General features: G+C 41.6%; 45 protein-coding genes and 1 tRNA gene (2 of these 46 cut by a window edge). 8 read left to right on the top strand and 38 right to left on the bottom strand.

Features of this window, described 5'->3' with window-relative positions; all coding sequences use genetic code 11:
- The 29 genes from hemA to M2444_RS24930 form a co-directional block, all read right to left on the bottom strand.
- Positions 1-749: the 5' portion of a glutamyl-tRNA reductase gene (gene hemA / locus M2444_RS25070; protein ID WP_280788298.1), read on the bottom strand. 649 nt of this gene lie to the left of the window's left edge; the window shows 749 of its 1398 coding nt (coding positions 1-749); it begins with the start codon at positions 747-749; the stop codon falls past the left edge of the window.
- A 240-nt stretch (positions 750-989) separates the two neighbouring features.
- A complete protein-coding gene (locus tag M2444_RS25065; protein WP_094873482.1) occupies positions 990-1181 on the bottom strand; it encodes a hypothetical protein in 192 nt (63 codons plus the stop codon).
- A gap of 81 nt (positions 1182-1262) precedes the next feature.
- Entirely contained in the window at positions 1263-1901 is a 639-nt protein-coding gene (locus M2444_RS25060) for a YdcF family protein (RefSeq protein ID WP_280788297.1), read from the bottom strand.
- A gap of 351 nt (positions 1902-2252) precedes the next feature.
- Complete coding sequence (locus M2444_RS25055; protein WP_280788319.1) at positions 2253-2756, bottom strand: acyltransferase; 504 nt, start codon at positions 2754-2756, stop codon at positions 2253-2255.
- A gap of 222 nt (positions 2757-2978) precedes the next feature.
- Positions 2979-4358, bottom strand: coding sequence for a mannose-1-phosphate guanylyltransferase/mannose-6-phosphate isomerase (locus M2444_RS25050; protein ID WP_280788296.1), 1380 nt, complete (start codon positions 4356-4358; stop codon positions 2979-2981).
- On the bottom strand, positions 4355-5401 hold the full coding sequence (locus M2444_RS25045) for a glycosyltransferase family protein (RefSeq protein WP_280788295.1): 1047 nt from the start codon (positions 5399-5401) through the stop codon (positions 4355-4357). Before M2444_RS25045 ends, M2444_RS25050 begins: the two co-directional genes overlap by 4 nt.
- 20 nt (positions 5402-5421) lie before the next feature.
- Positions 5422-6840 carry an O-unit flippase-like protein gene (gene wzx / locus M2444_RS25040; RefSeq protein WP_280788294.1) on the bottom strand — a complete coding sequence of 473 codons (1419 nt, stop codon included), beginning with the start codon at positions 6838-6840 and terminating at the stop codon, positions 5422-5424.
- Between the two features lie 545 nt (positions 6841-7385).
- Complete coding sequence (locus M2444_RS25035) at positions 7386-8885, bottom strand: hypothetical protein (RefSeq protein WP_280788293.1); 1500 nt, start codon at positions 8883-8885, stop codon at positions 7386-7388.
- Between the two features lie 252 nt (positions 8886-9137).
- Positions 9138-10154 (bottom strand): glycosyltransferase family protein, encoded by a 1017-nt coding sequence (locus M2444_RS25030; protein ID WP_280788292.1) that lies wholly within the window; start codon positions 10152-10154, stop codon positions 9138-9140.
- A 210-nt stretch (positions 10155-10364) separates the two neighbouring features.
- A complete protein-coding gene (locus tag M2444_RS25025; RefSeq protein ID WP_280788291.1) occupies positions 10365-11531 on the bottom strand; it encodes a nucleotide sugar dehydrogenase in 1167 nt (388 codons plus the stop codon).
- A gap of 20 nt (positions 11532-11551) precedes the next feature.
- Positions 11552-12463 carry a glycosyltransferase family 2 protein gene (locus tag M2444_RS25020; protein ID WP_280788290.1) on the bottom strand — a complete coding sequence of 304 codons (912 nt, stop codon included), beginning with the start codon at positions 12461-12463 and terminating at the stop codon, positions 11552-11554.
- Positions 12464-12856: 393 nt separating this feature from the next.
- Positions 12857-13234 (bottom strand): NAD-dependent epimerase/dehydratase family protein, encoded by a 378-nt coding sequence (locus M2444_RS25015; protein ID WP_280788289.1) that lies wholly within the window; start codon positions 13232-13234, stop codon positions 12857-12859.
- Positions 13235-13328: 94 nt separating this feature from the next.
- The gene (locus M2444_RS25010; protein WP_481857532.1) at positions 13329-13940 is read right to left on the bottom strand and encodes a sugar transferase; all 612 of its coding nucleotides are present in this window, start codon (positions 13938-13940) and stop codon (positions 13329-13331) included.
- A 107-nt stretch (positions 13941-14047) separates the two neighbouring features.
- Complete coding sequence (locus M2444_RS25005; RefSeq protein ID WP_280788287.1) at positions 14048-15052, bottom strand: copper amine oxidase N-terminal domain-containing protein; 1005 nt, start codon at positions 15050-15052, stop codon at positions 14048-14050.
- 2 nt (positions 15053-15054) lie between these two features.
- Positions 15055-15735: a hypothetical protein gene (locus M2444_RS25000; protein ID WP_280788286.1), complete on the bottom strand. Its 681-nt coding sequence runs from the start codon at positions 15733-15735 to the stop codon at positions 15055-15057.
- A gap of 25 nt (positions 15736-15760) precedes the next feature.
- Entirely contained in the window at positions 15761-17593 is a 1833-nt protein-coding gene (locus M2444_RS24995; protein ID WP_280788285.1) for a polysaccharide biosynthesis protein, read from the bottom strand.
- Between the two features lie 41 nt (positions 17594-17634).
- Complete coding sequence (locus tag M2444_RS24990; protein ID WP_060621833.1) at positions 17635-18321, bottom strand: CpsD/CapB family tyrosine-protein kinase; 687 nt, start codon at positions 18319-18321, stop codon at positions 17635-17637.
- Positions 18302-19081: a YveK family protein gene (locus tag M2444_RS24985; protein ID WP_280788284.1), complete on the bottom strand. Its 780-nt coding sequence runs from the start codon at positions 19079-19081 to the stop codon at positions 18302-18304. The genes M2444_RS24990 and M2444_RS24985 overlap by 20 nt, the downstream gene beginning before the upstream one ends.
- A gap of 125 nt (positions 19082-19206) precedes the next feature.
- Positions 19207-21243 (bottom strand): S-layer homology domain-containing protein, encoded by a 2037-nt coding sequence (locus M2444_RS24980; protein ID WP_280788283.1) that lies wholly within the window; start codon positions 21241-21243, stop codon positions 19207-19209.
- 136 nt (positions 21244-21379) lie between these two features.
- On the bottom strand, positions 21380-22162 hold the full coding sequence (locus tag M2444_RS24975; RefSeq protein WP_094873522.1) for a tyrosine-protein phosphatase: 783 nt from the start codon (positions 22160-22162) through the stop codon (positions 21380-21382).
- A gap of 104 nt (positions 22163-22266) precedes the next feature.
- Positions 22267-22923 (bottom strand): ribosome biogenesis GTP-binding protein YihA/YsxC, encoded by a 657-nt coding sequence (yihA, locus tag M2444_RS24970; RefSeq protein ID WP_256989994.1) that lies wholly within the window; start codon positions 22921-22923, stop codon positions 22267-22269.
- Positions 22924-22935: 12 nt separating this feature from the next.
- Complete coding sequence (gene lon / locus M2444_RS24965; protein WP_042191259.1) at positions 22936-25299, bottom strand: endopeptidase La; 2364 nt, start codon at positions 25297-25299, stop codon at positions 22936-22938.
- Between the two features lie 293 nt (positions 25300-25592).
- Positions 25593-27302: an ATP-dependent protease LonB gene (gene lonB / locus M2444_RS24960; RefSeq protein ID WP_094873524.1), complete on the bottom strand. Its 1710-nt coding sequence runs from the start codon at positions 27300-27302 to the stop codon at positions 25593-25595.
- 1058 nt (positions 27303-28360) lie between these two features.
- The gene (locus M2444_RS24955) at positions 28361-29032 is read right to left on the bottom strand and encodes a helix-turn-helix domain-containing protein (protein WP_280788282.1); all 672 of its coding nucleotides are present in this window, start codon (positions 29030-29032) and stop codon (positions 28361-28363) included.
- Positions 29033-29183: 151 nt separating this feature from the next.
- Entirely contained in the window at positions 29184-30311 is a 1128-nt protein-coding gene (gene ispG / locus M2444_RS24950) for a flavodoxin-dependent (E)-4-hydroxy-3-methylbut-2-enyl-diphosphate synthase (RefSeq protein ID WP_094873528.1), read from the bottom strand.
- Between the two features lie 109 nt (positions 30312-30420).
- Entirely contained in the window at positions 30421-31677 is a 1257-nt protein-coding gene (gene clpX / locus M2444_RS24945) for an ATP-dependent protease ATP-binding subunit ClpX (RefSeq protein WP_094878939.1), read from the bottom strand.
- Positions 31678-31689: 12 nt separating this feature from the next.
- Positions 31690-32280 carry an ATP-dependent Clp endopeptidase proteolytic subunit ClpP gene (gene clpP, locus M2444_RS24940; protein ID WP_036685049.1) on the bottom strand — a complete coding sequence of 197 codons (591 nt, stop codon included), beginning with the start codon at positions 32278-32280 and terminating at the stop codon, positions 31690-31692.
- Between the two features lie 385 nt (positions 32281-32665).
- A complete protein-coding gene (tig, locus tag M2444_RS24935) occupies positions 32666-34000 on the bottom strand; it encodes a trigger factor (RefSeq protein WP_280788281.1) in 1335 nt (444 codons plus the stop codon).
- Between the two features lie 98 nt (positions 34001-34098).
- Positions 34099-34944: a hypothetical protein gene (locus tag M2444_RS24930; RefSeq protein ID WP_256989995.1), complete on the bottom strand. Its 846-nt coding sequence runs from the start codon at positions 34942-34944 to the stop codon at positions 34099-34101.
- Between the two features lie 280 nt (positions 34945-35224).
- On the opposite strand from M2444_RS24930, the gene M2444_RS24925 reads away from it, so the two are divergent.
- Positions 35225-35298, top strand: a tRNA-Arg gene (locus M2444_RS24925).
- Positions 35299-35332: 34 nt separating this feature from the next.
- Complete coding sequence (locus M2444_RS24920; RefSeq protein ID WP_280788280.1) at positions 35333-35629, top strand: hypothetical protein; 297 nt, start codon at positions 35333-35335, stop codon at positions 35627-35629.
- Between the two features lie 711 nt (positions 35630-36340).
- On the opposite strand, the gene pstA is transcribed toward M2444_RS24920, so the two are convergent.
- The 6 genes from pstA to uxuA form a co-directional block, all read right to left on the bottom strand.
- Positions 36341-37216, bottom strand: coding sequence for a phosphate ABC transporter permease PstA (gene pstA, locus M2444_RS24915; protein WP_094874314.1), 876 nt, complete (start codon positions 37214-37216; stop codon positions 36341-36343).
- On the bottom strand, positions 37213-38160 hold the full coding sequence (pstC, locus tag M2444_RS24910) for a phosphate ABC transporter permease subunit PstC (protein ID WP_094874313.1): 948 nt from the start codon (positions 38158-38160) through the stop codon (positions 37213-37215). The genes pstA and pstC overlap by 4 nt, the downstream gene beginning before the upstream one ends.
- 82 nt (positions 38161-38242) lie before the next feature.
- Positions 38243-39103 (bottom strand): phosphate ABC transporter substrate-binding protein, encoded by an 861-nt coding sequence (locus M2444_RS24905; RefSeq protein ID WP_094874312.1) that lies wholly within the window; start codon positions 39101-39103, stop codon positions 38243-38245.
- 54 nt (positions 39104-39157) lie between these two features.
- Positions 39158-40594, bottom strand: coding sequence for a stalk domain-containing protein (locus tag M2444_RS24900; protein WP_280788279.1), 1437 nt, complete (start codon positions 40592-40594; stop codon positions 39158-39160).
- A 244-nt stretch (positions 40595-40838) separates the two neighbouring features.
- Complete coding sequence (locus M2444_RS24895; protein ID WP_280788278.1) at positions 40839-42461, bottom strand: mannitol dehydrogenase family protein; 1623 nt, start codon at positions 42459-42461, stop codon at positions 40839-40841.
- Positions 42462-43538: a mannonate dehydratase gene (gene uxuA / locus M2444_RS24890; protein ID WP_280788277.1), complete on the bottom strand. Its 1077-nt coding sequence runs from the start codon at positions 43536-43538 to the stop codon at positions 42462-42464.
- A gap of 221 nt (positions 43539-43759) precedes the next feature.
- Here uxuA and M2444_RS24885 point away from each other — a divergent pair, with 221 nt between their 5' ends.
- On the top strand, positions 43760-44413 hold the full coding sequence (locus M2444_RS24885; RefSeq protein WP_280788276.1) for a GntR family transcriptional regulator: 654 nt from the start codon (positions 43760-43762) through the stop codon (positions 44411-44413).
- A gap of 109 nt (positions 44414-44522) precedes the next feature.
- On the opposite strand, the gene M2444_RS24880 is transcribed toward M2444_RS24885, so the two are convergent.
- Both M2444_RS24880 and M2444_RS24875 read right to left on the bottom strand, forming a co-directional pair.
- Positions 44523-47963: a glycoside hydrolase family 2 TIM barrel-domain containing protein gene (locus M2444_RS24880; protein WP_280788275.1), complete on the bottom strand. Its 3441-nt coding sequence runs from the start codon at positions 47961-47963 to the stop codon at positions 44523-44525.
- Between the two features lie 95 nt (positions 47964-48058).
- Positions 48059-50149: an alpha-glucuronidase family glycosyl hydrolase gene (locus M2444_RS24875; protein ID WP_280788274.1), complete on the bottom strand. Its 2091-nt coding sequence runs from the start codon at positions 50147-50149 to the stop codon at positions 48059-48061.
- A 125-nt stretch (positions 50150-50274) separates the two neighbouring features.
- Between M2444_RS24875 and M2444_RS24870 the strand changes: the two genes are divergently transcribed.
- The 5 genes from M2444_RS24870 (at position 50275) to M2444_RS24850 (ending at position 57341) form a co-directional block, all read left to right on the top strand.
- Positions 50275-51159: a helix-turn-helix domain-containing protein gene (locus M2444_RS24870; RefSeq protein ID WP_280788273.1), complete on the top strand. Its 885-nt coding sequence runs from the start codon at positions 50275-50277 to the stop codon at positions 51157-51159.
- A 263-nt stretch (positions 51160-51422) separates the two neighbouring features.
- Positions 51423-52154 (top strand): ABC transporter ATP-binding protein, encoded by a 732-nt coding sequence (locus M2444_RS24865; RefSeq protein ID WP_373455907.1) that lies wholly within the window; start codon positions 51423-51425, stop codon positions 52152-52154.
- On the top strand, positions 52151-53206 hold the full coding sequence (locus tag M2444_RS24860; RefSeq protein WP_280788272.1) for an ABC transporter permease: 1056 nt from the start codon (positions 52151-52153) through the stop codon (positions 53204-53206). The genes M2444_RS24865 and M2444_RS24860 overlap by 4 nt, the downstream gene beginning before the upstream one ends.
- Positions 53207-53224: 18 nt before the next feature.
- Positions 53225-53914: a TetR/AcrR family transcriptional regulator gene (locus M2444_RS24855; RefSeq protein WP_280788271.1), complete on the top strand. Its 690-nt coding sequence runs from the start codon at positions 53225-53227 to the stop codon at positions 53912-53914.
- Between the two features lie 82 nt (positions 53915-53996).
- Entirely contained in the window at positions 53997-57341 is a 3345-nt protein-coding gene (locus M2444_RS24850) for a DEAD/DEAH box helicase (RefSeq protein ID WP_280788270.1), read from the top strand.
- A gap of 60 nt (positions 57342-57401) precedes the next feature.
- Here M2444_RS24850 and M2444_RS24845 read toward each other — a convergent pair whose 3' ends face one another.
- On the bottom strand, positions 57402-57671 hold the end of the coding sequence (locus tag M2444_RS24845) for an exosporium glycoprotein BclB-related protein (protein WP_280788269.1). 1593 nt of this gene lie beyond the right edge of the window; only the last 270 of its 1863 coding nucleotides appear in the window; the start codon falls outside the window, past its right edge; its stop codon occupies positions 57402-57404.

Raw genomic sequence — 57671 nt, 5'->3', positions numbered from 1 at the left:
GTTGAGCTGATCACGATATCTACCTCATTAAGAGTTTTTAGCGCATCTTCAATCGTGCTTGGCTTACCCGAGAACTTCTCTGCCAGTTCAATCGCACGCGACAGCGTACGGTTAGCGACAATCACCTCAGCCGCACCACTACTATATAGATGCTTAACAGTGAGCTCACTCATTTTGCCGGCGCCGAGAATCAGCACTCTTTTACCAGTGAACATGCCAAAAATCCGCTTGCCCAGCTCCACTGCCGCATAACTGACAGATACTGCGCTTTCGCCGATTGACGTTTCACTATGTGCTCTTTTGCCGAGTGTCACCGCTTGTTTAAATAGCCGATTGAACCAAGTTCCCGTTACACCCTCAGCCTGAGCCGTGAGAAAAGAACTTCGCACCTGTCCCAGGATCTGCGTCTCGCCAATCACCATGGAATCCAGGCCGCAGGTCACGCGGAACAAATGCGCAATCGCCTGCTCGTCTTCATATATATACATATGCTGTGCAAATTGCTCATTTTTCACTCCAAACCACTGCTCCATAAAGCCGCGGAGGAAATAACCTCCCATATGAAGGCGGTCCATGACCACATAAATTTCCGTACGGTTGCAGGTGGCTACTACGACCCCTTCCAGCACACCCTTCGTCTTCATCAATTGATGAAGCGCTGCCGGAAGATCACTCTCCGCAAAAGCAAACTGTTCCCTAACCTCCACGGGAGCCGTACGATAATTCAGGCCAACGACGACGATGTGCATCGATAGTTCACCATCCTAGTCTCTATTCATTACTGTGTACAGTTATATTAAAGAATATTTTTACATAATATTCACTTTCACAACATCTCAAAACGCTGTGTTAAGTATATCACACGAAAATACGACTTTTTACAGATTTTTTGAACGCTTTATGAAATCCAGATAATAATTATTATAAATAAAAAACCGCAGGTTCGCTACGGTTAGGATGGGTTATTTTGTGATTAATTATTAACTAACTCAAAATTTCTCGGGTTTTTCAACTTTAATTGACACTACTTCTCCGCACATTTTACAAAATGTGTAGATAAGTGGTGAACCAAAAGAAAAGGATTTACCAATAGGCATAAGGTTAGCATCTGCGCTGCTCACTTCGCCTTTGGTGAATGTAGTGCTGCCACATGATTTACAAACTAAGTTCGCTTCGTTCATAACGATCACCTCGGAAAAAGTATATGGGACTCCATACGTTACGATGATTATCTAAATGAAACTACATTCCTTTAGGGAAAGCTAACGAAACCAGTTCTTAATTTGATCAAGTGTACTTTTAGCCTCCGGCCCATTGTAACCGAAAGTATTACCTATCATTTTTGCATACTCATTGAAGGTAGTTTCACGACTATTTCGATCGCTCCACCAACGCTTAGCGTTATATCCTGATGGAGATCCAACATATGTAAGCTCAATCTCCGATTTTTTGTACACACGATCATAGAGTAGCTTTACTCGACGCATGTGAAAATCCGAAGAAACAACAATCGCAGATTGAAGATCGTGTTCCTTCATTATAGGGAGTGTAAACTCTGCGTTCTGGTATGTGCTTTCGGCCGCATTCTCGGTATAGATAGCATCCTGCGGTATACCGAGATTAAGGGCGGTTTGGAGCATGTCACCTGATCGACTCGTTATCTCTTTGGCGTTGGAAAGAATTATATAAGGAGCATAGCCAGCTTTATATAACTCAGCAGCCTTTTCTACCCGGCCTTGGCCTCCGCTAAGGACGATGATAGCATCGGAGGGTTGTGGGGATTGGTGGATGGGCAGATAAATGCCAATGAGTAAAAAGAAAAACAAAAGGATAGGCAGTGAGAAAATAAACCTTGTAAAATTATTCCTAAACGGGTTATAGTTGCAAATTTTATATTTCATGATCATAATCCTCTTAATGTACTATACAAGTCATCAAATTTTAACGGAAACTTTAGTTAAGTATTTTTCAACTAGATATATTATTTTTGCAAACAAAAAATTCTGGAAACTAATACACTGGGAAAGAGAATTAACTTGTTTATGGTCATTACCTGCAACAACTTTTTTTTCTACACGTCCTTTAACTGCAAAGGTAAACGATTATTCACTGGATATGGTAGATCAATACTTCAATACTATTGTTCCGCCTCTAATCAATATGTCAATATGTATATCAGATAATTATTACTAACGCGTTCCCCCTCTGTTCAAATACAAGGATCATTCGGCACGTACGTTATGGATGTTCGCTTATAGTTCCTTTATCCTCTTTGCTGGAACCCCAGCATAGAGACTATTAGGACTGCAGTTTTTAATGACTAATGAACCTGCTGCTATTATGCATCCTTCGCCTATAGTTACTCCCGGAAGTATCGTTGATCTAGCACCAATCCAGCAGCCATTTCCAATTTTTATAGGTTTACTAATGTCAAGCCCCGCCCTTCTTTCAATATTACCAATTTGATGCGATGCGGTTACAAACATAGTCCCCATTGCAATATTACATCTCTCGCCAATTTCAATCAATGAAGTGCAGTCAAAGAAGCAACTGTAATTTACGAAAGTTCCTTTTCCAATAGAAAGCTTTTTTCCAATAATATAGTTTTTAGGATTTATTGCTCGTGTTTTTATTTTCATACCAAATAATCTATAAAACACAACCCTCACCTCTCTTGGTATTAGAGGAGATGCGAAAATAATATTCACAAATAAATCCCATAAAATAATCTTGATGCGAATGGGAATTTTCTTCACCAAAATAATTGGCTCCTTTTTATTTCTTATTAAACTAAATTATATTAATGTTTTGTCCAATATATTCTTCATATTTTGGCGTCTATCATAATATTATATCAGTGAGTTAAAAAGTGAGGGGACCTTCTTTTCCGAACTCCATTACCGCACAACTCTGAAAAGAACTTCTTAAGAAGTTCTTTTCAGAGTTGGCAAATCAAATTAAAGAATACTTTAAAACCATTAAGCTTTAACACGATCATCCTCAAATCTAAGAATATCGTCTTCACTTAAATAGTGTCCTATTTGTATTTCAATTATTTCAAGCGGAACCTCCCCTGCATTTTCCAATCGATGTTTTTCACCCTCTCTAAAAAAGATGCTCTCCCCTGAATAAACATTTTTGGTTTTTTCATTGATAGTTACCTTAGCAATTCCACGAAGAATAATCCAATGCTCACTTCTGTGGTTATGTAATTGATAGCTAATACTCCTTCCTTGATTTACAGTTATTCTTTTGATTTTATATAAATTTTCCTCTTCCTCAAGAACTGTATACTGTCCCCATGGTCTATAGTCTTGAAAATGATATTCGGATCTTAGGTCATTTCTATTTTTCAGTTCTTCAACAACATTTTTCACTTTTTGTGATTGGTCTTTTTTACAAACTAAAAGTGCATCTCTATTATCTATTATAATTAAATCTTGAATACCAACTGCAGCGACAATTTTACCGTCATATGACTGAATAATATTATTTGTTGATTCAATAACAATATTTTGTTCACAAGAAATATTGTGCGCTTCGTCCTCCTCAAATACATCATAAAATGAATCAAAACTACCTAGATCATTCCAACCTATATTAACTGGAACAACTGATACACTATTGCTCTTCTCCAAAATCCCATAATCTATTGATATATTTTCATGAATCTTTGAATACGCTTCTACAATGCTTTTACTTGAGTTAAATGCATGGAAAATTTCCGGAGAGTGTTTATATACCTCATTCGAAAAGAATTTCGTATTAAACAAAAATATTCCTGCGTTCCAGTAATATCCCTTATCAATATACTCTTTGGCTTTATTAGACGTTGGTTTTTCTTTAAATGATTCTACTTCATATCCCGTTATTTTTTTTGCTCCAGGTGATATATAGCCATAACCAGTATTTGGAGAGTCTGGTTTTACTCCAAATGTAATTATAGAATCGATAGAGAGCTTTTCAGTTTCAACTATAATGGATACAAATTCATCATTTTTAGTAATAATATGATCTGATGGAAATACTATAACGGTATCATCTTCTTTTTTAGTGATTGCAACCACAGCGGTATAAATCGCAGGCAAAGTGTTCTTTGCTTCCGGTTCAACTAGAATATTATCTTCATTATATATGTATCCTAATTCTTCTATTGCACCAATTACTAAAAACTTATATTTTTCATTAGTAACAACAAAGATGTTATCAATACTAGATAACATCAGACTCCTTCTAAATGTTTCTTGAAATAATGAGTCCTTTTTTCCTTGAAGCTTAATAAACTGTTTGGGGTACCTATCTCTACTTAGTGGCCAAAGTCTTGTTCCACTTCCACCAGCTAAAATGACAACTTTCATCTTGATCTCCCTTCAAATTTTAGTAAATTCGTCATTCCTTTTTCAATCAATTCATTAGAATGATCCTCTTTAAACTTATCGAATGTAAAATTGGATTTATTATTTTGAGAGTTTTCAACTATAAGTTTGAAGAAGTCATCTGCATTGTTTATTACATTACATATACCAGGATATTTATTTGAATAATATCTTACAACTGGTATATCACTTCCATAGACAACTTTGTCATTAGATAAGGCATCAATTAAAGTCCCACTCATACGATTTTGAAAACTATTAGGAAACGGCATGTATATTGATCTTGCATTTTCCATATAGTTGTCGTATTGAGTTCTTTCAATGAACCCATTTATTACCTTTAAGTAACCATTATCAAACTCAGTTGATTTTGATTTGAGAATCACTCTTTTTTCAGCTCTTTTTATAATCCCTTCAGCTTTCTCCAATTTAATAATTTCTTCAATTATATCTTGATCATTACTATTACTTAATCCAACACAATCAAATTTTCTAAAGGTATTACTATTATTAATAGTGACCATATGATGAGGAATAACGTGCACTCGTTTAGGACTAATTTTATATTTAGAGATCAAATGATTTTTAATGAATTCTGCAAATACTATATGTTCAACTTTATTCATATAAGATTTAAATAGAGCACTTTTGATGGGTTGTTTCAATTCATCTGTATTAAAATGATGGACCAAGAATATTTTATCTTCTTTTCTAAAGAAAAATCTTCCTAGAGAGAACATTAAGGTATCAAAAGAAGATACAAAAATACAATCACGCTTGATTTTTCTTGCCATTATTGAAGTTATGAACATATTTTTCAATGATGTCACTCGTGTTTTAATTTTTCCATATGGAACATTGAGATATTTGCTTTCTATTAATCTTGCTTTAAAAGGAATCGATTTATATCTATCATTACAACTTAAAATAGTTACATCCCCAATTTTAGAAAGTCTATCAATCTGGTTTATATCTAAGTTTAAGTGCCCTTTAGGAAACAAAAAATCTAAATACAATATGTCCAAACTGTATCACTCCTAATTTTTCATAAAACATTTTTCCTTGATTTATCTTTAAAGAGGTTAATGAATCTCAGAAAACTTAAACAAAACATTTCATAAATATTAGTATTCAACTCTCTCATCACACTATGAGGCCATTTCCAATTATTGTAAACAGCTTGAACGAGGATTTGTGCAAATATCAATCCCCATATACCAAGGTTAAAATAACTTATACATATAGTAGCCACCAATATTCCAACGACACTTGATATTACAAATGATTTAACATATGGAACTTTATTTGTGTTTGAAATAAAAGAAGCATAAAACGAGTGATGCCTTAGCAGAAATATGTATACTGATATCGCAATTGTAATCTTTATATTGATGTTAGTACTACCTTGTATGAACGATATCAAAGGAATGCCTATTGCGATTAATCCAACAATACCGATCCAAAACGTTAATATATAAATTGTCATTGCCATTGACATAAGCTCTTTAGATTTTTTGGTATTATGATTTACATAAGCTGCTTGAAGTGACGGTTGGTAAGATGTATATAAAGCTCCAGAAATAGCAGCTATAGCTGTCACCAACTGTATAGAAATTGAGTACATACCTGTTTCAGATAAACTCAAATACATTGAAGAGATTAGTATTGTCGCTTGATTTGATAGGTAATTTGATAGTGAAACCAAGCCATCTCTCCAAGCATTATGCCAAATTAGTTTAAATGTATCTATTATAGCAAGATTATTAACTTTGTTAGCATCACTCTTAAGAGTTTCACCTATTCCTTGGAATTTGTAAAAAAAGTATTTGGAAATCAATCTGAAAATAACCCCATTTGCTAAATAGGCTGTGGCTACAGCAATTATACCGAAATTGAGAAATAACAAGATAATAGATATTAAAATTTGTAATATTCGACTTAGAATGATTGCAATATTTATCTCTTTTATTGCACCAACTCCCCTTAAAAAAGTGGAATAATATCCATAGTACAAATTTAAAAAAAGAGCAATACAATATATTAACCATGCTATTATATGGTCAGATCCCTCAACTTCATGTGATATTTGAGTGATGTAAAAAGTCCCTATTGTCAAGAGTAATATCAAAGCAATAAGTGATATCAACAGATAAATTATTTTGGATGTTTTGATAACTCTATTTAGAAGCACAAAATTAGGTTCACTCTTCTCAGAAAAAACAACATCAACTTTGCTCAGTTCCTTACTACCACTCCAGCAATATGCTACATTTCTTGCTAATGTAGGATTAAAACCAAAGTCAAATAAAACAACTAATCCCCCTATACTAAGGAATATATACCATAAACCAAGAGAGTTTTCGTCTAGAAAATAAATAATAAAGGGGAGTAACAAAAAATTACTTCCCAATGTCAAAAAAACACCTATATAGTTCCAAATAACATCTGCTTTTGTAATTCTCAAATTTTTTTCAACTCCTAATGCTCTGAAATATAAATACATCTACAGTCATAAGGAGCAACATTTTTGTCTATATGACTTTATCTATGAAATTATATGGGTTGAACTAATGCAAAAGGTAAGGATTATCTAGCTTTCTAAACTCAAATACGTAAAAATTTTATGCAAATTAGTTATTATTCTTTGCTAGTTATCACAGTATCTGTATTTATCTTTCTGAATCCAGCAAGGTATCTCGTCCGTCGATCTATAAACTTCAATAAAATTCGCTTCGGTTATTGAATCTCTTTAGGCGTGTAGACATGATCATCATTAAAATACCAACCGTACTCAATATTTCTGTATTTGATACAATTATTTATTAATCTCCCACTATAAGGTTTAGTGTACATAATAATTTAGCTAAGCCGTTGAAAATTGATATCTAAAGGTATACTCCAGCAAGGGATCAATTCAAGCAAAATCAGATGGCATATTTGTTAGCTAAATTCTGTATCAACATTTTAGGCTTTAAAATACACAATTCTTTTAACATTGTAAAAATCAAATTAATGTAGTGTATTCGTATTATCTTTATTATTAATTAATGCTAAACCAAATAGTAAAGCGGCTATACCAAAAGCACTTATCGTTATTGAAAAACCGTAGATTGTAAGAAACCAAAAACCACCTATAACGATCCACGGGTTTTTATTGAGGTTATTCAATAACATTATTGACATGAAAATATATACTATTATCCCAACTAACCCGTGATATAGAAACATTGTATTAAATGTCTCGTGCATTCTATAAAAAGTACCGTTTTCCCATTGGTTAAGCTCAAAGCTTCCTGGAATGTATTGTTGACCTATCATACCAGTATGATCAACAATAGTTCCCATGTAACCTTTTCCCATTAATAAAAACCAAGGCTTCTTGAAATATTCAATCATTATCGAAATAAATTCGGCAACTCTAATCTTTGGGGAATTGGGTAAATTATAAAGCCAATTTTCTTTCCAAAATTGCAAAAGAGAGATTGATTGATTCAACTTTGATTGAAAGATGACACTGTTAATTAGCTCTATATTTATAATATAATATACAAAAATTACGAGCAGTAGCATGAAAGGGATGAAAAACAAAAGCATTTTATCTTTGCTTTTAATCATTTTCATAATCAATACTATAGGAATGACTGCACACATAAGAATCAATTTACCTTGAGCATTATATATGAGGGCTAGCACTATACCTATCATAGCTAAGGGCAGAATATACTTAGTACTCTTCTCACTCTTATAAAATGGAATAATAATCATTAAAGGAAGATACTGAATAACACTAGAAACAATAAGGGTATTCGTTCCTCCGTAGTATCCACTTTTGCCAAAAAACAACGCTAAAATTAACGAAAACACAATACCTATTAAAATAGATACTAGAAAAAATCTAATTTGATAAATGAACTCTTCTTCCCAAGATAATAAATAAATGAATACTAGAATTATTAATAAAGGTAGGGCCATCATGTTATAGCATACATTTATAAAACCCGTTATTGCTTCATTCATTGATAGCACATTGTTGTCATTAATAAAGATGCCAATTAAACCCCAGAATACTCCAATTACGTTCAAGAATAATATAATCTTAATGAATCTCATAACATTAGAATACTTCGTCTTAATATAATTAATGCGTATACCTCTAGCGATGCTTAAAGGAATTATAGGGATTAAACTCAATATTCCTAGATTAACACCAATGATTCGGAAATCTTTAAAACCAAAGATTTGGTTAGTCTCCACTAATACGCTAAACTCCAAACTTAGACATAAGAAAATTAAATAATATCCAAAAAATAAAGTTATCTTTCTTTTCAATAGATAATACATTAAGATAAAAACTTCCACAGCAATAATTGAATATGAAATCAGCATATCCTCATAAAACAAAATATTAAGTGCTGCAATAATTAAACCTACAAATATAATTTTGAACGATTGGTGCACACCACTACGTTCCTGCCCTTTACTTGATGACCAAATAATATTAGTTCCCATATCTTACTCCTAGTCTAAATCTACAAATTATATTTAATATTCTCAACTTGGAACTCACATATAATACGAAGTTCTTGCTCGATATATTCTTTATCGCTCAAAATTACAATATAATTATTTAAAATTAAATCGACTTCATAAACAATAATAAGTATATGGTAGCCATATAAAAACACTTACTGCTAGAATTACATCTTATTGTATTTGTAATATTACTTTTATATTTATTTGTATAAATCTATAATTATTAAACTAAAGAGTATAAACTTCGCAAAGATTCCTTGCGTCATCTTCCCAGAAAGTAGGTTTAACATCCGGAAATTCATCAGAGATATAATTCTTCTTTAAGTTTAGAATAAGCTCAGATATCATTTCACGATCATAGGGATTAACGAAATATCCAATATTATTTAATATCACTTCCTCACTTAGATAAGTTTTTTCTGATACGATGATTTTTCTCTTATATGCAATTGATTCATAATATTTATTACTTACTGCATATTTAACATTTATATTTTTATTAGGGTAAGCTGCCCAAATGTAATTACAACAACTATAAATAGAATTTAAATCTTTAACATCATACCTTCCAGTATGGACAACATTTAAATTGTAATTATTCAATTTAACTTCTTGAACAATATCTTTTAGTGAAGCACCATCTCCTGACAATAAAATACATACATCTTTATAAGGAGCAGCAGCAGAAATTAAATTCATAAGAATTTCTTTGTGTCTAATATTACCTACAAACCCAATTACTAATTTATCTTTCAATCCTTCTCTATACTTATTCATATAGTCACTTTGTAAATTTAAAACTAGCTTGTTCGGTTTATTGTTAATTATAGTATGTTCTTTATGTACACCTAACTTTTTGTAATAAATATCAAAAAACGGAGAAGCATATACTATAGATTCTACACCTTTGTTAATTAAGTTAACTTCAATTAGTTCTCTAATTTTATTGACAAAAGAACTTCTCAAAAATTTAATATCGTAAACTTCATAAATTATTTTATATTCACGTTTCAACTTCGATGCTACCAATAACATTGATATGTCAATAGAATGAATATAATCTGGTGAATATTTTTTTATAAATTCTCTAGCATTTTTTTTAAAATGCAAAAATCCGAATAGATACTTTTTTTTATTGCCATATTCAGAATTCTCATTAAATGAATAAATAAAATCCTCCATAATATTTTCATTTTTTCTATTCCAACAAAAAATAACAACTTCGGAATTATGTACTTGTTGCATAATTGAATCTCTAATTTTCATCACCCTAGGTGATAGGGGATAATGATCACATAATATAAGTATTTTCACGAAACTCACCTCAATATGCAAATGTTTTCTTATCCTATTAAAATAAGTGCTATGATCTTATTAATTCATATATCGTCTTAGAGGTAGACAAGATTTCAGAGATCTATTAAATCTAAATAAACCATATCTAATCTGATATGTTCAATCTCTACTGAATAAGTCTCTAGTGAAAACTTTTTCCTCAACATCCTTTAGCTCACTTGACATTCTATTCGCCACAATCACATCTGATATCCCTTTGAATTCAAGAATATCTTTGATGACTCTCGAATTATAGAAGCTTTCCTCATCTAATTTCGGCTCATAAACTACAACCTCAATTCCTTTTGCTTTAATTCTTTTCATAACTCCTTGAATGGATGATTGCCTGAAATTATCTGAATTCTCTTTCATCGTTAATCTATATATTCCCACAACGTTTGGTTTCTTGGATAATATACTTTCAGCAATATGGTCTTTTCTTGTTCTATTTGAATCAACAATTGCGGCCATGATATTATTTGGTACGTCAGCATAATTAGCCAAAAGTTGCTTTGTATCCTTTGGCAAGCAATACCCGCCATATCCAAAAGATGGATTATTATAATAATCACCAATTCTCGGATCTAAACATACACCATCAATAATTTGTTTTGTATTTAATCCTCTTATTTCAGCAAAAGTATCAAGTTCATTAAAATAAGCGATTCTCAAAGCAAGGAACGTATTAGCAAATAGTTTTATTGCTTCTGCCTCTGTTGAATCGGTAAACAAAATAGTAGATTCTTTTTTGATTGCACCTTGTATCAAACAATCTGTAAACTTCTTAGCTCTTTCAGAACGCTCCCCTATAACTATGCGTGATGGATATAAATTATCCAAAAGTGCTTTTCCTTCTCTTAAAAATTCTGGTGCAAAAATAATATTATTTGTTTCAAACATATTACTCACTTTTTTTGTATACCCAACTGGAATTGTAGATTTAATAATCATTACAGCCTTAGAATTTATGGATAAAACATTAGCAATTACTGCTTCAACACTTCTCGTATCAAAGTAATTTTTTTCTGAGTCATAATTAGTTGGAGTTGAGATAATGACATATTCCGCTTCTTTGAATGCTAAATATTTATCTGTTGTAGCTGTCAAGTTTAATTTCTTTTCTTTCAAATATATCTCAATTTCATTATCTACTATAGGAGAGATCCCTTTATTTATCATATTTACTTTATCATGATCAATATCTAAAACAATCACATCATTATGTTGAGCCAATAGTATGGCATTAGAAAGACCTACATAGCCCGCTCCAGCTACTGATATTTTCATTATTAATTCTCCCTATTATATTAGTAAGTTTTATTGTTTTTTAGCTTCTTTCTAAATTTCAATAACTCCACTGATAGATTAGTTGGTGACAATATTAATAGTAGAAACAAGTTTTTAAGGAATACCATGAACTTCTTACTCCGTATACCTACAACACATAGAACTAAATGATGTCTAAACCAAATATATTTTTGTTCTTTCCTTGTTAAAATATTAAAGAAGTTCTTTTTATATTGAAACAATTCAGATTCTTTTTTCAGTTTGTTATTCCCCACAGAAATTCTTTCCCCAGAATGTACATACTGAATCACTCTTGAAATTGGCAAATACCCTATCTTTGCAGATGAATTAAGTGTCTTTAACATTAGTCTAAACTCTTGTCCCATGCTAACATCATCAAAACATCCAATTTGTAACAATAATTTTTTTCGATACATATATGTAGGAGTTGGTGTAAGATGATACATCAAATGATATTTCAATAAATCTTTGTTGGTTAAACTTTTTATGTAGGAATGTTCTCTGAAATCGATAAGCTTATCATTTTCACTATGAATTCGAACATCAGTAAAAGACATATCTAAATCATTCTTTACCATGAACTCAATTTGAGTACTTATTTTGTCATTAATATATATATCGTCATCATCCAAAAATGTTATGTATTCTCCAGTAGAACGCAAGATACCCTCATTTCTGGCAAGAGCTCCTCCTAAATTGCTAAGGTTTTTAATATAAATAATTTTCGGATTATTACTGAATTTTTTCATTTTTAATTCAGTTTCTACACGAAAATTAGAACGAGGCTCATTATCATCAATTACAATTATTTCTATATTTAAATATGTTTGATTTAAAACTGAATCTATAGCTCTTAATAAAAAATCACTTCTTTTATAAGTTGGGATAATAACACTTACCTTTTGATCCACTTTTCCACCTATTTTCATTTAATTTAGTAGTATACATAAATTATCTTACACAGTATTTATCCCCAAAGTAATTAAAGTCTACCGATGAGTAAACTTAGTTCCCAACTATTTCATTAAACAAATTATTTCTTCGGACAATCATTTTGAGTATAGTTCCAACTATCCAGAAATGAGGATCAATTTTGCATTCTGCTTGGCGATTAATTCTACCATTCGATTAGTGTTCACATAATCTTGATTTTGAGGCATGTATATACCGATTAACTGATTTTCTATTACTAATTTTATCAATTCAGATAAGTTGTCGATAAAGAGCATACTTCTTTGGTTATCCAATAGAGGAAATATAGGTGCCAATTTAGCCAACTTCCGTAATCGCTTATAATTCCCTTTTCAGTTAGGCCCATATATCATTGGCGGTCTTAATATCGCAACTTTAAAATTCTTATCTATTAACTGAAATATCAATCGGTCTGCATGTAATTTAGATTTTCCATACAAACTTTTGGGGTTAGGTTTTGTTTCTTCAGTAATGATCCCATTCGCTAAACCATAAACGCTCATTGAACTTATAAAAACAAAGTGTTGTATGCCTTCTACTTTTGCCTTAGAAGCAATATCAGCAGCCAACTTACAATTCACTGTTTCATAATGTTCAGAATCAATATGTTTTTCCTCTACATGAGCGATCCCAGCCACATGCAGAACAACATCATACTTCGAGAAGTCATGATCTTTCCATGCTGTCCCCCGAACAGATATCTCTTCCACTTCTTACTGATCTGGCCACTGCTCTACCCAGTTCATAAAACTAGTACCTACGTAACTGCCCTTGCCGGTAATAAGTATTCTTTCTTACTCATATCTACAAAGCAGCTCCCTTGGTACGTGATATCACTTCCTGATCAGATGCCCCTTCTTTTACACCATCCGATTTCAGAACACTCAGGATCGTCATAAAAAATACCTTTATATCAAAAATAAAAGAAAGACTTGCAACATATTCTCCATCCAGCTTCGCCTTCTTCTCAATGGGCAACTCATCTCTACCATTAATCTGAGCCCACCCAGTCAACCCTGGCTTAATATCATTAGCTCCGTATTTATCTCTTTCAGCAATCAAGTCGTATTGATTCCACAACGCCGGGCGAGGCCCAACTATACTCATTTCACCTTTAAGAATATTGATAATCTGAGGTAGCTCATCCAAACTTGTTTTTCTTAGAAACTTCCCTATTTTCGTGATAAAGAAATCAGGATCTTCTAGCAGATGTGTTGGCATGTCTTGTGGTGTATCTGTTCGCATCGTTCTAAATTTCAGTATGTAGAATTCCGATTTATTTTTGCCTAATCGCTTTTGTTTAAATAGGATAGGCCCTTTAGAGCTTGTCTTAATCGCGATCGCGATGATCAAAAAGACCGGCCATAACACTAACATTCCGATTAAAGCCATCAGGAAATCAATGGTTTGTTTCATGTAAACATAAGGTCTCATAAGTTCACCTGATCCTTTGAGTTACTATTTTCAATCTATGTACATCATCTCTATGTCAGAAAGACATAGAGAGGATCGTCTTATCTTGTTTAGTTTTTCATTGCCTCAGCCGCATTTTTCCCTGACTGAAGTGTCGATTCAAATTTACTTCTATACTGACTAATAATCTCCGTACTATATCCGTTACTGTTCAGTTTTTGTTCAGTGTCGGCTATTATACTGTTGAAGTTGGCAGTTAATGAGGCTAGTTGTTGTACACCTTTAGCCTTAATACTCTTTTTACTCGCTTCATCTTTTGCTCCGAAATATTCTAACGCAATACTCATTAATGTCGATCGGCTTTGTTCTTCAAGCGCAGTAAGTTTGGCTTCCGTTTCACTAGTAATGGTTTCATAAGAAACCTTTCCAGTTCCCGCTGAACCACCATTAACTGCACTGGTTGAATCCGTTGGTACTGGTGTCGCTACTGGAGATGTATCCTTAGTGCCACCTTGTTCTTGATAAGCCTTAGAAGCAGCAGTAATGGTTTTCGTCTTCTGATCCCAGCTAATGTTATGACCTACAGATTCCGATAAAAAACGTAGAGGGACATATAAGGAGCCATTCAAGATAAAGCTGGATTGCCCCGTAGGTAATGCCTTAGCTGCACCGTTAAATACATAACTTGCCTTCACTTGATTGAGTACAAGATTCTTAGATACTACTGAAGCACTATTCCCGTTGGTTGCATTCATTAGATACTCTTTAATCACAACTAGCTCTGAACTGCTAGGCTCTGCTACATTAACCTTAACGTTCTTAGCATCCCAAGCTACACTCTTTTGTAATGCATATGACATAAAGCGTAATGGAACATAAGTTGTATTATTGTACATGAATACATATTGACCTGTAGGCGTCCCAATACTTGCTCCATCAAAAACCATCTTCACATTCATGCTTTGTACTTTGACTGTAGCTGCTGCTGCCGCCTTAGTTGTTGCATTTGGGACCGCCGCTGCTGATACGGAAATAGGTGCAGATGCCGTTAAGGGTGCTAACCCTATTGAAGCTATTAACGATAGAGCTATGACTGGTAGCGTTGCTTTAGACATACTTATTCACTTCCCTTTTCTTTCGCTTTTAATTGCTCTTCCTCTTTTAGGACTTGATCACGTGTCTTCCCTTGACTCACGCCGTACTTCTTAGCTACCTGTGAAAGCTCATTATATTGTTCTTCAGAAACTTTACCGAGGATGATACTGCGTGCTTCCCGTTTCTCATCAAGCGTCAGACCACCCTTAGCTAGATCTTTTAGCCGATTGATATCCGATACACTTAGTTGACCGAGTACAATAGCAGCTACATCTGCCTTATCCTTCATCGTAACATTGTCTTGAATTTCTTTAGCTTTATCTATTGAGACCTGTGCCGTATAGCCATCTGAAGAGCCATCTTTCGAATCTGTTGATGGTGTTTTCGTAGGCTCACTAGTAGTTGAAGCTGTTGTATCTTTTCCAGCTTCCCCAGTATCTTTGCTTCCCACATCATCTGTTGATGGAGTAGGTGTTGCAGACGCTACAGGATCGACTTTACCATCCACTACTGTATCTTCAGGTGTAGTTCCTTGATCTTGACCACCATTAACTTGATCCTCAGACTCCAGATCAAAACCATCCACCATAGAATTCATCAGCTTATCGACCGCATAATTCGCAGCGAACAAACCACCAACACCCAGAACTACAATGACTGATAGCGTCCATAAAAGGATCTTTTTCCATCGTTTATTAAACACTTGCATATCCCCCTTTATGAATGAATTAGCTAATAGCAACTTGGGCAACGGGCTGCATCGGTACAATCTGATTGATTATTTCGCGTATAACTTCAGGTTCTTCAGCGAGAACACGTTCCAAACGTTTAAATTCCAGCTCCAACTGATTCAGACTGATTACATTAGGTCTACCGATAAATATTCTTCCATGATCTGTAGAACCTAAATTTTCTTCATCCGTCAACAGCTCTTCATACAACTTCTCACCCTCACGAATACCGGAGAATTGAATATCAATATCCTTATAGGGTTCATAACCTGAGAGTGTAATCAAATCTTCAGCTAAGGTTAGAATCTTTACCGGTTCACCCATATCCAGAATGAATACTTCTCCACCTTTGGCAAAAGAGCCCGACTGGATTACAAGCTGCACAGCTTCTGGAATCGTCATAAAATAACGAACCATCTCTGGATGAGTAACCGTAACCGGACCACCCACAGCAATCTGCTGTTTAAAGGCCGGGATCACACTTCCACGACTGCCAAGCACGTTTCCAAAACGCACAGCTGAGAACTTCGTTCTACTCGTGGTATGCAAACTCTGCACATACATTTCTGCAATCCGCTTAGTTGCACCCATCACACTTGTTGGGTTAACCGCTTTATCTGAAGAGATCATTACAAATCTCTCCGCACCATATTTATCTGCACAATCCGCAACATTTCTTGTTCCAAACACATTATTCTTAATCGCTTCGGAAGGGTTACGCTCCATTAATGGAACGTGTTTATGTGCTGCCGCATGAAAGACAACATGTGGATTATGACTACTGAATATGTCCATCATCCGACTGCGGTCCTGTACATCTGCGATTACGGTAACAATATTCAGATCAGGAAATTGCTTACGAAGCTCCATTTCAATCGTATAAATGCTATTCTCGCCGTGTCCAAGCAGCATTAACTTGTCCGGGCCGAATGGCGCAATCTGCCGACAGAGTTCAGAACCAATCGATCCACCAGCTCCCGTAACCAACACAGTCTTATGGTGGACATAACCTAGGATACTGTTCAAATCCGCTACAATTGGCTCACGGCCTAGTAAATCTTCAACACTAACATCTCGCAATTTCTTCACGGATATTTTCCCCGCGATCAGATCGTTAAGTGCGGGTATAATCTTAAGCTTAGCACCGGTCTTCTTTGCCAGATTAATAATTTCAGAGATTTCAGTACGTGAAACTGAGGGCATGGCGATAATAATCTCATGAATTTCCCGTTCTTTCACAATAGCGGGGATCGCGTAACGATTCCCTAACACGGGCACACCCAGTATAGACATATGATATTTATTGATACTATCATCAATGAAACCTACCAGCTTCGTATGAGCAAAAGACGGACCCATCATTTCCCGAGCAATTAGTATTCCACAATCCCCTGCACCTACAATTAGTGTTTGGGTCTTAGTGTCTTTGTAATTAATTCGGTCATTATGGAGTACTCTCCACAAAAACCGAACCCCACCTACTAATAAAAGAATGGTCTCCATCGACCTAACTTCTATTGCAAGGGGGACTCTATCTGGCAAAATCAGATAAGCTAGGGCAAATGAAAACAAAGACCCTACTACAATGGCTTTAGAAACCGATATAATCTCACCAATGCTGGCATATTGCCACATTCTTCGGTAGAGACCAAAATATATCAAACTTCCCCCGAATGCAACTGTTGCAATCAAGCCAAATTGTAGCATCTGTGCACCGTATTCCTGAAGAGCGTGGTTAGGATACCGAAATAAATAGGATGTCACAATGCTGAACCAGATGATTGCTAGGTCAATGAGGAATAATAGAACCACTCTAGATTTCGCTGTCATTTTCAGTGCCTCCAAAAACAACATTATTGTTTAAGAACCTATCAATTTCCATAGTAGTAGTAATAGTAACCTTCGCTGGCTTTACGTTTTACATTATTGAGCACCACGCCAAGCATTTTTGCACCTACACGATCAAGGTTAGCTTTAGCTTTTACAGCAATATCCCGCTTTACCTTGCCATAGCTGACAACCATAATGACACCATCACTCTTGGAAGCCATGATCTGCGCATCTGTAACCGCCAATAACGGTGGAGTATCAATAAGAATGACATCATAACGCTGGCGCAAGTCCTGTAAAAGAGTGCTCATTCGATTAGAAGCCATCATTTCTGCTGGATTTGGAGGAATCGGACCTGAGGTCATGATAGAAAGATTGGAAACACCAGAATCTTGGACAGTATCCTCAAGAACCGCCTGCTGCGACAGTAGTGAAGAAAGCCCAAATCGGTTACTAAGCGAAAAAGTCTTATGTGCTGTAGGCTTCCGCAAATCCGCGTCAATCAACAATACCTTCTTATCTGCTTGAGCATAAGCGGCCGCCAAGTTAGCAGAAACCGTAGATTTACCTTCCTCCGGTCCGGACGAAGTTACCATAATCACTTGAATAGTCTCATCCACAGAAGAAAAATCAATATTCGTCCGTAGCGCACGAAACGCTTCAGATACAGGGGAGCGAGGGTTCGTAACGGTAATCAGATGACGTTGTTTATTTGGCAGCTGTGACATGTTCGAGTTCGCCCGCCTTTCTGGATGTTTGCGTCTGTGCCTGTGTTGCGCCTTGTTTATTTTCTTCTGAACCCAATCTTGTAATCATTGCAATCGTTGGCAGACCAAGATATCTCTCAATATCGGCTTCAGTCTTCAGCGTATCGTCCATGTATTCCAGCAAGAAAGCAATCCCTAAACCAATCATCAAGGAAACGATGAAAGCTATAGCCATATTCATTAAGACATTCGGTTCTACCGGTCCTGGCTCGATAAGTGGATTCACTTTGGCCTCATTCAGAATCGATACATTCTCCACATTAAATAGGTTAGGAATCTCATCCTTGAATACAAGTGAAATGGCATTCACGATTTCAGCGGCTCGCTGATACGAATTATCTCGAACGACAAGTGTCATCACCTGCGTATTATTGACAGAGCTCACATTAACCTTCTTCAACAGCTCTTCAGCAGTAATATTGAACTGCGGATAATCTCTCGTAACAATATCAAGGATGGCTGGAGTCTTAATAATTTCCTTATACGTATTAATTAATTGAATATTAGTATTAATCTGGTTCAAATCAAGCTGTGCTGCTGCCGATTGTGTCGGAGTCTGGTTAACAATAATCTTAGTGGATGCTTCATACACCGGATTCTTAATATACAGACTGTACACACCAGCAACACCGCACACCAAAACAACTATGCTAACAATCAGCCATAGTCTCTTCCTGACGATCTGAAAATAATCGCGAAGATCCAATTCTTGTGATGACAAGTGTAATTACCTCCAAGCTATTTCTGAAATATTTCGTTACTATATTACAGTACTTACCTATTGGCAAAAAATTGCCTCCTCTCACCTACATGAGAGGAGGCTGTATACTATACTTTTTTATTTACTTACTTGAAGTTAATGGTACGGTAGATAATTACTGCTGCTTCAGCACGAGTTGCCGTATCGTTCGGGTTGAACTTACCAGCATTTCCGATAACCAAGTTATGATCTGCTGCAAATGCTACGCCATCTCTCAAAGATGCGCTGATCTTAGCAGCATCGGAGAATTGGCTAATTGCCGTTACATTCGTTGTTGCAGCTGGATGAATAGATTTCACTGCGCGGGAGATCATAGTTGCCATCTCTGCACGTGTGATAGTTGCATTAGGATCGAACTTGTCCGCACTGCGGCCAGTAATGATTCCTTTTTCTGCTGCAACCGCTACATAAGGTGCATACCAAGCAGATGAACTTACATCATTAAAGCTTTGTACAGCAGAGTTATTCTCCAGATTAAGCGCACGAATCAGCATTTTAGCGAACTCTGCACGAGTTACATTGCTCTTCGGTGCGAATTTGCCTTCGCCTACGCCTTCAATCGCACCTTTTGCAGCTACGACTTGAATTTGTTTGCCAGCCCATGCTTGTACACTAGCAATATCCGTAAAGTTCACTTTATTCTCAAGCACTGCATAGGATGAGAATGTATCACGTGGTTCTACGATGAACTCTCCATCAAGCACTCCACCTTGGAATTGCAGGCTTCCGTATACAAGCTTCGCTACGGACAGCAATTCTTTATCAAGACCATCAGTATTCTTAAGTGGAAGTTTAATGGTGATTGGTTGTTTGAATGTGCTAGTCGCTACACCATCCACACTGAGTCCGAACTCGTATACATCCGAAGCCAATTTCAGTTTGGTAACAGAAGTTACAACTTCTGGTTTAGCGGTAGTTACTGTCAATGCAATAGCTGTGCTGAACTGACTTACAGGAATCGTTACGGTTACACCATTAAAGGTTACTGCGATATTCGCAATGCCGTTCGTCTTAGCTGCTTCAACAATAGCTTTGGACAACGGAACTTCAACAGTAGGCGCAGTGATCGTACCAAGATTCAATGTCAGTGTGAGGGCAGTACCTTCTTTACCGGCAGCTTTAGCTGCAGCAGCAAGATTAGCCAAGGCATTGATTGTATCGGTATCTACCAATTTCACAGTTGCTTTACCATCTACTACTTGTACCAGTTTAGATACATCATAAGTAGCCGCAGCTGCCAATTTCTGATCCACAGTTAATACAGGTGGAGTCGTTATGGAGCCGGAGCCGGAGCCGGAACCGGAACCCGGAGTACTAGGATCAGTAGTTGGTGTAGATGTCTTAAGATACGCGTTGTAGTAAGCTTTCGCCAGAACTAGCGCAGCTGCTTTTTCATTCTTAAGTGTTGATTCAACATTATTCTTGGTTGCTGAAATCATATCTTTAGTAATCTTAAGTTCTGCTAGAGACGCTCTCAAGGAATAGTTGGCAGAACCAATGGTGCTATCGAGAACAATACCCTTCACTTTATTCGCGAGTTCACTGTTCGGATGAGCAATAAGATCAATCAGATCAGATTCTGATTTTCCTTTTAGCAAGTTAATTAGCTTCTGTTCAACGCCGTTTGAACCAAAGATGAAGCTGTAAACTTCTTCAACCGAAAGATCTGTAACACCAGCTTGTTTACCGATTTCCTTCAGTAGCGCTTGATAAGCCTCATAATTAGGGGACTTCAGAATATCTGTAACTGCGGATAAATCCGGAGTATAGATAGACGATACTACTTCTAAATAGAAATCAAACAATGTAGATTTTTGTCCATCGCTGAGTTCAAGTTGAGCCAAAACAGGCGCGAAATCTTTTTCCAGTTGCTCACGTGAAAGACCTTGAAGCTCAGTACGGAAATCACGAAGCGTCTGCTTATCAGCATCAGTAAGCGTGCTATAAAGCTTCGTTGCGCGCTCCTTCAAGCTTGCAAAATCCACGCTAGTTGCAGCGGATGCTGTTCCAACGATCCCAAACTGAGCTGCCAATCCTTTGCTGCTAAGCGGAAGTCCTGCTACTGCAACCGCTGCCATGCTAACTGCTAATGTCGATACTACTAGTTTCTTTTTCAAAGTCACTAAATATCCACCTCTTTATATGTATTTAAATTCTCGTGTTACTATAGTCCTAGACTATTTCACCTTATGTCTACACTATTACGTATATCAACGATTCACCCAATAAAACCCATTCTACCACTATTAGGTAGATTAGTCAGCCCTTTCGGGAAAAAATCCCAAACAATTTGTGTCGATTCCTCCTTTTTTGTACGTGATTACCATGATTAACCTCACCATTTGCCACAATTTGCTGAGAGTTCTCGCGCATATAGTCGCGCATCTCAGGACCTAATTCTTTCTCTAAAACCACATAAGCAGCATTTAATCCAAAAGGACGATGAACACTGTCATGTGCATCAGAGGCCAACACATGTACTGCATTTCTACGACATAACTCCAGGGATAGCTTCTGAAGTTTACTCCCGAAGACGCCTGCAAGACTTTGTGCGGTTACCTGACCGAGTGATCCCAGTTCTATCAATCTTTCTAACTTAGAAGGATCGGCAGCTACTTCAGCATTACGCTCCGGATGGGCGATGACCGGAACGAACCCTTGAATGATCAATTCGTGACAGATTTCTTCCATGTTGCGTGGGACTCGTGAAGAAGGCATTTCTAGCAAAATATACCGCGAGTCTGCAAGACTTAGCAGTTGCCCCCGCTCCAGATCATCCAGTAAATCTCCGTACACTCTGATTTCCTGACCTGGAAGAACAAGCAGTGGATTGCCATGCTGACGAAGTTTCTCATTCATCAGATCCACCGCTTCTCTTATACTAGCGGAGTTATTCATATATTGACCGTTGGCGTGATGTGGTGTGGCAATGACGGATGTAATTCCGTCCCTATAGGCGTCTTGCGCCATGGCGAGAGCGGATTCCCAATCAGTAGCTCCGTCATCCATAAAGGGTAAGATGTGGCAATGGATATCTTTCATATGTTATCTATCGGTCCCTTCCCATAGAAAATTTAGTTTTACCCACAAAAAAATACAACCATTCCCAAATGGAATGGTTGCTTGATTGTAAATGAGTTCTTGTCTTAGGCTTCAGTAGGTTCCTCTTGCTGAGGTTCATTTCCATCTATTTCAGCATCCTCAGAATCTGGAGAGGAGAGAACATACCCGTCGATCAATCCCCAAAGCTCTTCTTTACCAAGGCCAATCTCTGAAGAGAATGGAATGAAATTATCCCCTGGCAGCACGCCAAGCTCCTGCTTCATGATCTTGATATGCTTTTGCCAGCGAGTCTTCGGAATCTTATCCGCCTTAGTCGCTACTACACACATAGGAAGATCATAATGCTTCAACCAGTCGAACATCATCTTATCATTGCTGGTCGGCGGATGACGCAGATCCACGATGAGCAGAACAAGCTTCAACGTATCACGCTCAGATAGATATTTTTCCACCATCTTGCCCCATGTCGCACGTTGTGTCTTCGACACTTTTGCATATCCGTAACCTGGAAAGTCAACAAAATACATGCTGCCTTCATTGATACGGTAATAGTTCATATGCTGGGTCTTACCTGGGGTGGAGCTTGTCCGAGCCAGATTCTTGCGGTTAATCATTCGGTTAATGAGGGATGACTTCCCTACATTGGAGCGCCCTGCCAGAGCAACCTCTGGCAAAGCATCATCAGGGTATTGATCAGGGCCAACGGCACTGATTATAAATTCGGCAATATTAACTTTCATAGGACTTCCTTTCTAATGCACACTACTCGGTGGCTCACTGCTAATTTCATTATGATGCTCAACTAACGCATGATGCAAGACCTGATCCATGTTAGATACTGGTATGAACTCCACATCATTACGCACGCTCTCTGGAATTTCTTTCAGATCACGTTCATTGTCTTTGGGAAGAAGGATCTTTTTATATCCGGCACGGTGTGCAGCTAGAGACTTCTCTTTCAGTCCACCGATTGGCAATACACGTCCACGTAGAGTGATCTCACCAGTCATGGCCACATCCTTCGAAACATAACGCTTCGTAAGTGCGGAGATCAATGCGGTAGCAATCGTAATCCCTGCAGACGGGCCATCCTTCGGAATCGCACCTTCAGGAATGTGGATATGAATATCAATCTTCTCATAAAAATCAGGCTGGAGCCCCAGCTCCTCCGCCTTCGAACGTGTATAACTGAAAGCGGCCTGCGCTGACTCCTTCATTACATCGCCCAGTTGTCCAGTAAGTGTCAGCTTGCCCGTTCCCTGCACAACAGTCACTTCGATCAGCAGCGTATCGCCACCAACCTCAGTCCAGGCCAGTCCAGTTACTGTGCCAATCTGATCTTCAAGCTCCGCCATACCGTAACGGTATTTCGATGCACCCAGGTAATCCTTGATGTCATCCGGCAGAATGACTACACTTTCTTTTTCCTTGGACACAATCTGTTTCGCGGCTTTGCGGCATAACGCTGCAATCTGCTGCTCCAAATTACGCACACCGGATTCACGAGTATACTCACGTACAATACGTAATAAACTGTCGTCTTCAATGATCAGTTGATCTTCTGCAAGACCGTGGTTCTTCTTCTGCTTCGGCAAAAGATAACGGCTACCGATCTGCAATTTCTCCAGTTCCGTATAACCCGGTATAAACAGCATTTCCATCCGATCAAGTAGCGGACGCGGAATGTTATGCACAACATTCGCTGTTGTAACAAACATAACGTTCGATAAATCAAACGGTAACTCTACGAAATGGTCACTGAACGTATTGTTCTGTTCCGGGTCCAGTACCTCAAGCAATGCGGAGGATGGGTCGCCACGGAAATCTGCAGCCATTTTATCAATTTCATCTAGCAGAATAACCGGATTAATCGTCCCTGCCGTCTTCATCCCTTGAATGATTCGGCCTGGCATCGCACCCACATAAGTCCGGCGATGACCACGGATCTCCGCTTCATCACGCACACCGCCAAGCGAAATGCGAACGAACTTACGATTAAGTGAACGAGCGATGGAACGAGCCAGTGAGGTTTTGCCCACACCTGGAGGCCCTACAAGACATAGGATCGGACCTTTTAGCTTCTTCACCAACTGCTGAACAGCTAAATACTCCAATACCCGCTCCTTTGGTTTCTCCAAACCGTAGTGGTCCTCATCGAGTACTTGCTCTGCCTTCTTAATGTCGAGGTCATCTTCTGTCTGTTCATTCCAAGGAAGACCCAGCAGCCAATCCACATAGTTGCGAATGACGCCACCTTCCGCTGAGCTCACTGGCATTTTTTCCAGACGATCGATTTCCTTCTCCATCTTCTCTTTTACGCGTTCCGGCAAATTCTTCTCTTCCATTAAATTCCGCAGCTCTTCCGCTTCTCCCACCCGGCCTTCCTTCTCGCCGAGTTCTTTCTGGATCGCTTTCATTTGCTCGCGCAAATAATATTCCTTCTGCGTCTTCTCCATCTGCTTCTTCACACGCTGATTGATCTTGCGTTCAAGCTCCAGCACTTCACGCTCATTATTAAGAATATCAAGAAGCTTCTCTAGCCGTTTACTGACATCAATCGTCTCTAGAATTTCCTGCTTATCTTTAATCTTCAGCGATAAATGACTCGTAATAACATCCGCAAGACGACCCGGCTCCTCAATATCGGATACAGCAGCCAGTGTCTCTGGTGTCACTTTTTTGGATAACGTTATATAGTGTTCGAACTGATTAAGTACTGTACGCATCAGCGCGTCACACTCTTGATCGCCATCTTCCTCTTCTGGTAGCTCGCGCGCCATAACCTCATAATACTCATCATTATCGATATAATTAATAATTTCGGCTCGTTCTACACCCTCAACCAGTACACGAATCGTACCGTTTGGCAGCTTCAACATTTGCCGCACATTCGCGACAGTACCGACCCGAAAAATATCGTCCTGACCAGGCTCTTCAATATTCACTTCCGACTGTGAACACAGAAGAATTAAATTATCTTCAACCATAGCTTTTTCTAGTGCCCGAACTGACTTCTCACGGCCCACATCCAAGTGAAGAACCATGCTTGGGTACACAAGAAGACCTCTTAGCGGTAATAAAGGAAAACGACGACCTTTTGTTTTATTTGTCATCATCGCTTTCGCACCTCCCATGGCTCTCAATTAATCTCATATGAATTCATTCTAACAAAAGCAGCCCCAAAACACCAACAAAGTACTTGCAATTTAAGAATAAACAACCTTATTATCCTTAAAAAACAGCAACGTTTCTCAAAGAAATGTAAGGATTATGGAAAGTGTGAATTTATACTTTAAAAAAGGAAGCAGCAGACACGCCTGCGGCTCCCTTTATATTCCAGCGGCAAGTCTCGATTTACTTATCGAAACTATAACACACCCTAGCTTACATTCCAGGTAATATTTAAAGCTTAACCCTTTGCAGACTCTCCAGCGGCATCGGCCTTCAGAAGCGAAGGTGCTGCAGAGAATAGCTCACCAGCTACTGCAGGAAGCCTTACATCTGCTGTATCAGCACCAAACAGATGACGGAAGACCTCATCCACCGTTTCCATAGGAATGACGCGTAGTGGGGCGAGGTCAGCGAATAGGGACTGCCAGTTTTCTTTTGGAATAAGCACCGTAGTAGCTCCCGCCTGAAAAGCAGCCTCCACCTTCGCAATTACACCACCAACAGGCTTCACACGGCCATGTATACCTATCTCACCAGTGATCGCTACGGTATTATCCACGGGAAGACCACGAATGGCGGAGACAATAGCCACTGCCATCGCAACCCCTGCTGAAGGTCCGTCAATGGGGGTTCCACCTGGAAAGTTCACATGCAGATCATAACGGTCCGGCTCCAGATTCATGGTGCGCAGTACGGTCAATACGTTCTCCACGGAGCCTTTAGCCATGCTCTTTCTCCGAATTGTACGAGAACCTCCGCCAATCTCTTCCTCATCTACCACTCCGGTTACGTTCAGTCTACCTTGACCATTCTGCGCAGGTGCTGCGGATACTTCGATCTCGAGCAAGGTGCCCATTCCCGGTCCATACACTGCAAGTCCGTTAACCAATCCGATCTGAGGCGCGGAAGGAATTTTGCGCTCTGTTCGAAGTGGCAGCTGGCTACTGCCTGCTACCCATTCTACATCAGCGGCATTAAGCGTATCTCTCTGCTCCGTTAGCGCTAATCCAGCTGCGAGCTGAATCATATTGACTGCCTCCCGGCCATTTGTTGCATATTGCTGCACAACAGTGACTGCATCCGGGCTTGGCTTCAGTCCGATCTTCTGTATCGCGTCACGCGCGATGACCGCAATCTCATCCGGCAATAGCGGACGGAAATAAATCTCCATGCAGCGTGAACGCAGTGCTGGAGAGATCTCATCCGGGGAACGCGTAGTCGCGCCAACTAAACGGAAATCAGCAGGTAATCCATTTTGAAAAATATCATGAATATAAGCCGGAGTATTATTGTCCTCCGAATTATAATACGCGCTCTCTAGCAGCACCTTCCGGTCCTCCAGCACCTTTAGCAGCTTGTTCATCTGAATGGGGTGAAGCTCACCGATCTCATCCAAAAAAAGAATCCCGCCATGTGCTTTTGTCACCGCGCCCGGCTTCGGTTGCGGCACGCCTGCCACACCCATAGCTCCGGCACCCTGATAGATAGGATCATGCACCGATCCGATTAACGGGTCAGCAATACCTCGCTCATCAAAACGAGCGGTTGTCGCATCGATTTCAGTGAATTTGGCATCGTTTTTAAAAGGGGATAGCGGATTGCGCTTTGCCTCTTCCATGACCACCCGTGCCGCTGCAGTCTTGCCGACTCCCGGCGGACCATAAATAATCACATGCTGCGGATTAGCACTGCATAATGCGGCCTTCAGGGCGCGCAGCCCGTCTTTTTGCCCGACAATATCTCCAATAGAAGCCGGCCTAGTTTTCTCCGACAAGGGTTTGGTTAATGAAATCATACGCATTTTCCGTAGTTTATCCAGTTCCTTACGCGACTCTCGGTCTACCGCCGTCTTGTTTGTCTTCTGACCCCGCAGCAGATTCCAAAAGTATACGCCGATAACCAGCGCGAAAAAGAGCTGCACGATCATCACAACTATACTTAATTCCATAGGTCATCCTCCTGTTTCGTTCAGTCTACCTTTCCACCTTTGGCTACTATTAGGTAGTATAGCCGTTTCGGTAATTAGTAAACGCACAAATGAGGATTTGTTGAATTGTTGGTGTAGGACAGTCGGTGGAGTCCTGAGATTTAGTAACAAACTTGTTTGAATGGGGGGAAGTAACTTGATTAGTCTGGGTTCCTCGGTAATGATAATTATCTTAATAAACTGAACTCACTAAGTACGCAAAGTAACCTTATTAATTTATTTCGCTAAATATCTACTCATTTGCTCAGTTATGACCCAATTAGTAAGAACTATAGGGAAAACCTCCCTATAGTTTGAAGAAAGTAGTCCCAATGAAGGGCTTATAGGGAATTTCTCCCCATATTACGTTGATTCAAGTAAAAACAGCTACTTATAGTGAATTTATAAGGAGGTTTTCCATATAAACTCACTTTTCGAGCAAAATCGGTCTATTTATAGGGAGATTTTCCCTATAACAGGAATGCGATCATAGTTACCTTTGAAGTGAGCATCTGTACACCGATTCACCTAGCAAATCGTATTCACAATGTACACCGAATGCCTACTTTAGCGAATTGGATTGCTACTTGTATCGAATCTAATTAGATACTGTAACTGTAGTATTTGTCTATATGGGTAAAGTAACTTGATTAGTCTTGGCTCCTCAGTAACGGAAATTATCTTAATACAATGAATTCACTAAGTACGCAAAGTAACCTTGTTGAAATATTTCGGTAAATATCTATTCGTTTGCTCGGTCATGACCCCGAACTATAGGGAAGAACTCCCTATAGTTTGAGAAGGGCGATCCCAATGAGGGGCTCATAGGGAATTCCTCCCTATAATTCGTCGGTTTTACGTACAAACAGCTACTTTTAGCGAATTTATAGGGAGGCTTTCCGTATAATCTCACTTTTCGAGCAAAATCGGTCTATTTATAGGGAGATTTTCCCTATAATCATACAATCATCGTTACTTTTGAAGTGCAGCTCTTTCTCACAATACACTCATCCCTAACTACTCCCCTTAACTTATGCTAATCAATCCCAGTAAAATAAGACATCCCGAGCTAACTCATAACCTACATTTCTAACGCCATTTTCCCTTTTCACGGCTTTCAGCCAGCCTTTCTCGCATAATCTCATAAGCATCAATCGTACCGTTTTAGGATCTAGCGCGAAATAATCTGCTATATCTTTAAGACGAACTACACCCGCTTTTCCAACTATATATCGGATAATTTCTTTCTCCGTGAGAGTTACTCCACCACTCGGTGCACTTACAATTTGGTAGCGGCTTAACGCCAATCTTAGCAACGTAACGCATAGCTCAGGGCGCTGTTCCACATCGTCGTAGGCAAATGAGATTACTTGGTAACCCATTCCGTACAGAAACGTCTCACGATTTAGCTCATTACAATACTTCAGCCTGTCCATGTCTCTTACATGTGCTGCATATCCTTTGATCTCAAACAATAATTTTACGGGTCCTGGCAAGAAAGCAAAGTCAGCAAAATAAGATCGCCCGCGCCAATCCAGCACCTCATACTCCGGATGTAGATCAGCGAAATCCCCACGAAGCGCCCACCATACATTCTGTAAAAACATCTCTTCGGCATGACGATGCCCTCTCTCTAGCCTTCCTCGTCTTTCCCCAGTCCTGCTTGCTAGATGTTTCTCAATAAACGCTTCATGCGCTTGTTCATAGTTCATTCGATGTTCCCCCTTATTCATTCGTCCTTCCCCACACTAATTAATTCCACGCAAAAAAAACGCCCCATTCCCACCACCGGATATACCGGGGTGTAACAGGGCGTTCTTCGCCACTTATTATGAATTGAATCATTAATTCGTAAAATACCAGTTACTTCGATTGCACCGGAGGTGCAAGGTTAGCATGAGCGCGGCCTGGGATTTCACCAGTCTCCTCATACGCTATAACGATCGCATCAATTTCCTTCTTCAGCTCGTTCACTAGTTCCGCTTCAGGCACCTTACGAATCATCTGACCGTAACGGAACAACAAACCTTCCCCACGGGCACCAGCAATACCAATATCTGCTTCACGCGCCTCACCAGGGCCATTAACGGCACAGCCGAGCACGGATACTTTAATAGGCACCTTAAGCTTCGAAATGTATTCTTCCACCTCATTAGCGATGGAGAAAAGATCGATATCGAGTCGTCCGCAAGTCGGACAAGAAATGAGTGTAGCCGCATTAGAGATCAGACCGAAGGTCTTCAGCAGCTCGCGTGCCACCTTAACTTCTTCCACCGGATCAGCGCTAAGCGAAATACGCAGGGTACTGCCGATGCCCATAGAGAGCAGTGCACCGATACCTGCGGAGCTTTTTACTGTACCGGCAAACAAGGTGCCGGATTCTGTAATCCCAAGGTGCAGCGGATAAGGGATGACTTCCGCAGCCTGACGGTAAGCTTCGATGGCCATAGGCACATCGGATGCTTTTAAGGAAACGATAATGTCGTGGAAATCCAGCTCTTCCAGAATGCCAATATGGTACAGCGCACTTTCTACCATAGCTTCTGGAGTCGGGTATCCGTATTTCTCCAAGAGATGATTCTCCAAAGAACCGGCGTTTACACCAATCCGAATCGGAATTCCTTTTTCTTTACAAGCTTTAACTACTGCTTCTACCTTCTCCCGACGACCGATATTCCCCGGATTAATCCGGACTTTATCGATGCCGTTCTCAATAGCCATCAGCGCGAGCTTATAGTTAAAATGAATATCCGCTACGAGTGGGATATGAATCTGCTTCTTGATCTCCTTAATCGCGGCGGCTGCCTCTTCATTGTTGACAGTAACGCGTACCAGTTGGCAGCCTGCTTCCTCAAGCCGTAAAATTTCAGCTACAGTAGCCTCCACATCAGCTGTTTTGGTTGTACACATGCTTTGAATCGCAACCTCGTTGTTTCCCCCAATAATGAGCCCGCCAACATTGACAGGACGGGTTTGGTGTCTCAAGAACATGATTTTTCTCCCCCATAACGCCAAAGCTCCACCCCTTCGCAACCGCTAGTGAAGCGGGATAAGCGGAAGAAAGGTGGAGACAGTGACATGTATTGTTAAGGTAAGCGACTTACGCGCTTTCCTCTTTCTTCTTGTCTTTCTTAAGGTTCAATTCAGGCAAAGCCTTCTCTTGAACGACCTGCTCCGTGATCACACAATCCTTAATATCATCACGTGAAGGCACTTCATACATCACATCAAGCATGATGCTCTCAATAATCGCGCGCAGTCCACGGGCTCCCGTATTGCGTTTGATCGCTTCCTTGGCAATCGCTTCGAGTGCCAGCGGTTCGAACTTCAGCGCTACGTTATCCATTTCCAGCAGCTTGATATATTGTTTAGTGAGTGCATTCTTAGGCTCGGAAAGGATACGCACCAGTGTATTCTCATCAAGCGGCTCCAAAGTCGAGATGACCGGCAGACGGCCTACAAATTCAGGAATTAATCCGAATTTGAGCAAGTCTTCAGGCAATACCATCGACAAATATTCGCCAGCCTTGAGATCCTTTTGTCCTTCAACCGCTGCGTTGAAGCCAATGACTTTTTTACCAATACGGCGTTTAATCATTTGCTCCAGACCGTCAAAGGCACCGCCCACGATGAACAAGATGTTCGTCGTGTCGATTTGAATAAACTCCTGATGAGGATGCTTACGTCCACCTTGTGGAGGTACAGAAGCAACTGTTCCTTCCAGAATCTTCAAAAGCGCCTGCTGTACACCTTCACCGGATACGTCACGGGTAATGGACGGGTTCTCGGATTTACGTGCCACTTTATCAATCTCATCAATATAGATAATGCCGCGTTCGGCTTTCTCCACATCATAATCTGCCGCTTGAATCAGCTTAAGCAGAATGTTCTCAACATCCTCGCCGACATAACCAGCCTCCGTTAAGGAAGTAGCATCAGCAATCGCAAATGGAACGTTGATAATCTTCGCCATCGTCTGTGCGAGCAAAGTTTTACCCGAACCGGTTGGACCAAGCAAAAGAATATTACTCTTCGTCAGTTCAACATCTTCGATCTTACTCTGGCTGTTCACACGCTTATAGTGATTGTAAACCGCAACAGACAGCGATTTCTTCGCTTGCTCTTGACCGATTACATATTGATCCAAAATATCGCGGATTTCCTTTGGTTTCGGAATATCCTTCAGATCAAGCTCTTCTTCATGACCGAGCTCTTCTTCCACGATTTCCGTGCAAAGCTCGATACATTCGTCACATATATAAACGCCCGGTCCTGCTACAAGCTTACGAACCTGCTCTTGTGATTTGCCGCAAAAAGAACATTTCAATTGCCCTTTTTCATCATTAAATTTAAACATCTAACCACCCCTTTAAGATTTCATCGGTGAAGAAAGAACCTGGTCAATAAGCCCATATTCCTTGGCTTCTTCCGCACTCATGAAGTTATCGCGGTCTGTGTCCCGTTCGATTTTTTCAAGGGGCTGACCTGTGCGATCTACATAAATTTGATTCAACTTCTGTTTCGTCTTGAGGATCCAGTCGGTATGAATCCAAATGTCAGACGCTTGACCTTGAACACCGCCGAGCGGTTGATGAATCATAACTTCGCTGTTAGTCAGCGCGTATCTTTTGCCCGGAGCCCCAGCTGTTAGAAGGAGCGATCCCATGCTTGCCGCCATCCCTACACAAATGGTTGAAACATCCGGTTTGATGTATTGCATCGTATCGTATATACCCATGCCGGCTGTTACAGAACCACCGGGTGAGTTGAGGTACAAGTGAATGTCCTTCTCGGGATCATCTGCTGCAAGGAACAGCAGTTGAGCAATAACCAGATTGGCGACATCATCGTCAATCGCACTGCTTAAGAAAATAATGCGATCCTTGAGCAATCTGGAATAGATATCGTATGAACGTTCTCCACGACTTGTTGATTCCACAACCATTGGTACCAGACTCATGCCACCAACCTCTTTTCTCTATACAGATTAGTCTTATCGTTTCAAAAATATTTTAACACGTTCACGGCCCGATGTCATTTTTTCACTACAGCAGACCTGTCCACTGCTTGTGATAGTGACGGCATCACGCCAATTTCCTTAATACCATACGCTCATACGGATACCTATGTAATCACATATATCTGTGCCCGAGGATAAAAATAAGGCACGTAACGAAACTTACGTGCCTTATCATATCTGTATGGAGGCCGATTGCTCGGCCGTTCTAGGTAGTGTCAAGCTAAAACGCCTTCGGCGTCCTTTTAAGGACGGTGAGCGTTTATGCGAGAATTATAAGAATAAAGTATAACGTGAAACTTATACTTTCTTATAATTTCAAAAAATCTTACTCAGCTTTAGCGTCTTCAGCAGCTGGTGCTTCTTCTACTGCTTCAACTTCTACACTATTGCTAACAAGGAAATCAATGGTTTTGCGCAAAGAAAGTTCTTCGCTCAAGCTGCTCAGTGAACCGTTAGCTGCCAAGATGCTGCGAATTTCTTCTGGAGTACGTTTGTAAGCTTCAGCCATAGTAGCCAACTCTTCGTTAACTTCTTCTTCAGAAACTTCAATGTTCTCTTGTTTAGCGATAACTTCCAGTACCAGGTTGTTGCGAACGCGTTTTTCAGCATCGCCTTTCATTTGGTTCTGCAAGTCTTCACGAGTTTGACCGGAGAAGCTAAGGAACATATCCATGTTCATACCTTGTTGACGAAGACGAGTGTCGAAGTCACGAACCATGTTCTCAACTTCGCTGTTGATCATGGCTTCAGGGATCTCAACTTCAGCGTTTGCTGCTGCTTTATCAACAACTGCGTTCTCGCGAAGGCCTTTCAGTTCATCCTGTTTACGGGATTCGAGCTGAGCTTTCAGATCTGCTTTGTACTCTTCCAAAGTTTCGAATTCACTTACATCTTTAGCGAACTCATCATCGAGTGCAGGAAGTTGTTTGCGTTTGATTTCGTGCAGTTTCACTTTGAATACTGCTTTCTTACCCGCAAGGTTCTCTGCATGGTATTCATCAGGGAAAGTAACTTCAACATCTTTGAAATCTCCAGTGGACATTCCCACTACTTGCTCTTCAAATCCAGGAATGAAGGAGTTGCTGCCAAGTTCAAGAGAATGACGCTCAGCTTTTCCGCCTTCGAACGGTACGTCATCAACATATCCGTCAAAATCGATCACAGCGATGTCGCCGTTAGCTGCTGCTTCTTCTTCAACTACTACGAGTTCAGCATGACGCTCTTGCAGACGAGCAAGCTCAGCGCTCAGCTCTTCTTCAGTCACTTCAGCTTTTTGTACTGGAACTTCCAGACCTTTGTAATCGCCGAGCTTCACTTCAGGTTTAACCGTGATCTTCGCTTTGAAGATAAAGGATTGACCCTTAGCAAATTGCTCAATATCAACTTCAGGACGGTCTACAGGGAAGATGTCAGTTTGTTCAACGGCTTCACCATAAGCTTCAGGAAGAAGAATGTCGATTGCATCTTGGTACAAGCTTTCTACACCAAAACGGGATTCAAAGATCGGGCGTGGCACTTTACCTTTACGGAAGCCTGGTACGTTAGCTTTCTTAACGACTTTGTTAAAAGCTTTATCAAGTGCTGCTGCAACGCGTTCTGCGTCAACTTCTACTTCAAGAACTCCAAGGTTCTTCTCTATTTTTTCCCATGTTGCTTTCATATTATACTTTTCCCTCCAAAATATAGGTTCACAAGTTTACTTCAAAAAATGATACAATCCACGCACAGAATAACCATTATATTATATACAACATTACTTTATTTATCAAGTAGAGAAGTCTTTACAAAACCCTTGAGCGCACGATATGCCCCCTCAAATTGAAAGCGCATGCCGTCGGTAATGCCGTACATTCCGCGAGTCTCCTCCTCTTGCCGTGTACCGTTTAAGCTCTCAGATACAAACTGGTGTAACGCCCCCGCCCAAATATCTAGTAGCGCGTCTTCCCCATCCAGTATTTTCCGATACTCTTCCGATCCATAAATCGACATGACGAACTGGCCCCAGAGCTCCTGTGCAAAATAATACAGCGTAGGCTCGTGTACCTCCGCCTGCTCGGCTACCCGCTCGAGCACCTGACTCACCTGTGGTGGAAAATCCTCTGTCTGCAGCGGCACACTTTCAATCTCTACAATTGCTGTTTCGTGACCACGAATCAGATTCACTGTTCCCTGCATCCCACGCCGCCGAAGGGTCTGCAGGGTCCGAAATTGCAGCAGCGGGTGAACATTATCCCCCTGCAGCCATGCCGTCAGCGCCTCATCGACTCCGCCGCCTTCCAGATATGAAAGCTGCTCTAGTGCTAGGATTGTCGCCTCTGACAGCGGCTCATTCATTATCCGCTGCAGCAGCTTTTGAGGATACCCCGCATCCTCAGTCATTTTTGATTTGGCCAAGAGACGGGCCATATCTTCTTCCCTTAAATCTTCGTCTTCGGGGTGAACGGCTCCTTCTGCATCTCCATTCTGAGAGGCATAAGGGAAAGCTGTTTCGAGCCATTCCAGCAGAGACCGCCATTCCTCGTAATTCCGCTCTTCCTGTCCTTGACACTGCAGCAAAAAACGCAGCAGCTCCATCGCTTCCCCGTATCGTTCACTCTCCAGCATCACCGTAAGCTGGATTTGATAATAGTCCAGTGTCTTGGGAAACAGGACGATATTCTCTTTTGTGGCGGGGGAATCTGAATCTTTAATGAGGGCACCTCCTTATAGCTAATTATGTGAATTGAATTCTAAAACGTCATAAATGTTATTAAGACCTTAAGCTTCATCCGAAACTTAATAATTGTAGATTATAGCATACCCCGTACTCTTTTTAAAAAACAGCTTGAAAAACATCGGCATACATGATATGATAAATCCTGCTTGCTTTTCAGCCAGCCATCATGTCCCGGTAGCTCAGCTGGATAGAGCATGCGCCTTCTAAGCGCACGGTCAGGGGTTCGAATCCCTTCCGGGACGTCAGAGTAACAGCCTTCCTTCGGGGAGGCTGTTTTTGCGTTCAGGGGATGCGAAGCACGGAGGTTCGTCGGAGTATAGGCATCGAAAGCATACGCTTCGCAGTCAGCCCTTTGGGGCTGTATCCCGCTCTGGACCCGTTAACAACCTTCCTTCGGGGAGGCTGTTTCTGCGTTCAGGGAGAAAGACATTCGACACGAGTGCTAGAAAAACAGGAGCTGAAATCATCGTTCTTCAGACGAGACTTAATAAAAACCAGACAGTTAGGTTCGTTGAACAGTTTGTGCTAGGTGGCCAGGCTAGTGCGGATACAGTTGATGCTTCTCGGAGTTAATTGCGGTGCGTATAGGATGGGTACGTTCAGGGCACTAGGTTTATAGAGTAACTTCGGCAATTGTTCTGGTGCGGATACAGTTGACGTTTCTCGGAGTTACTTGAAGTGCGTGTAGGCTGGGTACGTTCAGGTACTTTCTAGTGTAGAACTCTCCTAGGACCAGATCGAAAAGGATTATATTATCCTAGCTAGACTGTAACTATAGGGAAATCCTCCCTATAAAATTGCCTAGAATCGCTAAAAATCAAGCTTTATAGGAATTTCTACCCTTAATAATACTCAAAATCCCTATCTATGATCAAAACATAGATATTATAGGGATGATTTCCCTATATAAGCATTAGAGACCATAGAGCGTCGAATTATAGGGAGATATTCCCTCTATGCGAATACTCAACAAACAATCCATAAGCAATCAAGCAATCCCCGAATCGGTCAGCATTCGCATGTCCCCATTAACACCCCCGAATCCACCAACACTCCGCAAGTTTCCATTTACAATTCAGGAGCAACTCGCCAATTTCACTAGGCTGAGCGTAATCATTCAATCACAGAAGATCTGCATATCCAAAATTAACGTAGCTAGTTTTCTCTCCATTAAAAAGCTCCCAGATAAAATCTCAAAAAGCTGTTCTAAGCGAACGCTAACATTCCCTTAGAGCAGCTTTTCGAAATAAAAGCCTACAGGTTTCCCCCGTAGACCCCAGTTCATTATTTGCGGCGATTGCTAAGCCACAGCGGAAATCGAAATGCAAAATTGATAAACAGAACTACAAATACAAGTACCGCTGCCGACTTATCAGCAATTTGACGCGCATCTTCTACAATCGCCTCGGATTGTACATACCAAAGGTGTACGGCCAGCGTCTCACCCGGGGAGAACAGATTGAAATCCCACATTTCGCCCGAGGTACTGAGACCAGCGGTAAGGATAATAACCGCAGACTCCCCGAAGGCGCGTCCAGCAACGAGACAAATCCCAGTAACAATGGCAGACATTGCAACGGGTAGAACTACCGTGCGGATCACGTGGAATTTAGTCATCCCAAGCGCATAACCAGCCTCGCGGATGTCCCCAGGTACAGCACGTACCGCTTCCTCTGTCACTCGCGCAAGCATAGGTAGATTCAGCAGCGCCAAGCTGACGCCTCCGCCAAGAATCGTCAGACCGACATCGAAATATTCTGCAAAAATTGCAAGTCCGAGCATACCGAACACAATCGATGGAACCGATGACAGAGATTCTACGCAAATACGTAGTGCCCCTGTAAATTTATTATCTGGGGCATACTCAGCCATATAGATTCCCGCACCCAAACCAATGGGAACGGAAATAATCAGCGAGATGAACAAAATGTAAAAGGAGTTAAACAACACCGGGCCAATCCCACCACCTGCGTCAATCTCTTCAGGCTGTTTAATCAGGAAATCAGGCCGAAGTGCCGGTAAACCTTTACTAAGAATCGTGAAGAGCAGCCAGAAGATCAGCAGCATGACTAAAGCCCCAAGGGTATAAAACCCTATGGTCGCAATTTTATTGTTTCTTTGAGCACGCGCTGTATGCTTTGTACTTGCGAATCCGTTCACGCTGCATCCCTCCTTTTTCTACCCAGCACGCGGATGATCAGAATTAATACAAATGATATTACTAGCAAAAGAAATGCCATCATATGTAATGCATAGTTCCAGGTAGAGTCAAACTCTACATTGGAGATTTGCATAACGATGTTACTAGTCAGCACCGATGCTGGCGTGAATAACGTCTTCGCCAATTGCGGTGTATTCCCGATAACCATAACTACAGCCATCGTCTCACCTACAGCACGAGTCATACCTAGAATAACCGCAGAGATAATCCCCCGGCTGGCCGCAGGCAGGATTACACGCATGATGACCTGTAAACGGGTAGATCCAAGAGCATATGCTGCATCCCGATATTTGCGCGGCACAGAGACAATGGCATCATCACTGATTCGGCAAATGGTTGGCAGTACCATTAAGGCGAGCACAAGTGCAGCGGCTAACAAGCCATCGCCTAAGCTCTCCCCGCTAATTCTGCGTAAGAAAGGAAGTAATACCGTTAAGCCTATATATCCGTAAACAATTGATGGAATACCTACCAATAAATCCAGCACTGGACGAATAAAAGTCTTCATCCATTTTGGGGCAATCTCTGCACAAAGTACTGCCATCCCTACCGAGATAGGAACTGCGATCAACAGCGTTAATGCAGTTAGTGAAAGTGTATTTACAATGAAGGCAGCCGCTCCAAAAGAATCCTCTTCCGGCGTCCAGTTAAAGGAAAAGAAAAAGTCCGCAGGCGAGAGATGGCCGAACAGAAGCATAGCCGTTTTGCCGATAAATAGAATTACAAGTCCAAGCACAAAGCAAAGCGCAAGAATGCTGAATAAAAAATAAAACTTAAACAATTTGTTACTAAACAAATGTCTACCGTGACGTTTGGAGTTAGCGCTAACCTGCGTTACGCTCTCTTTTCCCCTAGTTGCCAAGCCGTGGACTGGTGCCCCCATACTTTCCCTCCTGTAAGCGGCCACCCCCGTATCAAGATCGGAGCTGGCCGCTGTTACCGTTCAATATGATCTTCAGATGATATTAGCCCTTCATTGCTGCGATCGGAATAAATTTAAGCTTTTTCAGGGAACCTTGTTGGAACTTCTTGCTTTGTACGTATTCGATAAATTCTTTTGTTGCGCCAGTAGGTTGGCCTTTAGTCATGTAGTAACCATAAGCCCAGATCTTATAAGATCCATTGATTACGTTGTCAGTAGTAGCAGCTACACCGTTGTGTTTAACAGCTTTTACGTCGCCACTTACATATACAAGGTCGATATAACCGATGGAGTTAGGAGTTGTTCCAACGGCAGTCTTCATGTCACCGGATGAACCTGTTTCTTTATAGTTTTTAGCTTTTTTAACGATATCTCCGCCATCCAAAGCTTTAGCTTGATAGTTAACGCGTGTACCGGAACCGAAAGAACGAGTGATAACCACGATGTCAGCATCTGCACCGCCTACTTCTTTCCAGTTCGTGATTTTACCTGCATAAATTCCTTTAAGTTGTTCAGTTGTAAGGTTATCTACGCCAACATTTTTGTTCACGATTGTAGCAAAAGGAATAACAGCTACTTTGTTTGCTACCTGTCCGTCAAAAGCTTTGAAGCCTGGTACGTCCATGCTAGCATCCCAGTCGCAAGCGCCGATATCAGCGATGCCTTTTTTAACAGCTTGAGGTCCAGTTACTGAACCTTTACCGGAGGCTGCGATTTTTACTTTAGGGTGCAGCTTCTGGAATTCTTTTGCCGCTTGAAGCGTCAATGGAAGAAGTGCGGTCGAACCGTTAACTGTGATTTTACCTTTAAGTGAATCGGCTGCTGCTGCAACCCCTGCGAAAGATGCGGTTACCGCAATTACAGCCGTTAGAGCCGTTACTGTTAGCTTTTTAAAAATCTTCATTTGTATTATTTCTCCTCTCGGCTCTACGCCGTTAAAATATAATTAGGAAATTTATTATTTCGACAGTTGCAATGCTTTACCGCCTTGAACCACCCATACACCGCCGTCACTTACGATAGCAAGCTTGCTTCCATCCTTCGAAACAGCTACTTCAGATACATCTTCAGTGGAGCGGAACAGTTCAGTCTTAGCTCCATTGTTATCAATGGAATAGACTACTGTGCTTCCATCTGCCGCTGAACCTGCTACAACCAAGCCGTTCTTAACGCCAGTAGACCAAGTTACTTCAACATCAAGTGCAATGTTGCTGCTTGTTCCGTCTGCTTTTACAACCTTCAATGTGTTAGCTGCATTACCCTCAGCATCTGCACTCAGGTAAACGACGCTACCATCTGCAGAAATTTCAGGGTACAGTTTGTTATCGGGTGTAGTTGTCAGTGCAGCGGGTTTAGCATCTTTCGTAGCCAGGTCAAGCTTGTAAAGCTGCTCTCCAGCAGAGCTGAAGTCGACAGTAAGGGAATCTTCTGTGCTGTCTGCATCGTTTTTAGCAACACCCGTCAGGTTAACGATATAAACGGCGCTCTTTTCGTCAGCGGAAATGCGCAGTTCGGATTTATTTTCTACTTTGTCCGCCAATACGGATTTAACTTCACCAGTGTCTACTGAGATTTTTGCAATTTTCTCTTGCTTGTCACCTTGGACGAAGTAAATATTTTTACCATCATTTGACCAAACCAGATCCGTTTTTACACTATTGTCCGTACCAAGCAGCTTAGTAGCTCCGCTAGACAGGTTAATCAGATTCAACAAACCCGTCTCATCATTGAAAGCTCCCCATTGCCCATCCGGCGACACTGCAAAATCCACTGCACTGTCATTGGATGAAAATATTTCGTAGTTACCTGGCTCAGTGCTGAACTTGATAAGTTGAGCAGATTCAGCATCACTTTTGTTCGCAATCAGACTTCCAGCTGCTGTCCAGTGCAAAGTATCAAACAATCCTTCAGGACGGGCAAAGCTTAGAATCGTGCTAGCATCAGCATCCAGTTCTCCACCTAATGCATAAACTAACTTAGAAAGCTCTACATAGGTTTTACCGTTATAAAATACTGGAGCAACTGTGAACGTCTCAGAATTACCATCTACTTGATAGCTCTTTGAGCCTGTTTTGAGCTTCACATTATGTAATCCCTTGCTGTCATTAAGTTCAAACCCGCCAGCTCCAAGTACTAACTTAGCTCCAATTTCACCAGTTACCTGATTCAGCGAGTACAGCTTGTAACCACTGCTATTAATGGTGTTAAACACAATCGGCGTACCATTTACATTCCAAGTAGCTGTACCTTCTTTAACTGCTGTTTTTGCAGCGGTTTGATTGGTAGCTACAGATTTTACATTACTGCCGATGCTAGCTGCAGATACACTCCCAACGCTTACTGTTGCAAGAAGTGCTGAAGCCAACGTTGCGCTAATCCATTTACTGTTTTTCAATTAGATTCACCCTTTTCGTATAGGTAACTGCTAATGTCATTTTCGTCTACAATTGTCAACTCTGTTGCAGAGGAATGTAATGGAAATATTAACTATAATTATTTTTTTGAAAAAGTAGGTATATTAGCGTACTAGACTGCTAAATTCAGATAAACCAAATGGACTAGACACGAAAAAGCCTCATGGGGGAAAACTCTGCCGTGTGCAGTAGCTTTTACTCCATGAGGATTTTTGTAAATGTGATCTACACTAACTCTTCATTTAAATGTTGTTCCAACGTTCTCCTAACATCTCCTGGGCCTTTCAGCATCTCATAGAAGTAACTTTCAATCTTGCTACCCAGACCGATTTCATATAAAGGCACACCAAAAATCTTCTCATTTTCTAGAATCCTATGCACATTAGAGGTCGAATCTCCCAAAGTCACTCCTTGCAGATGCGCTTGAAGTAACTCCATTAAAGGATCAGGACTCAGCTCAAAAGCGTTCCCTTGGTCATCCACTCCGATCAAATAGCGGCACCAGGCAGCAATTGCTAGTGGAATCGCCGTCAATTCAGCTGGATGAAGATCTTCGCGTTGTACATAGGATTTGATCGTTTCCCCATAACGAATGCCTACCTTCTGCGACGTATCTGTCGCAATTCGCTGCGGGGTGTCCGGAATAAATGGATTCGCCAAGCGCTCTTGCAGTACTTCATCCAAGAACTGCTGTGGACGTAGAATGATAGGATCTACAACTACAGGCAATCCTTCCTTATACCCAATCCGCTCGACTAATGTACGTAGGGTCTGATCCTGCATCTCATCCGAAATCTGTGTATAGCCTAGTAGACAGCCAGTGACCGCTAATGCAGTATGCAAGGGGTTTAGACAGGTGGTAACTTTCATCGTTTCTACCCTGTTCACGGTCTCACGATCTGTGAATATAATGCCGGCTTCTTCTAATAAAGGTCGCCCATTCGTAAACTTATCCTCAATGACCAGATATTCGCTAACTTCTGCGTTAACAAAAGGTGCGGTATGAGCGTTTCTCGAGGTAATAAGTATATCCATGCCGCCAATCCCTTGCTCCTGTAAAGCCTTACGTACTTCCTCGGATGGACGTGGTGTGATTTTATCGATCATCGACAAGGGGAATGTTATGCGACTCTCGTCTTCGAGGTACGCAACAAAACCTTCCTCCACAAGCCCTTTCGAAGCCCATGCCTTGGCGATTGTATTCACGCTATTTTTCAGCATATCCCCATTGTACGAACAGTTATCCATACTGACAAAAGTCATCGGATACTGGCCTTTTAGATATCGACGGTACGCTAGAGAAGCGATCACACTCATGCTGTGGGAAGGCTGCTCCGGCCCTTGCTCCATATCATGCTTCACGATATTCAGGTACATTCCATCAGCACCGGTCAAGGTATAACCTTTCTCTGTAATGGTGAAACTGGCCATCTGCAGACTCGGATTTTCAAAAATTTCAACTAAACGACAGTAATCCTGCGCTCGATTCTTGTTTGCCATAATAGCTTCGGTAATGCTGCTAATGACCTTTTTCGTAAACTCGCCACTCGCATTCATTAGTACGAGAAGTGTCAAATGATCATGAGGCTTATAAATCTTGTCAATCAGCTCGTAGTCAGAGGAGGTAGCGGCGATAATACCTGTATCTGCTTTTCCAAGCTCCAACAGCTTCTGGTGAGCATTCGCAACAAATCCCCGAAAAATATTTCCCGCTCCAAAATGAATCCATTCCGGCCTAACGCGCGTATTCTCCGCCACCTGCTCATAATCAAAGTGAGGAAGCTCCACGTTAGCGTCCTTCCACGCCTCTGCACATGATTCAATACTCTCTCTTGTCAGAAGCAGCATTCACTTCACCCCCGTCGTATTGTTGAGACTATCCCACACACCAAGTAAATACATGATCCCCATTGCTCTATCGTACAGCCCGTATCCCGGGCGGCAAGTCTTCTCTTCCCCCCACAAATGACGACCATGATCTGGACGCACATACCCCGTATATCTATTCTCATGATACGCTTTAACAACCTCTGCCACATCCACACTGCCATCCCGTCCACGATGAGACACCTCAATAAAATCACCGTTCTCAAAAACCTTAACATTTCGAATATGGGCAAAATGAATACGATTACAAAATTCCCGAATCATAGCTGGCAGATCGTTCTTCGGATTCGTACCGAGCGACCCAGTGCAGAAGGTTAATCCATTATACGGACTATCTACTGCGTCAAGTAAACGACGGATCGTATCACGGCTGCGGACAATGCGGGGCAAGCCAAAGATCGGCCAAGCAGGGTCATCGGGATGAATAGCCATTTTGATGTCGACTTCTTCACAGACAGGAATAATGCGCTTCAGAAAATAGACCAAGTTCTCGAACAGCTTCTCTTCCGTTACATCTATATAGGCGGCGAATAGCTCATCGAGCTTCGCAAGACGCTCCGGCTCCCAGCCAGGCATTGTAAATTCGCCGGCCCCCTCGAGAATACGATTCACCATGTCGCGCGGGTTCTCATTAATGGCTGCATTTTCATAAAAAAGTGCATTCGAGCCATCCGGCAATTCCTTGTACAGCTCCGTCCGAGTCCAGTCAAAGATCGGCATGAAATTGTAACAGATCACTTTAGTACCGACCTTGGCTAGCTTCCGTATGGTGTCTATGTAAATATCGATATATTTATCACGCGTCGGGAGTCCAATCTTGATATCATCATGGACGTTCACACTCTCTACTACGGCAGTGCTAAACCCTTTGCTCGTAATTTGATCCGCAACCTTTTGAATCTCATCCATTTCCCACACTTCGCCCGCTACCTTATGATGTAGTGACCAGACAATACCCATTACCCCCGGAATTTGCCGGATATGATCAAGCGTAATGTTGTCATTGCCTTCTCCATACCATCTCCATGTCATGTTCATCTAGATAAAACCTCCTCTAATTTCAAACGTCGTTATCTTGTATACAAGATAATATATTCAAATATTAGATTTAAGCAATAGCTTTTGTCAATGATATTAATTCACTTATTGAAAACTTGTATACAAGATAAAAAGAATATATAATTAAATCACTTTCTAATATCAGGATCCCGTTTCAGATATCCGAATTCCAAAATCAATGGCAATGGAGACGTTAACTCATGTCCACCAAAAATGAAATTTTGAACTTGTTGAAGCACGAAATTCGTAATCTAACCCTAAAGCCTGGAACCATTCTAAGTGAGACCGTGTTGTCTGAGCGGTTCCAGATATCCAGGACACCTTTACGTGATGTGCTAAAACAGCTATCCCTAGAGTCCTATATTGATGTGTATCCAAAGAAAGGAAATCTTGTTTCGTACATTGATTTGGAATCTGTCGAGCAGATGATCTATTTAAGAAGTGTTCTAGAAAAGGATATTATCAAAGGTCTATCCGGTAGTCTTACTCTAAAAGGTATCCTCGAGCTTAAGCAAATCTTAGAAGAACAAAGAAATGCCATACATCAAGAACATGCCATTGAGCACTTTTTTGCTTTGGATGATGCCTATCATAAGACGTTATTCACATTAGCAGGACATGAATTTTTGTGGGAGCAAATTAAGTTCTCCCATGTGCATTATGAAAGATATCGACGCCTGCATACCCTAAAGCAAGAAAAGCTGGAGAAAAATTTGAGCGAGCATCACATGATCCTGGATTGTATGACAAACCATGAACCAGACAAAGTAGATGAGCTAGTCCAGCATCATTTGCGTGAGGATATGAACTCCTTATACTTACTGGAGAATTTTGCGGATTATATTAAAACGTAATCACTTACTTAAAAACTTACTTAAAATAAACTGACCGCCCCACGCAGCCACCTTCATGGCTTTGGAGACGGTCTTTTTTCTCATTTATCGTAGTAGTTGAAGCAACCGATCACTCAAAACGAAACCAACCGAAATCGAACTGACTTCCAGGCAAGAAGATAAAGGTTACCTTCTGTTCCCCTGTCACTTTCTCCAGCTCAAATACTCGCTCTACATATCCATCTGACTCTGTAAATTCGATCAGTTGATTATTAGACTCTTCACCCTTTTCGAAGCGAAGATGAATGGTGTTCTTATCGATCGGGGATCTCCCACAAATGACCAGCTTAGAAGTACCTTCTGTCATAAAATCCATCTGCTCGAACACGAGAGATACGTTATTCCCAATCCCTTCAACACCCTGCTCCGCGATGGTGAACGTATCACCATAAATACGATCACCATCTACAGCCCTATGCTGCTCGAACGCTCGGTTCTTTTTCACAAATGAAAAGCCTTTTATGTGCACCTTCTTCTGCAATACGAAACAAACAGAGCTGATGCCAGTGAGTCTCTTGGATAATAGATAGGTTGCCTCCTGATATACATTCCATTGCGACTCCTTCTGATAGATAACATCTGCCAAAAGCTCACTGTTCTCTTCGTCCGGCATGCCTTCCCAAATCTGGAGCTCATAGGCTTCGCTAGACAATGCGAATAGGGGAATCGTTATCAAATCCGATCCATAAGGTCCAAAGTCGATCTCGCGATAAGCAACCTGGGTCTCACCATCTCGACTCGTAGCTACGCCTCGTTCATTTCCATTTCCGACTTCGCCCTTAACCTCATCATATAGACCGCCAGATATAAATCCATACGGATCCTTGTAAGCCATCCCAAGACCAGTCGCTGTAAATTCCAACTGTGAAATCAGCTTTGTCTTTTCTGTACCGTTCTTACTCATACAGCGAACGCGGAAACTCCCATCTCCTAATGCCGTGATCTTGGCTTCATTTCCAAACGATACGATCCGAGCTAGATTGGACTCAATCCCAGCATCATTTACAATCCTCCACTCCACTTCAGAATAGGAAGTTTCTACAGGGTAAAGGTTTGCGTGTACAATCATTTCTCTTCTATTTTCATTAAACTGTTGTCCAGAATGACTTATAATTTCTATTTTTCGCAAAGGAATTTCTTCTACATTTCCCGTTACACATGGCATCTCTAGGTTTCTAGTGTTAGCTGAAATGCCTATTCTACTATCTTCCACAGGAAGCGATTGAAGCTGTAGCTTACTACCTGCTAAATCTTTCGAGGTAACCTCAACCGTTATCGTACCTGCTTCTAATTCCGCAGCAACAATCGCTATAAGCTTACCGCTGAACAAACGTCTACCCGTTCCTTTGTATGGATCATAGTCCGTGCTATCTCCATTGTCTAAACCGATCAAACGGCCTGCTCCGCTCACCTGAACCTGAACGCGATTGTTTGCATTCTCAACGGCGTTACCGCGCTCATCCTCCATCGTAATTTCAATGAAGATTAAATCTGTGCCGTTCGCAAGGAGTGTACCCTTATCAGCCTTTAAGCAGATTCGACTCGCATCACCGAACGATTTCCTAATGTCAACTGCAATGATTTGGCCAGCCTCATCGTAAGCAATTGCCTTGAGCTCACCTGGTTCATAAGGAAGCTTCCACCAGCCCGCTAACTGCGTTCCATGCACATGATCGATTTCATAGGTCCCAACACTCTTACCATTGAACTGCAATTCTATCTTGGGAGCATTCGAGCAGACTCGAACATCGATCATTTGACCGGGATTGAAATCCCAATAGGGAAAAATATGCACCATAGGATGTTCCTTGTAATTTGTCCAAGCCGATTGATAGATGTAATAGGAATCCTTTTTAAAGGTCGCTGTATCCATCTGCCCGAAATACGAATTCTTCGTATGATACGGTGTTGGTTCACCAATATAGTCAAAGCCAGTCCATATGAATTGTCCCAATGAGAAGGCTGCATCGCGCTCTGCAATAATACAGGCTTCTGCTGACTTTGCTCCCCAGCTTGTAGAGCTATTACCTAGCGCAGAGCACTGCTCGTCGTCGTCAGCCAGGATGGATTGCTCGAATGGGAAATGGTATATTCCCCTGCTCTGTACAATAGAAGCGGTCTCACTACCATAGATAATCCAGTCAGGATGTTCCGCGTGATGCTGATGATAATATTTTTCCGCATAATTGTAGCCTGCCACCTTTACGATGTCCGCACATTTCTGAGCATTCTCCCAAGGCATATAGTTCGATCCAAGGGTCACTTTCCCGTTGCCTCTCGGATCATATTGAAGCACGGCTTCCATCAACATGCTCGTCAATTCTTGCCCTCGCTTGTCAGCATGCGTATCATAAATTTCATTGCCAATACACCACATGAGCAAGCTTGGATGATTACGATCTCGCATGACCCAGCTTCTCACATCTTTTAACGCCCAATCCTTAAAAAATCTTGCGTAATCATATGGGGTCTTCGATCGCTCCCACATATCAAAGGCTTCCGAAACCACAAGCAGCCCCATTTCGTCCGCCAGATCCATAAGCTCTGCAGCAGGCATATTATGAGCGGTACGTATCGCATTTACGCCCATGTCCTTTAAGATCTCAAGTCTTCTTCGCAATGCCGCTGTATGAAACGCCGCACCCAATGCGCCAAGATCATGATGTTCACAAACACCATTCAATTTGATCTTTTGCCCATTCAGAAGCATCCCCTCTTGCGGATTTAATACAATCGTTCGAAAGCCTAAACACTGTGTTACATCTTCTATTGTTGTCCACACTTCATCAGAACTCTGGTCAGATGCCTTATGCTGCAATTCTGTTTTTAGCTGATATAAATGCGGAGCATCGGGACTCCATAATAAAGGATTCTCTACAGTCAGTACCTGACTTATACGTGAGGCATCTTGTGTTAGCTCTGCTGCCGAGATCTTCTCAACACAGGTCTTTATCACTCGATCCTTATGCAGAATGGTTTGGGAAAGCCGCATATCTCCTGTAATGCTCACATCGGTGTCGATCTCCACTTGCCAAACGTCATTCTTTTGTACCGCATGAATGTAAATTCCATCTGTCACAATATGATTACAATCTCTTGTCTTGAGCCATACATTCCGATAGATACCCGCTCCTGAATACCATCTACTATTCGGACTCTGGTGCACGACCTTCACAAGAATTTCGTTCTCCCCGTCTATTAGACTATCCGTAATCTCATATTCAAAGGAAGAATAGCCGTATTTCCACTCTCCAACCCATTGATTATTCACATAGATCGCAGAGTCCATATAAACTCCATCAAAGCATAACAGTAACTGCTTATCATTCTTCGCATTCATAAAAGACTTACGATACCATCCAATACTATTCTCATACAAATCTAATGTGTTATAAATCAACCAATCATGAGGGAGATCTACGGGATGGAAATCCAAGGACTCAGCATTCGTCACCTCTAAAGTGCTCTTAGCAAATTCCCAGCCCTCATTAAATAATCTTTTATGATTCAATGTGTATCTTCCTTTCTTCTCATAGGATTATGAAACAAAGGGATGGAGCAAGAGAAGGAGTGGCCCTGCTGGCACACTCCTACTAATGCTAATATTTAGTATATTGTGCGTTGATGCTGGTCTGGAATACCGCTTTTTCGATAGAAATACGTATTGATGATATCTCTCCACTCGCGGGCATGTAGTACCTGTTCATGCAGACGGTCTGCCACCTGCCCGTACCTGCTGTCGTCCATTTTCCCCTCAAGGGATTGCCACTTCTCTTTGAGCCCTGCTGCCCGGTCCACGCCATCAAAATGCGTATCATAAATATGCTGGATGACCGTTTTACCAGATTTAAGAGTACGCGTATACGGTACATGATGAAAGAACAGTAATAGCTCATCTGGACAAGTAGCTACCGATTCATACAAATCTACATTCGCTCCTTGATACTGAGCAACATATCCCGTACCCGTCTTTATTGTCCGGTCTACGCCAATCCCTTGTAAGTCTGCAAAATGATACGTACCCCATTTCGAGTACTCATATCCATCCACACTTGGACCGTAATGATGATCTGGATTGACCATCCAGCCTACCCCAAGCGGCGAAGTATAAGATTCATAGATATTCCAGGAGGTTAACAAGATCTCACGAATCGTATCTATTAACTGCTCATCCTCTGCACTGAACGTGAGCATTGTCCATTCCTTCGCGATTTGCTCTGCATTTAATTCCGGATTCCAAGCAAGTCGACCATACCCGTACAGATTGGCCTGTGCTAATAAATGCCCCGTCCAGTTGTGATCATTGCCAATATTTGAAACAGCAGCGAAGCCGCTATACTTATAACCATACATAGATCCATCAACAACCCGCTTCACCGATGACTCCGAATCTGTTGCGTAAGTATTAAAATCAAGAACTTCCTTCCATTGAGGGACGAGGTAACAGACATGACGCTGTTGGCCTGTATATTCCTGCGTAATTTGGAACTCAATCATCATATTCGTATGCTCCATGGCACCGAACAGCGGAGATACACCTTCACGTACTTGGAAATCCATTGGACCATTCTTCACCTGTAAAATAACATTCTCCATAAACTGGCCATCCAGCGGTTTAAAGTGATCATATGCCGCTCGTGCACGATCGGTGGAGCGATCCCGCCAATCCTGTTTGCAATTGTAAACGAAGCAGCGCCAGATGACGATTCCCCCGAAGGGCAATAAAGCTTCAGCCAGCATGTTCGAACCTTCTGCATGATCACGATCATAAGTGAATGGACCTGGACGATTCTCTGAATCAGCTTTTACGAGGAAACCGCCGAAATCTGGAATCAATTTATAAATTTCTACCGCCTTTGCCTTCCACCATTGGCGTACATCAGAATCTAACGGATCAGCTGTATTCAATCCACCGATTTCGATCGGGCTGGCATAGTTAATACTTAGAAACAGCTTGACCCCGTAGTTACGGAAGATATCGGCAATCCGCGCGATCTCAGGAAGATAGCGCTCCGTAATAAACATCGTTTCAAACCGATGTACATTGACATTGTTTATAGCAATCGCATTGTTTCCTATCGAAGCGAGCATTCTCGCATAATCTTGCAATCGATCAAAGTCCTTAGTGATTTCGTTGTCTGAGTAAAATATGGACTTCCCTGCGTAACCACGTTCGATGCTTCCATCGATGTTATCCCATTGATTCATCATGCGGAGAAGATTTACAGGATTGTCCATCACATCCAACGCTTCGATAGATTGACCTGTTCCAAGCAAGCGTAGGAATGCAAATACACCGTACAATAATCCCACGGGTGTGGAAGCACCAATTGCAATACAGTCCTTCTCCGTGTTTGTTCGAATGGCATAACCTTCTGATCCAATGGCTGTCCTTGTAGCCTCGCTAAAGGTATGCGTAATCAACGAATGATTACTATCAAACGTACCGATCACAATACAGCCCTGCATATCTTTATCCCGAGATTCAGCAATGGTAACTTCTTTATCGAGCATTCCTTGTATGCCGCGTATTAGTTCTTGCACAGCACTTTTGATCACTGGATGATCCTGTTCGGAGATCAAAATGTTTTTGCACCAAGCAGCATAGCACTCTCTTACTGCACTAGATTGAATATATGGATATTCGAGCCAAGCTTTATACCCTGCGTGTTGTAATTCCGTCTTTTGTTCTGCCATAATTCAGTGTCCTCCATTAGTGAGTAAGACTTTTTAATCTAGGTGTTGCTGACTGTGCAATGGTTCTCTTATACTTTTGTAAACGATAGGTTATCCGCATCCCTACTAATAGGAGGAACACGAATGTGACGTACCATGAGCAGCAGGACTTACAACCGTTCCAGCTCTATTTTGTATATAAAAGAACAAGTACAAATACAGACGACTATCAAGGTACATTCCATGCTCATCAGGGTGTTGAAATTCTTATTGTTCATGAAGGTAAAGGGACGCTCATCATTGATCAAAATAGCTATGAAATAAAGCCAGGAATGATTTGTATTTTCCAGCCGTATCAACTGCATCATATTCAAATTGAAATCAATAAGGCGGTTCCGTTCGTGCGTTCGATTGTGCATTATGAACCCAGCCTATTTAAAGCTTATTTTGAGAAGTGGCCCGTCCTACAAAGCTTTTTCCATCATATTCACAGCGGCAATTCTTCCTCACCCCGATGGTATGAACAGCAGGATCTGCAATCGCTGATAGCTCTTCTGAAGGATCTGGATAAAGCGCTTCCAAGTTTGACTAAAAATGATTTCATGGAAGAGGTCTCATTATTTCTCATCACGTTCCTGCGTACTTTAAAGCCGCTTTGGGATACACAGCAGAAGCCGGCCTCCATGGAACAATTGCTTCGTAAACCACATCAGGCAGAACGTATTATGGAATGGCTGCAGTTGCATTACAAGAAACCTTTGCGGCTCGATCAAATGAGCAAGGATCTACATCTTTCCCCCCATCATTTATCCCACTTATTCAAGGAATGTACAGGCAGCAGTATTTCCGATTATTTAACGGTCAAAAGAATGCAGGAAGCCGTTCATCTTCTGACTTCAAGCAAATACACGGTTGCACACATCGCCGAGGAAGTAGGTATCACAAATTGCTCTCATTTTTGCAAATTGTTCAAAACCCATTTCGGCACAACGCCAAATCAATTTCGGAAGCAATGGCATTTGCATCATTGAGTTGTGGAACATCCCCAGCTGTATTCCTTGTTAACATCATATCAAGTTGGTTCGTGAGCAGGTATTCACATCTTGTGCAAAAATGCCGCTACTTTGCGATTTATACCTGATTGTCAGTTGATTTCAAGTAGCGGAAATCTAGCACTTTACATTTATTGGATTTTGGAGCACACTAATGAGTGAGCGCTCACTCATTAGTGTTGTGCAGAGTACTCAGTAACACCACTTTGTATCCCAGACTATTCAGAATCGAGGAGATGAATATGGGTTCGGAAGTTCCAGTCATTTCAGTGAGCCATGTTAGTAAAGCCTTTGGAGACAAACAGGTGCTCGAAGATATTTCACTTCAAGTGGAGCGTGCCGAAACCTTCGGCATACTGGGGCCCTCTGGCTCCGGGAAAACAACGCTAGTAAAGCTGCTTACAGGTATCGATGAGGTGACCTCAGGTGAGGTAAAGGTGCTTGGTGTCACTATGCCTAAGTTATCCATGCTGCAGCAAATTGGATACATGGCTCAATCTGATGCCCTATATACGGAACTCAGCGCAAAAGAAAATCTGGAGTTCTTCGCTGCGCTATATGGACTAAAAGGTGCGGAGCGCGGCAAACGCATCAAAGCTGTTATGGAACTAGTAGATCTTCAGGAGCATCTGCGCAAAAGAGTAGATCAATACTCCGGTGGAATGAAACGCCGCCTATCCCTGGCGATTGCGCTGCTCCATGAGCCTCCGCTACTTCTTCTTGATGAACCGACAGTAGGTATCGATCCTGTACTCCGACTATCCATCTGGAAAGAACTAAAAGCTCTTAATCGGAAAGGTACCACGATTGTACTAACTACACATGTCATGGATGAAGCTGAGAAATGTGATCGCCTTGGAATGATCCGTGATGGCAAGCTGCTTGCCGCCGACACACCCGCCGGACTGCTTGAAGCCACAGGCTCAGCTTCTATTGAGGAAGCCTTTCTATATTATGGAGGTGTCCGTTCATGAGAATCCGAGCGATCACCTTACGGATTTTGCGACAATTTATTCATGATAAAAGAACGATGGCCTTAATGTTCATTGCACCGCTCATCGTTCTAAGTTTAATGAGCTTGGTATTCAACGGGGATGCCTATGAGCCTAAAATCGGGATATCCGGGGTACCACTAAATATCTCTGCAGTGTTAAAAGAAGAAAACGCTACAATTAAAGAGTATGCCAGCGAAGAGCTAGGGAAAAGCGCTCTAGTAGAAGGAAAGATTGACGCTTTGATCACTTTGGACGGAAAGGCTGGGGACTCAGGAGTTATCCCCCAAGTGCTGTTAGAAGGCAGCAATCCGACCGCCAATAAAGCGGTGATCCTGACGCTTCAACAGTTATCACAAAAGCTTCTTCCTGATACAGAGAAACAGCTGCAATTACAACCTCAGATTAGCTATCTATACGGTTCTGAGAATATGAAGACCATTGACCGCTTCGGTCCGATTATGATTGGTGTATTTATTTTCTTTTTCGTATTCCTGATTGCCGGCGTTTCTTTCCTGCGAGAGCGGACTACAGGCACCCTTGAACGCCTACTTTCTACTCCCTTAAAAAGATGGGAGATTGTACTCGGCTATGTATGTGGTTTCGGCATTTTCACCGTATTCCAAGCCCTGTTGATCTCGTGGTTTTCCATTCAGATCCTTGGCATTATGATGATAGGCAGCTTTGGTTATGTCATGCTCCTCACTATGCTGCTGTCGATGACAGCGCTGACGCTGGGTACGCTATTGTCTGCTTTTGCTGCTAACGAGCTACAGATGATTCAGTTCATTCCGCTCATTATCGTGCCACAGGTCTTCCTCAGTGGACTGTTCCCACTCGATACCCTACCGATGTGGCTACAGCGCGTTGGCTACGCAACGCCAATTTATTATGGATCAGAAGCGCTTATGAACATCATGATCCGCGGCAAAGGATGGAGTGCCATCGCTCTGGATGTGTATGTGCTGATCGGATTTTCATTATTATTCATGCTTCTGAATGTATTGGCACTGCGCAAGCACCGCAAAATGTAGCGAATTTGGAGGGCAATAATGAAGAAAAATGATTCTTCGGAACAAAATATAGATGAACAGTGGATAGAAGAACTGCTGGCCTTACGTGAAGACGAAAAGCTGACATCGAAACAGATTTCCATCCTGCATGCGGCGATTGAGGTATTTTCCGAAAAAGGATACGCTGCTGCTGCGACTAGTGAAATTGCTCAAAAGGCAGGCGTGGCCGAGGGAACGATTTTCCGATATTACAAAACCAAAAAAGATTTGCTGCTGTCCATCATAGGCCCCACCATGAGTCGGATGCTCGCTCCCTTTGTATTGCGTAATTTTAACGGGGTACTCGATGTTCCCTATAACAGTTTCGAGGAATTCCTACGTGCGTTTATTATCAACCGTCTGGAGTTTATTCGCAGGAATTTTAAAATTCTAAAGATTCTGATACAGGAAATCCCTTTCCAACCGGTGCTCAGAGAACAGTTCGCAGAAAATATTCTAAGTAAGGTGCTGGAGCGCGTCATCGAAATCGTTGAACACTTCAAAGCAAAAGGTGAAGTCATCGAATTACCTACACCCGCTATTCTACGCTTTACTATTTCATCCGTTGTAGGATATGTGCTTAATCGCCTGCTGCTGCAGCCGGAGAAGGACTGGAACGACGAGGAAGAAATTAACCTGACGATCCGTTTTATTATGCACGGGATTAGTGGAGTAGCAGCCCCTATTTGATGCGCACGCCCGTTCTGTTATCATAAAGACTATATAATAATCGGACTTTTCGAAGAACAAGTTACGAGGAAGGAATTATGTTATGGGCTTTAGTGTGACAGAACGGGTAATTAAGCTGCTGTGCGGCAAGTCTGTTTTTGAAAAAGGATTGGCTTATTACCAGTCTGGAAGCGTTGATATAATAGATATTGAAGAACGTAATGAATCCATCCCAGATCTGCCCCGATCTCGTTATGAAGCGCTTGTTCAAGGGGGCATTGGCTACGAAGTCACTGTTGTCATCGATATCGATGGTGATGTCACGGCAGAGTGTACTTGTCCTGCTTACTCGCATGGAGGGCCTTTCTGCAAACATATCGCAGCCGTACTGATCAGCATCGATGCCCTTGAAGCTGCTGGAGAACGGCCAGATTATACTGGAACTTCTAGCTCATCTGCTATTGAGGATACTGGAGTCTTAACCCCACGTATTTCTACGGATTCTACGCGAGACATGGGAGGAAGGTCCAGAGACCAGCATCTTGTGAGCAACCTGCTAGGCATGTTCAGTAACCATAAGCCACGTCCGAGCGGTACTGGGGCTTTTGTAGATAATAGGATTCCATTAAATGTCGAGTTCATCTGCAAGCCATTCACTTACAGCTATAGCACTACCATGCTGGGAATAGAAATGAAAATCGGCTCAAAACGACCCTATGTCGTTCATAGAATAAGAGGTTTTCTGGAACGTGTACATCGTGGAGAAACCTTCGAATTCTCGAAGCATTTCGTCTATGACCCTGCCATTCACAGCTTTCGGAAGGAAGATAACATCGTTCTTCAGAAGCTAATTGAAATTGTCTTAAATGAAAAAATGTATCGCGATAACGTCACTAACTATTCTCCATATGGTGGCAACCTGGGGGGAGATCGCCTGCTGGCTATCCCTCCTTTTTTCTGGGAGACGCTTCAGCCCGCTCTTTCAGAAGTTTCGTCGGTATATCTGCAACAAGAAGAGGTGTTGTACGAAGGTATTCATATGTCTAATGAAGCACCACCCCTTAGCTTTGCGTTCGAACAAGCCGAAGGCGAAGGATACCATCTGGATATTCAAGGACTTGAGCAGATCTCAGTTCTGGAAGACTACGGACTCGTACTGTCTGAAGGTAAGCTGTTGAAGCTATCTGCTCAGGAATGCATGCGTCTATCTGAGATGAAAAAAATGTTGGAATCCTCTCGTCGAGACGGCATCGATATTGCCCCCGAACAAATGGAGCCCTTTATGGACAAGGTTATCCCTGGTCTGAAAAAACTGGGAAATGTGCATATCGCCGACTCTATCGCTGATCGGATTGTGCAACATAAGCTTATCGCGAGGCTCTATCTGGACCGTGTGAGAGATCGGCTGCTCGCCGGGCTAGAGTTTCAGTATGGTGATATTATCATCAATCCTTTGGATGAAAAAGCCCATGTTCGCGGTACGGACTTGATTCTTATACGCGACGGTGAAGGAGAGGCCCGAATTTTAGAGCTGATGGAGCATGAATCCTTCGCCAAAACCGAAGGCGGGTATATTATGACGGATGAGGAAGGTGAGTACGATTTTTTGTATCACACGATTCCGTTGCTTGAGCCACTACTCACGGTCTATGCGACCACCGCTGTCAAAGAAAGATTGTTCACGGGAACCACGCCACCCAAGGTAAGCATTAGTTGGAATGAGAAAACCGATTGGCTTGATTTTAAATTCGACATGGGTGGTATTCCCGAATCTGAGATTGTGATGGTCTTAAAATCACTTCAGGATAAGCGTAAATACTACCGATTGCCTGAAGGGGCACTGCTACCGCTGGAGAGCGAGGAGCTCCAAGAAATCATCACCTTTATGAACGAGATGGGCATTCGAGAAGGTGAGATTAAAGGTGCGCAATTCTCTTTACCCGTCGTTCGCGGGTTACATCTAACCTCTTCCGATTCTCAAAGTGACTCCGTCAAACTGAGCAGATCCTTTAAACGTTTACTTGCGAATATGCACAATCCTGAGAATCTTGATTTCCCTATACCAGAGAGTCTAGCTCCTGTGCTCCGGGATTATCAGCAGTATGGATTCCAGTGGCTGAAGACGCTTGCCCACTATCGTTTTGGCGGTATTTTAGCGGATGATATGGGTCTTGGCAAAACGCTGCAGAGTATCGCTTTTCTGCTCTCCGAGCTTCCGGATATTCGTCAGAGTGGTCTGCCCGCTCTTATTGTCGCTCCTGCCTCTCTCACCTACAACTGGCATAATGAGCTTAAAAAGTTCACGCCTGAGATCAAGGCTGTTATTGCAGATGGAAGCTTAACGGAACGCGGTCGAATTTTAAAAAATGCAGCGAAGGCAGATGTAATCATTACCTCTTACCCACTGCTTCGAAGAGATGTTCAGTTGTATGCTAAGAAATCTTTTCATACCCTGATTCTCGATGAAGCGCAAACCATAAAGAACCATACTACTCAGACCGCCCAAGCTGTAATGGCTCTTCAGGCCCGGCATCGTTTTGCACTTACTGGAACTCCTGTTGAGAATGCGTTAGAAGATCTTTGGTCTATCTTTGGCACTGTGTTTCCTGGGCTCTTTCCAGGTAAGAAGGCTTTTCACGATTTGCCGAGGGAAACTATCGCGAAACGGGCACGTCCCTTTTTGCTGCGGCGCTTAAAGAGTGATGTATTAAAAGAATTGCCTGAGAAAATCGAATCACTCCAAGCCTGTGAGCTGTTCCCTGAGCAGAAGAAGTTATATGTCGCTTATCTCGCACGTTTGAAAAAAGAGGCGCTTAAGCATTTGACCCAGGATAGTTTCGGTAATAATAATCGCATTAAAATCCTTGCTGGTCTCACTCGTCTGCGCCAGCTATGTTGTCACCCAGCTCTATTTGTGGATGGGTATGAAGGAAGCTCTGCCAAGTTCGAGCAGCTGTTTGAAATCATTGAGGAATGCCGCAGTTCGGGTAAACGAATGCTAGTATTCTCCCAGTTCACAGAAATGCTCGGTTTGATTGGACGTGAACTCGGATATCAGGGGGTTCCATATTTTTACCTAGATGGCCAAACGCCTGTGTCTCAGCGAGTAGATTTATGTAATCAGTTTAATGAAGGAGAGCGAGATATTTTCCTGATCTCCTTAAAAGCTGGTGGAACCGGACTCAACTTAACAGGGGCAGATACTGTAATCCTATACGATCTATGGTGGAATCCTGCCGTCGAGCAGCAAGCAGCGGATCGGGCTCACCGAATCGGACAGAAAAAAGTAGTGCAAGTGATCCGGCTCGTCACCCAAGGTACTGTGGAAGACAAAATGTATGAGCTACAACAGAAGAAAAAGAACTTGATCGATGAGGTAATTCAGCCAGGTCAGGAAGGGTTATCTACCCTTACAGAACAAGACATCCGAGAAATTCTGATGATCTAAATAAAGGGATATCCTGTAGCCATACGGCTTTTGGGATATCCCAATTTCAGATTCATCGGATTAAGCGATTGTAACGCCTCCGCTAGCATAGCCAGCAATGGTTGTCGCAACGTCAAGCCCGGCCGTTACCGTTGAAGTGAAGACCAGAAGCAATCGTTCTCCTACCGTAACTGGAATACTTAAGCCTGTGGTAGTACCACTGCTAATCGTGCCAAGTGAAAGTACACCTGTAAATGCAGGACTTAATGTGACTAAGGCTCCAGGTACTGCTGTGAAGGTATTGTTAGGCGTAGAAGAACTATATAATTGAGCAGTGATTGTTACTGTGGA

This window comes from Paenibacillus sp. PastF-3 (assembly GCF_029893135.1).
GTDB classification, from domain to species: domain Bacteria; phylum Bacillota; class Bacilli; order Paenibacillales; family Paenibacillaceae; genus Paenibacillus_AQ; species Paenibacillus_AQ nitricinens.
This window is presented reverse-complemented; position numbering and strand designations above follow the sequence as displayed.

Excerpts from the sequence above, each read along its gene's own strand:
- M2444_RS25065 (WP_094873482.1), bottom strand. The coding sequence starts at position 1,181 with ATGAACGAAGCGAACTTAGTTTGTAAATCATGTGGCAGCACTACATTC.
- M2444_RS25060 (WP_280788297.1), bottom strand. The coding sequence starts at position 1,901 with ATGAAATATAAAATTTGCAACTATAACCCGTTTAGGAATAATTTTACA.
- M2444_RS25050 (WP_280788296.1), bottom strand. The coding sequence starts at position 4,358 with ATGAAAGTTGTCATTTTAGCTGGTGGAAGTGGAACAAGACTTTGGCCA.
- M2444_RS25035 (WP_280788293.1), bottom strand. The coding sequence starts at position 8,885 with ATGGGAACTAATATTATTTGGTCATCAAGTAAAGGGCAGGAACGTAGT.
- M2444_RS25030 (WP_280788292.1), bottom strand. The coding sequence starts at position 10,154 with ATGCAACAAGTACATAATTCCGAAGTTGTTATTTTTTGTTGGAATAGA.
- M2444_RS25025 (WP_280788291.1), bottom strand. The coding sequence starts at position 11,531 with ATGAAAATATCAGTAGCTGGAGCGGGCTATGTAGGTCTTTCTAATGCC.
- M2444_RS25010 (WP_481857532.1), bottom strand. The coding sequence starts at position 13,940 with ATGAAACAAACCATTGATTTCCTGATGGCTTTAATCGGAATGTTAGTG.
- M2444_RS25005 (WP_280788287.1), bottom strand. The coding sequence starts at position 15,052 with ATGTCTAAAGCAACGCTACCAGTCATAGCTCTATCGTTAATAGCTTCA.
- M2444_RS24995 (WP_280788285.1), bottom strand. The coding sequence starts at position 17,593 with ATGACAGCGAAATCTAGAGTGGTTCTATTATTCCTCATTGACCTAGCA.
- M2444_RS24990 (WP_060621833.1), bottom strand. The coding sequence starts at position 18,321 with ATGTCACAGCTGCCAAATAAACAACGTCATCTGATTACCGTTACGAAC.
- M2444_RS24975 (WP_094873522.1), bottom strand. The coding sequence starts at position 22,162 with ATGAAAGATATCCATTGCCACATCTTACCCTTTATGGATGACGGAGCT.
- yihA (WP_256989994.1), bottom strand. The coding sequence starts at position 22,923 with ATGAAAGTTAATATTGCCGAATTTATAATCAGTGCCGTTGGCCCTGAT.
- lon (WP_042191259.1), bottom strand. The coding sequence starts at position 25,299 with ATGATGACAAATAAAACAAAAGGTCGTCGTTTTCCTTTATTACCGCTA.
- lonB (WP_094873524.1), bottom strand. The coding sequence starts at position 27,302 with ATGGAATTAAGTATAGTTGTGATGATCGTGCAGCTCTTTTTCGCGCTG.
- M2444_RS24955 (WP_280788282.1), bottom strand. The coding sequence starts at position 29,032 with ATGAACTATGAACAAGCGCATGAAGCGTTTATTGAGAAACATCTAGCA.
- ispG (WP_094873528.1), bottom strand. The coding sequence starts at position 30,311 with ATGTTCTTGAGACACCAAACCCGTCCTGTCAATGTTGGCGGGCTCATT.
- clpX (WP_094878939.1), bottom strand. The coding sequence starts at position 31,677 with ATGTTTAAATTTAATGATGAAAAAGGGCAATTGAAATGTTCTTTTTGC.
- clpP (WP_036685049.1), bottom strand. The coding sequence starts at position 32,280 with ATGAGTCTGGTACCAATGGTTGTGGAATCAACAAGTCGTGGAGAACGT.
- tig (WP_280788281.1), bottom strand. The coding sequence starts at position 34,000 with ATGAAAGCAACATGGGAAAAAATAGAGAAGAACCTTGGAGTTCTTGAA.
- M2444_RS24930 (WP_256989995.1), bottom strand. The coding sequence starts at position 34,944 with ATGCTGGAGAGTGAACGATACGGGGAAGCGATGGAGCTGCTGCGTTTT.
- pstC (WP_094874313.1), bottom strand. The coding sequence starts at position 38,160 with ATGGGGGCACCAGTCCACGGCTTGGCAACTAGGGGAAAAGAGAGCGTA.
- M2444_RS24905 (WP_094874312.1), bottom strand. The coding sequence starts at position 39,103 with ATGAAGATTTTTAAAAAGCTAACAGTAACGGCTCTAACGGCTGTAATT.
- M2444_RS24895 (WP_280788278.1), bottom strand. The coding sequence starts at position 42,461 with ATGCTGCTTCTGACAAGAGAGAGTATTGAATCATGTGCAGAGGCGTGG.
- uxuA (WP_280788277.1), bottom strand. The coding sequence starts at position 43,538 with ATGAACATGACATGGAGATGGTATGGAGAAGGCAATGACAACATTACG.
- M2444_RS24885 (WP_280788276.1), top strand. The coding sequence starts at position 43,760 with ATGTCCACCAAAAATGAAATTTTGAACTTGTTGAAGCACGAAATTCGT.
- M2444_RS24875 (WP_280788274.1), bottom strand. The coding sequence starts at position 50,149 with ATGGCAGAACAAAAGACGGAATTACAACACGCAGGGTATAAAGCTTGG.
- M2444_RS24865 (WP_373455907.1), top strand. The coding sequence starts at position 51,423 with ATGGGTTCGGAAGTTCCAGTCATTTCAGTGAGCCATGTTAGTAAAGCC.
- M2444_RS24860 (WP_280788272.1), top strand. The coding sequence starts at position 52,151 with ATGAGAATCCGAGCGATCACCTTACGGATTTTGCGACAATTTATTCAT.
- M2444_RS24855 (WP_280788271.1), top strand. The coding sequence starts at position 53,225 with ATGAAGAAAAATGATTCTTCGGAACAAAATATAGATGAACAGTGGATA.
- M2444_RS24850 (WP_280788270.1), top strand. The coding sequence starts at position 53,997 with ATGGGCTTTAGTGTGACAGAACGGGTAATTAAGCTGCTGTGCGGCAAG.